Genomic DNA, 56,159 nt, shown 5'->3' with positions numbered 1-56,159 from the left:
GGAAATTTTGGCCACCGACTGACGGTTACATTCCACCAGCTTTAACACAATATTCAGCGGGGTTTGTCCCATATCATTGGTCAGGTTGGTGCCAATCCCGAAACTGACCTGAAAGCGGTCTTTAAAGTAGTTGTGTAGCGCCCAGGCTTTTTCCAGGGTCAGGCCATCACTAAAGGTCAGCATCTTGGTTTTGCTGTCAATTTTCAGCTTTTTATAATGGGCATAGGCTTTATCGCCCCAGCTATACGGGTCGCCACTGTCATGGCGCAGGCCATCAAACAGTTTGGCAAAATACAGGTCAAAATCACGCAGGAAGGCATCCATCCCGACCACATCGGTCAGGGCAATCCCCAAGTCACCCCGATATTCCTGTACCCAGGTTTCCAGTGCCGCTTTCTGGAAGTCGCGCAAACGCACATCCAGCGCCTGAAAGGCCTGTAAAAATTCATGCGCCATGGTGCCAATGGGAGTAATGCCAAGCTGTTTGGCCAGCAGCACATTGCTGGTGCCGCGGAATACACCCGGCGCGGCAGCATTAATCTGCTGCACCACATGCTTTTGCCAGGCAAAGCTGTAACGGCGGCGCGTACCAAAATCCGAAACCAGAAACGGCGGATCTTCCGGATTCTGCTCAGCGGCATATTGCTGTACCAAGGCTACTTTGGCCTGTAGACGGCGTTCACCTTCGGCCAGCACCTCGTCACTGCGAATATGGCTGAAATACAGCTCATTGACAATGGCTAGCACAAAAATCTCGAACATCATGGCCTGAACCATCGGGCCTTCTACCACAATATCCAGACGCCCTTCACTGTCGATGCCGGCACGAATAAAACGGCGTTTGAGCTGGAACAGCTCCAGATAATCCACAAAATCACTTTTGATAAAACGCAAGCTGCGTAAATACTGTAGTTCATCTTCTTTAAATTTCAGCAGGCACAGCAGATCAAGCTGATGGTTCAGATCATCCAGGATATCCGCGAGTGGATAAACCGTATCTTCAAGATTACGGCAACGGAAATGATAAAGACTGTGCGTTTGCGGAAACTTGTGTAATACCACTTGTAACATGGTGAATTTGTACAAGTCAGTATCAAGCAGGGATTGGATGATTGGCGCCATAACTTAGGAAATATCGCTGTGCTTATCTTTGCATTAAAGCATAAAAAGCCCTGCAATATTGCAGCAATTACATACAGCCAAGAGAAATATAGACCAAAGTACTGCTGTAAATAACAGCCTATTTATCTGCTTTTGTTTTAGGTTTTTCTGTTTCCTGGATGATTTTCTGTAGCTGTTTTTCCTGGCCAATCACTTTAGCAAATTCAGCCGTGGTTTTTTGTCCGGCCTTTTTGGCTTGGGCATCACAATCCACCTGACGCAGCTGCTTGGCAATGGCAAATTCCATTTTGAACAAGGCCCCCATTAAAGCGGTATTGCCGCGGTTGTCTCGGGCACAACGGTCTGCACCATGTTTCAACAAGGTCGTAACAATACTCTGGTGACCATAATAGGTCGCCATCATCAGCGGGGTATAACCGTCTTTATTGCGCACATCGACCGGAAAGCCATGCTTTAAAAATTCGTTGATAACTTCGCTATTACCAATTTTGGCCGCAGCGAAGAACAGGTCGACCAATTCCTGTTGTGAAGTCATCTGAACGCTTGCCACAGTTTTCGCAGGGGAGACATTCTTCACTTCAGCAGCAGTTGCGAATGCGCAACTGAAGGCAAGAATACTGGCTAAAAATGCTTCTGGCATAACTTTCATGATGAACTCCAACAGAAATCGAAAAGAAAATTTCAGTCACTCAGGATTCAATTCACCTGAGATGAGATAGAAACAGAGTGCCTGTAAAACTCCCCCTAGGGTGCAGGAAAGGTTTGGAGTTTTACAGGACTTTTCGGAGGTGATGCTCTATACCCTAGTCACCAGTTCCTCAAGACCAATCGAGATTAGTCTTTTAATTTTGCAGCTTTAGCTTTAACCGTCGCCAGGTTACCGTTCACCGCTTTGGTCATACGGGTACCGTAGTCTGCATCTGCCTTGTAGAAATAAGACAACATGATGTGCTTGGTTTCTGAATCTTTCACTGCACCTAAGTCAGCAGCCAGGTTCATGATCAGGTCATCTTTCTCTTTAGCTGTGTATGAACGGTACAGCTCACCTGCCTGCTTGAAGTTCTGCTCTTTCACGCCAATTTGCTGTACATGACCAGATAATGGTGTTTGTACCGCACGTGCTTTTTCAGTGGCAGCTTTTGGCTCTTTACGGCTTGGCTCATAGTTCACATCTGAGTCACGCTCAGATACATTCATGTAGCCATCCTGGTTATTGTTGTTCACATTTACCACTGGACGGTTGACTGGAATCTGCTGATGATTTGCACCCAGACGGTACATTTGTGTATCTGAATAAGAGAAGATACGGCCTTGTAACAGACGGTCTTCTGATGGCTCGATACCTGGAACCAGGTTACCTGGCGCAAATGCTGACTGTTCAGTTTCATTGAAGAAGTTCTTCGGCATACGGTTCAGGGTCAAGGTACCGACTTTAGTTTCTGGAACCAGCTCAGTTGGCCAGATTTTAGTTGGATCTAGCGGATCGAAATCAAACTTGCCCAGGTCTTTAGGATCAAGCACCTGAATATACAGATCCCATTTCGGGAAGTTACCTGCATAGATGTTGTTATAAAGATCATTGGTCAAATGGTTGAAATCTTTACCTTGCTGCTCAGCCGCTTCTTTCACGTTCAAGCCCTTCACGCCTTGTTTAGAACGGAAGTTGAATTTCACGTACTTGTATTCGCCTTTGTCGTTATACAGTTTGTAAGCGTGAACCCCAAAACCGTCCTGTTCGCGGTAGCTGGTTGGAACACCTTGCTTGCCGTATACATAGGTCAGCATGTTGGTTGCCCATGGCTGGCTCGACAAGAAATCAAACACACGGTTGGCATCTTGTACGTTAGTCACCGGGCTTGGCTTCATGGCATGAATGAAGTCTGGGAATTTGATCGCATCACGGATAAAGAAGACCGGTGTCTGGTTACCGACCAAGTCCCAGTTACCTTCTTGTGTGTAGAACTTCACTGCGAAACCATGTGGGTCACGTAGGGTCTCTGGTGAGCCTTTACCATGAATTACGGTAGAGAAACGTAGGAAAACTGGAGTTTTAGTACCGGCTTTGAACAATGAAGCAAGGGTCAGATCAGATAGGTCTTTGGTTGCAACGAATTCACCATAGGCACCCGTACCACGCGCATGTACCACACGCTCAGGAATACGCTCACGACCAAAACGTTGTAATTTTTGAACTAATTGTACATCTTGAAGTAAAACGGAACCATTTGGACCAGCAGTGATCGAGTTCTGGTTATCCCCCACTGGCGCGCCGTTATCTTTAGTTAATGGGGCAGCTTGTGCGGCTGTGACAGTTGCAAGCATTGCAACCAGTAATGAACGCTTAAACATTTCTAAATCTCTCAATTTATTACCTTTCCTGCATGGGCTAAGATACTCGAGAGTAAAAAATAGATAAAACTGATAATTTTTATAAATTCAATCGTGTTTTTAGATTATTTAAAATATTATCAAATATAGTCAATAGATTAGAATACATTTTAAGCAGAGCTAATCTGCAGACTTGCTGCGGTTCTTGTACAATGCACATAATTTTCAGTTTTTGAGTCAAATATGCGCGCATTATTACAGCGAGTGCTAGAAGCCAAAGTCGTTGTTGAGGGTGAAACAACCGGAGAAATTCAGCACGGTATCTTGGTCTTTTTAGGGATTGGTAAGGAAGATACCCTAGAAAAAGGCCAGAAGCTGATTGATAAAATCCTGAAATACCGTTTCTTTGATGATGAACAGGGAAAAATGGGCTGGAACGTTGCCCAGGCGGGCGGTGGTTTATTGCTGGTTTCACAGTTTACCCTGATGGCCCAGACCCAGAAAGGTTTACGTCCTGACTTTGGCCCGGCGATGCCCCCCGCGCAAGCCAAAGAACTGTATGATCAGCTGGTGGACTATGCCAAAAGCCAGTTTGCACAGGTAGAAACCGGTATTTTTGCCGCCGATATGAAAGTGCATCTGGTCAATGACGGGCCGGTGACCTTTCAGCTGGAAATTGAATAAGCCAATGCTTGGTGCATAAAAAAGGTCTTCCACTGGAAGACCTTTTTCTTGGGCGTTTCGACGCAGCAATCAGATTGATTTACCAGTTTTCTGCTTAATAAACTGACGCGCCATTTTAATTTTTTCTTTGACCGGTTTCGGCAGCTTTGGTGGTACCAGTTTCGCCACCTGGTTAAACCAGACCAGCAGACCAAAATCACCTTCCATTTTAATGGTGCCATTTTGCATGCCGGTCATAAAGGCAGTCGGATCGCCTTTCATCAGGGTTTTCACGCCCTGCTCGCTGTCGGCGAACTGCAAAATAAAATCGGCTTTTTCAGCATCACCCGACACGGTATCAATGTCGCCATTATTGACAATAATCTGACGGGCAAAACCGGTATCGGTACCAATCTGGATGCGGAACTGACGCTCATGAACCAACTCAATAAATTTAGGGCTGGTACGGGCTAGCTGCTTCATACGCAAAGCCAAACCTGTCACGAGTAAATCAAGCGGATCCGTGCTGACATCAACCAGAGGAAGTTTCACGACAGGAATTGAGGAAAGTTTCATGACGTCCGGGCCTATTGTAATTGTTGGGTTAGATTGCTTTTCATCCTACCATAAACAGCTGATTTTTCAGCAAGGCTTTGTATAACAATCATTATCGAAAGTAAAAAAAAATGTACATGACTGTACATTTTTTGGACGTCTTATCTGTATAGACTTAACGGCTGGAATACTGCTGCTGGTCATCTTCATACACTGGGGTATGTTCGATATAACGTCTTTTGGCCAATGCACGCTCTGCACGACGGTCTTCGCGTAGCAAAAGCAATGTCACAACAATCATCGCCAGGGTTAATGCAGACAGATAGCTGTAGGTCACAGGCAGTTCAAAAACAGTTTGTACGCTAAAACGGACCGTTTCCAAAATACCCCAGAATGCCATACCGGCCAACATGAAGCTTAACCAACGACGATAAGGCGAAAAGAAAACAGCAATCAAAGCAGCCGCTACCAAGCTCAAGCCGACTATAGTTGCTAAATTCGCTGTTAACATAAAAACCTCCGTCCAAAAATGGATGTGGATCTTGTCGAGTCCCCATGCCATCTTCAATACTTGTAAATGAATGGCAAGGCCAATTTCAAATCTATGGAAGCATTATGAGTAGTTTTCTGGATAAAAAAAGACTTAAATTTTGACCACGCGACACACATTGTCGCAATATTATATTGTCATTACACTTTTTTAATTTTAAAGATTTCTGAAGATAAGGCTACTCCTTCTTTCGCGTGTCATTACAAAAAAACAACCTGCAAAACTGCCCTGAAAAATATTTTTTTCGATGTTTTTAAAGCAGATTTCGATTCAGTCAAAAAATGAACATTTGCCCTTGTTCACTGATTTTGCATAAAAAAAGCGCAGCCCTTATGCTGCGCTTGATTCAACCTGTGATGTGCTTAAGCCCGGTTCAGGTCTTTATCATGGACACCTAATAGATACAAAACACCATCCAAGCCAACGCTGGAAATCGCCTGATTGGCATTTTCACGTACCAGCGGTTTGGCACGGAAAGCAACCCCCAGACCGGCAATGGATAGCATTGGCAGGTCATTGGCACCATCACCTACCGCAATGGCCTGCTCCAGAGAAATACCCATTTTCTCGGCCAGTTCACGCAGCAACAGGGCTTTACGCGCACCATCCACAATATGGCCTTTCACTTCCCCGGTTACCACGCCATGCTCGACATCCAGAATATTGGCATGTACTTCATCAATCCCCAGCTTGTCCTGCAGATATTCGGCAAAGTACTGGAATCCGCCCGATAGAATCGCAGTGCGATAGCCCAGGGCTTTTAAGGTCGAAATCAGACGCTCGGCGCCTTCAGTCACGGTTAAACGCTCGGCGATTTTTGGCAGAACCGACGCATCCAGACCTTTTAGCAAGGCCACACGGGCACGGAAACTTTGCTGGAAATCCAGCTCGCCCTGCATGGCACGCTCGGTAATTTCAGCCACTTGTGCACCGACACCGGCTTCAATCGCCAGTTCGTCAATCACTTCCTGCTCAATTAAGGTTGAGTCCATGTCAAAGCAGACCAGACGACGGTTACGGCGATAAGCATTGTCTTCCTGTACCGCGACATCGACGCTTAGCGCGTTGGACAGGCTTAAACAGGCGGCACGCATGGCTGCGGCATCGAGCATCTGACCGCTTAAACCAAACTGCACACAGGCACGTTTTGGCCCCTGGCTGGAACCATCTGCTGCCGGACGGCCAGACAGACGGGTCACGGTCTCAATATTGAAACCCTGGCTGGATACAATTTGTGTTACTGCCTGCAGATGAGAGGCATTGAGTTCTGGCGCCAAAGCCGTCACGATGTAACGAGTACGGCCACCTTCATTGACCCATTGTTCATACTCTGTTGCAGAGATCGGTTTAAAGCGCACAGTTAAGCCAATATCATGTGCTAAAATCAGGATCTCTTTCATGGCTAATGCGGTAGCCGTCTGGTCATCTGATGAGACGACAATACCTAAAGTCAACTGGTTATGAATGACCGCCTGACCGACATCTAAGATTTGTAAGGAATGAGCGGACAGAACCTGCATTAATCGAGTAAACTGATTCGGTTGGTCAGGTCCTAAAAATGATATAAGAATGATTTCTCGCATGAATTGACTCGGGTCTGAGCTACAACTATTGTTAGAATCATAATCGAAATTAAGTAGAATTACTTTGGAAGTTTACGTTGAATGCGCCTAGACAAGGGCTATTTGCTAGCCTACTGACCATAAGTTTTGCCTTGCATACCTTTTTACTGGTACTGGCAACGACTCACCAGCTCAATGAAAATCGGGCCAGTCAAGGCCAGCTGATCACCAGCCAGCTGGTCACAGACAGCCTGTCCGAGCTGGAACCGGCCAATACCGTTTCACTGGCGCTTCTGGCCGATCGTTATGCCACCAACCCGAGTATTGCCTCAATTCGCATTCTGAATACCAACAATCAGGTGCTGGCCACCGGTGGCCTGGCCAAAACCCGTCAGGGTGAAGTCTTTGTGCGCGATGCGCTGCAAAACGAAAAGAAAGTCGGCACCATTGAAGTGACCCTGGTCAAACCAAGTATTGGCGAAATTCTGCGCACCCAGTGGATGGCGATTCTCAGTTCGCTGTTTATTCATGCCCTGCTGTGGCTGGCCTATCGTGCGATTGCCCGTCCAAGCCGTTCAGAATATCTGGCGCGTATCAACAATGAATCGCGTCTGAAACACGAAATCCAGAATCTGACCCAGGCACTGGAGCAGGAAAAACACAATACCGCATTGGCGATTGCACAGGCGCAGCAACAGGCCAAAGCCGCACCAAAACTGAAAGAAAACAAACCGGCCCCGGTTGATCAGCATACAATTTCGTTAAACATCCAGTTCTATGATCCGAAACAGTTGATGGATACGGTCAACAAAACCGTTTCGGTGCCGTATTTTAATCTATGCCAGATTTTCCTGAATAAGAGCATCGAGCTGTGTGTGCAGCACTATAAACTTAGCCAGCAGGATATCACCACGGTACAACCATTCCATGAAGATGGCGCCACCTTAAGCATGTCGGCCGATAAACCGAATGCAGCACCGTGTCTGGCGATGATTGGCACCGTGTTCCAGCTGCTGTCTGAAGTGCTGTATAAACGCTACCGTGAAGAAAAACGCTTTGTGCTACAAACCCGCAGTGCACTGTCCAGCCCGGTCGATGCCATGCAGCTGTCTTCGGTGCAGGCGGCAGAACGCTTGGTCAGCCAGCTGTCAGCTAAGGAAAATGCGGTGCATTTACCGCATGAATTACTGAAAACCCTGTCCGATCATTATGAACTGGTCAGTATGCCAAACCCGACCAATGTGCTGACCCGGCATGCCTATATGGTCAATGGCATGGACAGTGAAGCGGCCGAACTGGCCCAGCAGTTAAGAACTGAAATTTTACGTGGCAAGCACTCTAAAGCGTCTTAAGACGCAGCAGCCGCTGTCGTCTGATCAAAATCCTGACCCGTGTCAGGATTTTTTGATAGAGGCTTAGAGTTTGAGGAGCTTTTTTTGCAGTAAATAGGCCTGTGCACTGTGCAGGGGCTGTTCCGGTTCCGGCTGCACTTTCTGCCAGTGGCCATCGGACTGCAATTCCCAGGCATTCTGGTTGTCATTTAAATAGCTGCGTAAACCATCTTCGACAATACATTTCTTGATCTTGCTGTCCAGAATCGGGAAACAGGTTTCAACCCGTGAGAACAGGTTACGTCCCATCCAGTCAGCGCTGGCACAGAACAGTTTTTTCTCGCCGCCATGTTCAAAATAATAGACGCGGGTATGTTCCAGGAAACGACCGACAATCGAACGCACCCGGATATTGTCTGACATGCCCGGCACTTGGGGAATCAGGCAGCAAATCGAACGGATAATCAGATCAACCTGCACCCCGGCCTGCGAGGCACGGTATAGCGCCGCAATCAGTTGTGGCTCGGTCAGGGCATTGACTTTAATCATGATCTGCGCGGCTTTGCCGGCCTGGGCAAATTCAATTTCCTGTTCAATCAGTTTCAGCAGTTCAGTGTGCAGGGTGAACGGCGCATGCAGCAGGTTTTTCAGTTTGGCCATTTTGCCCATGCCGGTCAGTTCCTGGAACATGCGGTGCACATCTTCACAGATATCCGGCTGGGTGGTCATCAGGCCGTAGTCGGTGTACATGCGCGCATTGCCGGCATGGTAGTTACCGGTGCCCAAGTGCACATAACGCACCAGCTGGTCCTGCTCGCGGCGTACCACCAGAATCATTTTGGCATGGGTTTTATAGCCGACAATGCCATACACCACTACCGCACCGGCTTCCTGCAGCACGTTGGCAACCATGATATTGGATTCTTCGTCGAAGCGGGCACGCAGTTCAATGACCGCAGTGACTTCCTTGCCATTACGCGCCGCTTCAGCCAGTACCTGCACAATTTCCGAGTCCGGACCACTGCGATACAGGGTCTGTTTAATTGCCAGCACATGCGGATCTTTGGCCGCTTCTTTGAGCAGGCTGATCACCGGCTGAAAAGAATCAAACGGATGATGCAGCAATACATCCTGCTTTTTCAGCACCTCAAAAATTGGTTTCTGCTTGCGAAATACCGGCGGAATCACCGGACTAAAAATCGGATATTTCAGTTCCGGACGGTCAAAACTGGTGGTGAGACGCGACAGGTTAATCGGGCCACTGGTCTGATACAGCTGCTGCTGATCCAGATCAAACTCATCTAGCAAGTAGTCAATAATGCTCTGCGGGCAGTCATCTTCAATTTCCAGACGCACCGCACGACCAAAACGGCGTGATGACAGTTCATCTTTTAAGGCCACCGCCAGATCATCGACATCTTCCGACAGAATCAGGTCGGCATTTCGGGTCACACGAAAAGCATAGCAGCCGGTGGCTTTCATGCCCGGGAACAGGTCATTGATATGCTGCTGGATAATCGCCGTCAGAAAAATCTGTTCCTCACCCTCCCCGGCCACTTCAGGCGGCAAGGCAATTAAGCGCGGCAAGGAACGTGGGGCTGGCACAATCGCCATTTCAATTTCACGGCCAAAGGCATCCTTACCTTCCAGACTGACAATAAAGTTCAGGCTTTTATTGACCAGTCGCGGAAACGGATGTGACGGGTCCAGACTGATTGGGGTCAGTACCGGCTGGACCTGTTTGGCAAAATACTGGGCAATCCAGGGTTTATGCTTGTCCTGAATTTGTGGATATTGGATAAAACGAATCCCGGCCTGCTGCAACTGCGGCAGAATGTCCTGATTTAAGGTGCGATATTGCAGCTCGACCGCCGCATGAATTTCTTCAGATAACTGTGCCAGCACCAGTTCGGTCGGAATTGCATCCGGAGTGCGGGTCAGGGCATTTAAATCCAGCTGTTTCATTAAACCCGCCACGCGGATTTCAAAAAACTCATCCAGATTTCGGGAAAAAATAATCAGAAAGTTTAAGCGTTCCAGCAGCGGCAGACGCTCATCCAGCGCTTGGGCCAATACCCGTTGATGGAACTCGAATAATGCCAGTTCCCGATTGAAATAGGTCATGGATGAATGCTGAAAATCGCTCATATCTCACTCTATGCTGTCTTACAACAGTCTGTTTGTGCCGCCTCTGTGAGGGCATCTTAGAAATTGAATATGACAGTTGTGTTACAAAAATGACCAAATGATGAAAATTAGCCCAAATTTGTTCAAAATAAAAATCTGTTTTTTATCATTTTTTTGTTTTTTTATCTAAGTAAAAAGACAGCATATTCAATATACTAAGGCATCCTTGCCTTGATGACAGCCGGATGACAGCTGTCCTTTATTGGCGCTGCCGGCTGGCCCAATAGGTGGCCAGTGCCGGTCCAGAAATATTGTGCCATAAACTGAAGATGGCGCTCGGCACGGCGGTCACCGGAGACGCGGCAAAATGCACCGCCGCCAAGGCCACACCTAAGCCAGAATTCTGCATTCCGACTTCAATCGACACCGCTTTGCTGTCGGCATAGGGTAATTTAAATAAACGCGCCGCCCAGAAACCGAGTAAATAGCCCAGGCCATTGTGCAGCATCACCACCGCTAAAATCAGCAAGCCGCTTTCCAGAATCTGTGCCCGGCTGCCGGCAATAATTGCCGCGACAATGGCAACAATCGCCACCACCGAAACCAGCGGCATCAGGGTAATGGAACGCTCCACCTGAGTTTTAAACAGCGCGCGCAGCAGCAGGCCCAGTACAATCGGGAACAGTACCACCTGTAAAATCGAGCTCAGCATGGACCAGGCATCAATTTCAATCCACTGGCTGGCCAGCACAAAGAAAATTGCCGGGGTCAGCAGCGGCGCCAGCAAGGTCGACACCGAAGTACAGGCCACCGATAAGGCGGTATTGCCTTTGGCCATATAGGTAATCACATTCGAAGCCGTACCACCCGGACAGCAGCCAACCAGGATCACCCCAATGGCAATTTCAGCCGGTAACCGGAATAAGGCACATAACAGATAGGCCAACAGCGGCATCACCATAAACTGCGCGGCCACGCCAATCGCGACTGCTTTGGGGCTTTGCAGCACGCCTTTAAAATCCTGCAGTGACATGGTCATGCCCATACCAAACATGATGATGCCAAGCATCCAGGTAATATAGGCTTTTAACCAGACAAAAGCCTCTGGCTGATACATGGCAATCACTGCAAACAGCAGCACCCACAGGGCAAAAGTTTTCTGTACAAACTGGCTAAAACCTAACACCATAGACCTCGGCACGTTCTGAATGAATGATTCGGGCCAATCAGGCCAGGCTTGGCTGTGCAGCAGGCTGTAACAGGCTCAGCACATCTTTGCTATAGACCCGTTTCACCCCATGCGCCAGCATCTCCTGCCAGGCATGCTGCAATGAACCTTTCAGGTCTATGCCTTTGCTGGCATCGGCAATGACAAAGGTATTAAAGCCCAGCTTGCAGGCATCTATGGCGGTCCAGGCCACGCAAAAATCGGTGGCAATGCCGGTAATAAACACCGTGTCGATGCCACGCGCTTTTAAATAGCCGGCCAGGCCGGTGGTGGTTTTCTGATCTGCTTCCATAAAGGCCGAATAGCTGTCAATTTGCGCATGAAACCCTTTGCGGATAATCAGCTGCGCCTGGGGCAAGTCCAGCGCCGGATGCAGTTCGGCATCGGCGGTACCCTGGACGCAATGTGCCGGCCACAGCACCTGCTCGCCATATTCCAGCGTCACCACCTCATACGGCTGTTTGCCCGGATGATTGTCGGCAAAAGAAATATGATTCTGCGGATGCCAGTCCTGAGTCAGGACAATATTGTCGAAGACCTGCCCCAGCTGGTTAATGATCGGAATAATCTGATCGGCATCAGCGACGGCCAAATTGCCGCCCGGCGTAAATCCATTTTGTACATCTACTACGATCAATGCCGTCTGCGCTTGCATAACACCTATCCATGTTTCGCTTATTGTCAGCGTCCTAGCATATACCAAATGGATGGTTTTGTTGCAGTGGAATCATTGGACTGCACGGTGAAAACAAAACAGCCCGCATATGCGGGCTGTCTGAAGGGGTCGTTACAATGCGTGTTTAGTTTTGAATACGACGCACCAGCAGTAACATAAAGATGGCAGAGATCACGATACATGGAATCGCGGCAGAGATCACCCCTGCTGCACCAAAGCCAGCCGTTAACAGTGAACCGGCAATCGCAGGCCCAAGCATCGCACCAACACGACCCACGGCAGACGCCACACCAATACCGGTACCACGCACTTCAGTTGGATACACGATACCACCGAAGGCATACAGCACGCCCTGACAGCCAATGACGAATGCACCCACCAGCGCAGAGGCCAGATACATTTGAGTTAATGAACCTGCAGCGTTCAGTGCCAGCAGACCGGCCAGAATACCGCCGTACATCAACAGAATGACATAGGCTTTTTTCCAGCGATCGGTCAGCATACCCAAAATAACGGTACCAATCGTCGCGCTGACCATGAAGTAGAACTGTGCAGTTGCGCCTTCTTTACGCGAGAAGCCCAGTTCCTGGAACAGCGACGGTAACCAGCTCAGCATGATGTACACCACCATCAGGGTGAAGAAATAGCTGACCCAGATGAACATGGTACGTAGCAGGTTGTTCGAGTTAAACAGATCTTTAAACGAACCTTGTGGCGTAGCTTCTGCTGTCGTATTCGCAGCCTGATCTTTGGCTTTTAAATATTCCTTTGATTCTGGCAATAACCACATCATCACTGGAATGACGATAATCGGTAATAAACCGCCTAGGTAGAAAATGTTTTTCCAGTTAGAACCGAAATCGGTACTGGCAATTAACGATAAAATCGCAGCACCGACTGGCATACCACAGTACATCAGACCTACGGCACGGCCACGGTTTTGTGGTGATACCGCTTCAGAGGCCAGCGTAATCAGAATTGGCATGGCTGCACCCAGACCGGCACCGGCCAGGAAACGTACCGCCAGCAATGAGTTAAAGCTGTTGACCCATACGGTACATAAAGTAAAGACCGCAAACACGGCAGTCGACCAGATTAGCACCTGTTTACGGCCAATACGGTCTGCCACGCGTCCACCAACCAGTGCACCAGGCAATAAGCCCAGAATCCCTGCACTAAAAAACACCCCCAATTGCGAGCTATCGAGGCCAAAATGCTCACGGATACCAACTGCGGCAATACCTGCTGCCTGGATATCCAAGCCTTCAATGACCGCAATCAAGAAACAGATGGCTACTGTCACAATCGCATGTCGATTATCTGATCTTTCCATTGGAGAATCCTTGTTTCAATCAGTGTTTATAAAAGGTTAAGACCGCCATCATCTATGAGGATGTCCTCTGAATTAACTACCAATAAGTGGAATAAAGCCCCGGTCTGGCAAAAAATTAATAGACATTTCTTATTTTAAGACGCACAAACATATAGTTTTAGAAAGACTTAATTGAGGCGCTTCAATTTAACAAAACAATAAAATTCATATAAATATCAAAGGATATAAATAAACAGACAGTCAAAACTATTATTTTTATTTAGATCTGAAAAAAATCATTCCGAGCTGGTTTAAGCAGGAAATGGCATTAAAAAAAGGCTATTCAAATAATTTTCAGGTCTAGTTTAAGTGTTTTTTTATCTTAATTCCGACCCTTTTACCTGGTTTTCGTGGCTTTTTACTGCATTTTCCAGGCAAAATTGCTGTCCGGACAGCTTCTATAGACCTATGCTTACTCGCCAGTTCATTCTAAAGTCGAAGATGAACCTGAACTGCTGTAAAAGCACCAACTTATGCCTTATACCGGACTGTTTTGAGCAGCGGATAAAGTTGATATTGGCTTTGACTTACGCATATTGTTCTGACACACTGAATCAGTCATAATTTGCATAAGCATTATTCAATCATGACTTATTGAATTCTGACTCAAATCAAAATACTGCAACCATCCACGTTTTCTGTTTCTACGAACTTTTGTGGATGGAAAAATAGGATATTTTTTCAAAATGACTCAGCAAGCACAGACCATTCAAGGCTCAATTGTCGCAATCGTCACCCCAATGTTAGAAGATGGCAGCGTAGATTGGAAAGGTCTCGAGAAGCTGGTTGAGTGGCACATAGAACAAGGCACAAACAGTATTGTGGCCGTGGGCACGACAGGTGAAGCCTCTACATTAAGCATGGCTGAACATACACGTGTGATTAAAGAAATCATTCGCGTGGCCAACAAACGTATCCCGGTGATTGCTGGTACTGGTGCAAACTCAACGCATGAAGCAATCGAACTGACCAGAGAAGCCAAAGAACTCGGCGCCGATGCCGCACTTCTCGTCACGCCATATTATAACAAGCCAACCCAGGAAGGGTTATATCAGCATTATAAGACTATTGCCGAAGCAGTGGATCTGCCACAAATCCTGTATAACGTTCCGGGCCGTACTGGCGTTGATATGTCCAATGAAACAGTGATTCGTCTGGCCGACATTCCACAAATTGTGGGCATTAAAGATGCCACTGGCGATGTACCACGTGGCCGTGAATTACTGGCTGGTCTGGCCGGTAAAGACATGACTGTCTATTCAGGTGATGATGCGACTGCCTATCAGTTAATGCTGGCTGGTGCCAAAGGCAATATCTCGGTTACGGCCAATGTGGCACCAAAAGTCATGAGCGAAGTTTGTGCCGCAGCCATTGCCGGCGACAATGACAGCGCTGAAGCACGTAACAATACAGTTGCAAATTTACACAATATTCTATTTTGTGAATCAAACCCAATTCCGGTGAAATGGGCACTTCATGAAATGGGCTTAATTGGTACCGGCATCCGCCTGCCATTAACGCCACTTGCAGAACAATATCGCGCACCGTTACGTGAAGCTTTACAGGCTTCGGGTGTCATTTAATAAGAGCACAATATTATGCAATTACGTTTTGGTTTAATCGCTGCACTTTCAGTGGTAAGTTTGGCAGGTTGTAGTTCTTTAGCCATCAGCAATGGCTCTCTGGATTATAAAGACACCACCACCCTTGCGCCCTTACAATATCCTGAAGGTGCTGTGGCCCGACCAGCAACGCCATTGTATCCTGCACCAACGGTTGACCCACTGGCCATTGAACATGCACCGAAGCTGGAAAACAGCCGTGGCAACCGTTTCGCACTTCCTCGTCCTCCAGCCGTAGAGCCAACTCAGGCCGCTGCTGTACAGGACAACACCGCGCCAGGTCGTCCACAACCGGTTGTAGATGGAAATCAAAATCCACTGCTCAAAATAGATGGAAATTCTGCTACAATTTGGCAGTATACGCTTGCCACACTCAGCAGCCTGAACCATAGCATTATTGGTCAGAGCAAAAACCGTTACGAAGTCACCATCTCGGTCGATCAACAGACCTACGTCTTAAGACTCACCTCTGTCGGTACAAGTAACAACCTGGCTGTGTTCAACGCCGACAACAGTTTTGCAGACAAAGAAAAAGCTGCAGACCTGTTGGCCCAGATTTACCAAAATTGGCCAGCCTAGACATTACTAGGCATTTTTTTCTGAAAAAGGTTCCCTCATGTTAAAACAAACCTTGCTCTATACTGGTAAAGCGAAATCTGTTTATACCACAGATAGTGAAGACCACCTGATTTTAGTCTTTCGTGACGATGCCTCTGCGTTCAATGGCGAAAAGATCGAACAACTAGATCGTAAAGGTAAGGTGAACAACCGTTTTAACGCCTTTATTATGGAAAAACTGGCTGAAGCCGGTATCGAAACGCATTTTGAAAAACTGCTGACCCCAAATGAAGTGTTGGTGAAAAAGCTGAGCATGATTCCGGTTGAATGCGTAATCCGTAACTATGCAGCTGGTTCTCTGTGCCGTCGCCTCGGTGTCGAAGAAGGCAAGGAACTGACCCCGCCAACATTTGAACTGTTCTTTAAAGATGATGCCTTAGGCGATCCAATGGTCAACGAATCTCAAGCAATTGCGCTGGGTTGGGCGACTGCTGAGCAGCTGGCACAAATGAAAGAACTGACTTACAAAGTTAACGATGTACTAAAAGCCCTGTTTGATGCCGGCAACATGATTCTGGTCGATTTCAAACTTGAATTTGGTGTGTTCCACGACCGTATCGTGCTGGGTGATGAATTCTCTCCAGACGGCTGCCGTCTATGGGACAAAGACACCAAGAAAAAACTCGACAAAGACCGTTTCCGTCAAGGTTTAGGCGGCGTGGTTGAAGCCTATGAAGAAGTTGCGGCACGTTTAGGCATCAACCTCGACAATATCTGATCATCTCCAAGATGAACGATAAAAAAACCGGATCAGCTGATCCGGTTTTTTATTGGCTGAGTTTTCTCACTCTCAATCGAAAAAACAAATTCAACTTATAAAAATGATCGTTTTTACATATTTTTAGTTTTGACCTATGCTTAAGCACATAGGCAAGACACGGTAAATTTTACAGTGACTGCCGATCAGTTTCGTTAATCCTCGCGGATGTTCTCTCCCAATCTAACATCCAGTTTGGCCCAATTCATCCCTCTGAATTGGGCTTTTTTTTATTGCTACTGTTGCTGCTGCATCCAGCGCCGCTGCTGTAAACGCTCGGCTTCAACTTCGCGTTTATTGCGCGCCGATTCATACAGCTTGGTGCCTTTTAATTCTGGCGGCAAATAATCCTGCAATACAAAATGCTCCGGATAATTGTGCGGATACAGATAATCCACCCCGTAGCCCTGCTCTTTCATCAGCTTGGTCGGCGCATTACGCAAATGTAACGGTACCGGCAAATTGGCGGTTTTTTCCGCCAAGTCCAGCGCCTTGTTAATGGCCAGATAGGTACTGTTACTTTTGGCACTGGTGGCCAGATAGACTGCACATTGGCCCAGAATAATCCGCGCTTCCGGCATACCAATCACCTGCACTGCGCGGAAACATTCACCGGCCAGCAACAAGGCATTTGGGTTGGAATTGCCAATATCTTCCGAGGCAGCAATTAGCATACGCCGCGCAATAAACAGCGGATCTTCTCCACCCTTGAGCATGCGCGCCATCCAGTACAGAGTCGCATCCGGGTCACTGCCGCGAATCGACTTAATAAAGGCCGAGACCAGATCATAATGCTGCTCGCCAGATTTGTCGTAACGGGCAATATTCTGCTGCGCCACTTTCACGACCAGGGCATTGTTAATACTGTTTTCTGTGTCCGGCTCAAAGGTGCCGGCAATCAGCTCGAGTAAATTGAGTGCCTTACGTGCATCACCCGCCGCAAACTGCACCAGTGCTTCAAACTCTTCAATCTGGATATAACGTTCTTTTAAGAAGCTATCATTCTGGACGGCCTGGGTCAGCAGCTGCTGGATGGCCTCGGCACTCAGTGCATTTAAGGTATAGACCTGGCAGCGCGACAGCAAGGCACTGTTCACCTCAAAAGACGGGTTTTCCGTGGTGGCACCAATCAGGGTAATTTTGCCCTTCTCGACTGCGTTTAATAAGGCATCCTGCTGGGATTTATTAAAGCGGTGAATCTCGTCAATAAACACCACCGGCGTTAGTAAATCGCCGCCATCGGCAATCACTTCACGTAACTCCTTGACCCCGGTATTGAGCGCAGACAGACTGACAAAAGGACGATCAACCGCCTGCGCCAGCAACAAGGCAATGGTGGTTTTTCCAACGCCTGGTGGTCCCCAGAAAATAATCGAAGGCAAATGGCCCTGATCAATCATTTGACGTAACGGGGCCTGCTCCCCCAGAAGATGATCTTGACCGATAATCTGCGACAGATCGCGCGGGCGCAAACGTTCAGGAAGTGGAATATGGCTGTCTGACATAGAAGGTTTTCTGTACAAAGCTGCGGCTGAGTGTACTATGTTATGGCAAAATGCAGTATTTCAATAGCCGATTTTTTAGCGCTTGCTGCGGGAAACTCAGCCTGAGTGTCGGCAGTTGTTTTATCAGGTTTAAATCGCCAATTTTGCTCTTAAAGATACAGACGGCCTAAAAACTTAACGTACCCAGCGCACAATATAGTCTTCTATTTCTTCTTCATTGACTTCCGTTTCAGAAATACAGCGGCCAGCGGCCGATTTTTTGGCGCGAATCACGCTCTGACGTGAACCGGTATTTAAATAATGCCAGGACGGCAGGTTTTTACCTTCTTTTAAACGGCGATAGGCACAGCTTGGCGGTAGCCAGTGAATACTGTCCAGCTTTTCCGGCGTCAGCTGAATACAGTCCGGCACCTGTTGCTGCCGGTTCGGATAGTCCGAACAGCGGGCAGTCGTACAATCCAGCAGCTTGCAGGCCACTTTGGTGTAAGCGACTTCATGACTGTCTTCATCTTCCAGTTTAACCAGGCAACATAAGCCGCAGCCATCACACAGCGCTTCCCATTCTGCCTGGGTTAAGGCTGTTAACGGATAATTTTTCCAGAATTGGGGACGAAGCTGATCAGACATGATGCACAACACTACAAAATAACCGGTCTATTATAACAGTCTTCTACAAAAGCATCTGCTATGTCATAGATACAATAGAATCATAGACTTAAATAAATAGTTGAACACTTAATAAACAAAAGCAAAACAATCAAATCAGCGACTTGCCCCTATACTTGATCAAGAAGTATAAAAACACATGGAGAAAAATTATGTTTCGTTGGGCCATTATCTTCGCTGTAATCGCACTTATTGCCAGTCTACTCGGTTTCGGTGGTGTCGCTGGTTTATCTAAAGATTTCGCGGTCATTCTGCTGGTTATTGCTGTTATTCTGGCAATTGTCGGCTTCCTGTCCCGCGGCAAGGTATAGTTTCTTATACCCTGACCCTCACAAAAAAGAAGGATGCAAATCCTTCTTTTTTTATGCCTGTGTTTAGACCGACAGCAGATACAGACAGATTATTCTTTGAAAAATAACTTAAAAATATTTTCTCACATTTGTTTAGGCCCATTGAAATGTTTTTCAAACCGCTGTCTCATTTTTATGTTTTAATCGAATTATTTCAAAAAACACAAGGATTGGACGCATGACTTTAGCAATCAAAACTCGCGAAATTCAGTATACGGCGGCAGATGGTAGCCAGTTGGTTGGTTATTTTGCTGCACCCGAAACCGATGCACCAGTCGCGGGTGTGATTGTGGCACCGGAATGGTGGGGCCGAAATGAATATATTGAACAGCGTACCCGCGAACTGGCAGAACATGGTTATGCCGCCCTGGCCATTGATATGTATGGCGACAAGAAAAATACCACCACGGCTGCCCAGGCCAATGAATGGATGAGCCAGACCTTTGAAGACCCGAATACAATTGTGACTCGTGCGTCTGCAGCTTTGGACACTTTAGCTGCCCAACCGGAAGTAAATCAGGCTAAACTGGCAGCCATTGGCTTCTGTTATGGCGGCAAAGTGGTGCTGGATTTGGCCCGTTCAGGCGCCAACCTGCAAGCCGTTGCTACTTTCCATGCCATTCTGGCGGCCAGAGAACCAGCGCAGGAAGGCAAGGTACAGGCAGAAATTCTGGTGCTGCATGGTGAACTGGACAGCATGGTAACGCTGGATGATGTGGCCAGCTTCCGTGAAGAAATGCACGCTGCCCAGGTAGAACATGACGTGATTGTGTTTGAAGATGCCAAGCACGGCTTTAGTAACCCGCTGGCCGATGAACGTGCCAAAGCCAATGGCGTCGACCTCGGCTATAGCCCGGTAGCAGAACAGCAAAGCCTGGATGCCATGTACCAATTATTACAACGCCGTTTGGCCTGATTCTGGCATGAGGCCATATATATTGAAAAAGATTAATGAATTTGAATAGAGGATAGAAGAATGACCGAACAAGACTGCCCATATTGCAACTTTGATGAATATGATGTCATTGCCAAAAATGATTATGGCGTGATTCTACCCGAACCGAACGCATTGTCTAAAGGCCACTGTGTCATTATCCCTCTACGTCATGTCAGTTCTTTTTTTGATGTTACCGACAAAGAACGTAAAAGCCTGATGTCGCTGCTGGAACTGGCGCGGAATGAATTACAGCTGCGCCATCAACCGGCGGGCTTTCATGTCGGCTTTAACGATGGCGATGTGTTTGGCAGCCCATCGCAGCATTTGCATATCCACATTATTCCGCGCTATGAAGGTCAAATCCTCAAGCTAGACCAACGCTGGGGTATGAGCGGCAGCATCTAAGCCTTGCCGCTACCAAAACAGAAGGTGATGCCGCGGCATCACCTTTTTTATTGCCTGCTGCACCGGCAAGATTTGGGTATACTAGGCGCCTGCTTAACAGTTCCGGTTCTCATGTCTGCCTTTTCTTTTTCCCACGCCCTGCTTTCCTGGTTTGATGTACACGGTCGCCATGACCTGCCCTGGCAGGTGGCCGATGATCCGTATAAAGTCTGGGTATCGGAAATCATGCTGCAGCAGACCCAGGTCAAAACCGTGCTGCAATATTTCGAACGTTTTATTCAGCGTTTTCCCGATGTGGAAAGCTTAGGCCGTGCCTCCTGGGATGAGGTAGCGCCATACTGGGCCGGACTCGGTTACTATGCCCGGGCACGCAATCTGCATAAAGCAGCTGGCATAGTGGCCCAGCAAGGACATTTTCCGGAAAATCTGGAACAGTGGATGGCCCTGCCCGGCATTGGCCGCTCGACCGCAGGCGCACTGATGTCTTTGGGTCTCAGACAATACGGCGTGATTATGGATGGCAACGTCAAACGGGTGCTGGCGCGCTTTTTTGCCATTGAAGATGATCTGTCCAAACCGGTACATGAACGGGCCTTGTGGCAGCTGGCAGAACAACTGTGCCCGACCGAGCGTAATCATGACTACACCCAGGCGATTATGGACCTCGGTGCCACCATCTGTACCCCGAAAAAACCCTTATGTCTGTACTGCCCGATGCAGCAGCACTGCAAGGCCCATCAGCAGGGCCTAGAAGCCGAATTACCATTTAAAAAACCGAAAAAAGCCGTGTCTGTGAGACAGGCCCAGGTATTGCTCTTACACAGTGATGGCCAGTGGCTCTGGCAGCAGCGACCGAATAGCGGTCTCTGGGGCGGATTATGGTGCCTGCCGATTATTGATGATCCAGCGCAGTTTCAGGTGCTCTGTCAGCGTCTGGGCCTGAAACAGCGACAACAGCAGCTGCAGATTTCACACAGCTTTACCCACTTTACCTGGCTGCTGGATGCCAGTGTAATTCCGGTCGAGCCGGACCAGCAGGAACATCTGGCGATTGAGCTGGACGCCGAATGGATGACGCCGGCACAGGCCACTGCACGTGGACTGCCGACCGCCATGAAAAAATTGATCTCGGCCGCCGATTTATGACATAGTCAAAGACTGGAATTCGAATACCATCGACATAATAATCATCAGGGAGATGCTGTGCTTCGCTCGATTTCACTCTGCTGTGTTTTCTTCAGTCTGATTCTGCTAGCGGCCTGTACCTCGGCACCGAAAAAACCTGCGGCGCCCCTACCGCCGGCCATGGTCAAAAAACTGCAGCACATGCCACTTAAAACCCGCTTGCCAGTGCCGGTACAGGGCGTCAAACGTCAGCACTTGCAAGATACCTGGGGCGCGTCACGCAGTCGCGGTCGCCTGCATGAAGGCATTGATATTCTAGCGCCACGCGGCAGCAAGGTGTACAGCGCCACCGAAGGCCTCATTGCCGACTTACGCAATAACAATTTGGGTGGTAAAGTGGTATGGATTCTGGGACCGGGCGGCAGCTGGCATTATTATGCCCATCTGGACCGGCATAAACGTGGCCTGAAGGTCGGAGATTATGTCAAGAAAGGCGATCTCATTGGCTATGTCGGCAATAGCGGCAACGCCCGCCATACCGCGCCGCATCTGCATTATGGCCTGTATTTAAATGGCAAAGGTCGCGGTGCAGTCAATCCCTATCCCTATTTACGTTAGTTTGCTTTAGGAAGTGTACATGTCAGAAGCATTGATCAATCGACTGGTCGAATTTGCCGAATCCGGGAATCAACAGAAAATTATGTTGAACGGCCAGAGTCATCAGGGCTGGATCATGGAAATTACTGAAGATGCACTTCTGATCAGCACCGGCTATGCCGATAAATCCGGCAAGGATGTCTGGATTGCCTTTGCCGATCTGCCTCAGGCGGAATTGTCTTACTGGGATAACCGTCAGGATCAATGGGTTCATTTCCAGCTTTAAACCCGTACAGGAGCATCATCTATGGATCGAACACGCTGCGGCTGGTGCTCCGAAGATCCGCTCTATATCGCCTACCACGACCAGGAATGGGGCCGCCCGCTTCACGATGAAGCGCAGCTGTTTGAAATGCTATGTCTGGAAGGCCAGCAGGCCGGTCTGGCCTGGATTACCGTGCTCAAAAAACGCGAATGTTACCGTCAGCATTTTTTTCAATATTCCATTGCCGATATTGCCGCGTTGTCTGATCAGGCCTTGCAGGACAAATTACAGGATCGCGGATTAATCCGGCATCCGGCCAAACTCGCAGCCATCCGCACCAATGCTCAGGCCTGGCTCCAGCTGCAGCAGCAAGGTATCAATCTGGTCGACTGGCTGTGGCAATTTGTCGATCATCAGCCCGAGCAGCATACCGTGCCCGATTATCGCAGCGCCCCGACCTATACTGCAGCCAGTCTGGCACTGTCTAAAGCTTTAAAAAAGCAGGGCTTTCAATTTGTTGGCCCCACCATCTGTTATGCCTTTATGCAGGCCGTCGGCATGGTCAACGACCATGAAGATCACTGCGCCTTTAAATCTCTTCCCCCTTTAGCCGAGGAGCACTCATCATGAGCAACACTACCATTCGTGCCTATGCCGCCATGCAACCCGGCGAAGCGCTGGTGCCATATCAGTTTGATGCTGGCGAACTGTTGCCGCATCAGGTCGAAGTTCAGGTGGAATATTGTGGCCTGTGCCATTCCGATTTATCGGTGATTAACAATGACTGGCGCTCTTCGGTCTATCCGGTGGTGGCCGGGCATGAAATTATTGGCACCATTGTCCAGTTAGGAAGTGAAGCCAAAGGATTATCTGTGGGCCAGCGCGTCGGCATTGGCTGGACGGCAGAAAGCTGCCAGCACTGCGATCCATGCCTGTCCGGCCGGCAGGTGCAATGTACCGGCGGCAGTGTCGCCACCATTGTCGGCCATGCCGGCGGTTTTGCCGATAAGGTCCGCGCCGGCTGGCAATGGGTCATTCCCTTACCGGATGATCTGGATGCGGAAAGTGCCGGCCCGCTGCTCTGTGGCGGTATTACCGTATTTGATCCGATCATTAAGCACCAGATTCAGGCGGTGCATCATGTCGGGGTGATTGGAATTGGCGGCCTTGGGCATATTGCCATTAAACTGCTCAAAGCCTGGGGCTGTGAAATTACGGCCTTCAGTTCCAACCTGGAGAAAACCGCAGAGTTAAAAGCCATGGGCGCCGATCATGTGGTGAATAGCCGTGACAGCGCTGCCCTGAAAGCCCAGCGTGGCAAGTTTGACCTGATTTTAAGTACGGTGAATGTTAGCCTGGACTGGCCGGTATATCTGTCTGCCCTGGCACCAAATGGTACGCTGCATATGCTGGGCCTGACCTTAGAGCCGTTACAGGTCTCGGCTGGTGCGTTAATTGGTGGTGGCAAAGCGGTGACGGGTTCATCGACCGGTTCACCATCGACCTTGCGCCAGCTACTGCAATTTGCCGCCCGCAAACAGCTGGCGCCGCAGGTTGAAGTGTTCCCGATGTCGCAGATTAACGAGGCAATTGAACATTTACATGCTGGCCGGGCGCGTTACCGGGTGGTGCTGAAAGCAGATTTTTAATCTGCTTTGAAGCCAAATCTATAATAGATACAATTACTCACGAATAAATTGGGCCGCCTCTGCGGCTGGCCCCGATTGTATAAAAAATGTGTTAGATATTCAGTCTGTTATGGCATATGCTTAACGATGCGCATATATTAATTAGCCAAACCGAATGATTGATGTCAGCGGTTTGATTCAAAAAGTCTGCTAACATGAAAGCAGCTTTGACACGATAAAATGATTTGAGAAAACCTATGAGTAAAGCCTTACCCATTGCTGTTGCTGTAATTTTAGGCGGTGCTGCACTTGTTCCTGTTTATTATGCAACTCAACACCCTGCCACTGTATCCTCAAAAGCATCTGCAAATGCGTCTGCGGTTGAAAAAATCAGCTATGCATTAGGCTATGAAGTTGCCCATCAAACTCCACCAGAGCTGGACATTAACAGCTTTGTGACTGGTGTCCGTGAAGGTCATGCGCGTCAGCAGCCAGCCTATACTGAAGAAGAATTACAAAAGGCCTATGAACAGTTCCAGCAGGAACTGCAACAAAAACAGGCTGATCAGGCCCAGCAGGCACAAACGGCCAGCGATGCCTTCCTGACTGAAAATGCCAAACAGGCAGGGGTACAAACCACCGCGTCAGGTCTGCAATATAAAATTACCCAGCAAGGCAATGGCAAACAGCCAACGGCCAGCTCTGTGGTAAAAGTACACTACACCGGTAAACTGGTCGATGGCAAAGTATTTGACAGCTCGGTTGAGCGTGGTGAACCAATCGAGTTCCCGTTAAACCAGGTGATTCCAGGCTGGACCGAAGGTCTGCAACTGATGAAAGAAGGCTCGAAAGCCACGCTGTATATCCCGTCACAACTGGGTTATGGCGAACAGGGCGTGCCGGGCATGATTCCACCAAACAGCACCCTGATCTTTGATGTTGAGCTGATTGAAGTAAAATGAAAACAAGGAGAGCCTGGCTCTCCTTCGTTGTTTAGGGACCCATAATATGAAAAAAACGATCACCCTGCTCGGCCTCGCCCTGTGTAGCGCGGCCACACTGGCTCAACCGGTGACCACCAAAAGCTCCACTGAACAGCAGGTGGGCTACAGCTTTGGTTATTTAATGGGGCGCAGCAATGTCGACACCTTAAAAGGTATGGATCTGGATGCCTTTGTGGCGGGTTTAAAAGCCGCCTCACTGGGCCAGCAAGCCAGCCTGAGCGATGAAGACATGGCCCGTATTCTGACCCAGTTCAAAAAGCAGGCCGAAGCCAAACAGCTGATTGAGCTGAAACAGCGCGCTGAAGCCAATGACATGATTGGCAAGGCCTTTCTGGCAGAAAACTCGCGTAAGGATGGGGTGAAAGTCACTTCATCGGGGCTGCAATATCTGGTTCTGCAAGCGGGTTCCGGAAAAAAACCGAAAGCCAGCTCCAAAGTACGCGTGCATTATGAAGGCCGCCTGATTGATGGCACCGTGTTTGATAGCTCGATGGCACGGCAGCAACCGGCTGAATTTCAGGTCACACAAGTCATTCAGGGCTGGACCGAAGGGCTGCAACTGATGCGTGAAGGAGCCAAATACCGCTTCTTTATTCCAGCGAATCTGGGCTATGGCCAGATTGGTTCTGGCGATGCGATTGAACCGAACAGCACCCTGATTTTTGATGTCGAACTGCTGGAAGTGATCAATAAATAAAGATGCTTGTGCTGCTCATGCAGCCTCATCTTTCAATAAAAGCCCATAAAAAAAACCCTTTGAGACTCAACGGCTCAAAGGGTTTTTTTATAGGAGCTGAACATCTTTCGCGCTCAGCTCTCAGTAATTAAGGTTTTAAATGACGCGGTCTAAAACCAGTGGCCAGCAGACCAAGAGCATAAGCTGCCACACCCACCACACACAGCAGTAGTACTTCCAGCACACGCATCCATTGCGATACATCACCGTTATACCAGCTCAAGGCGTACCATAAGGCAGCCACCATCACCGCATTGGCCGTGCCAAACTGGAACAGCAGTTTTTTCCAGTGCCCACCAAAACGGAAAATATCGCGTTTATGCAAATAGAAATACAGCATACCGGCATTGACCAGCGCGGAACCTGAAGATGCCAGTGCCAGCGCCATGTGCTCGGCTTCCCAGTCAATCAGTTTAAACAGCCCAATAAACACCACGTTTAAAATGGCATTGGCTGCCACCGCCATTAAACCGACCCGAACCGGGGTGCGGGTATCCTGCTGGGCATAAAAGCCCGGAGCAAAAACTTTAATCAGCATAAAGGCGATGACCCCGGCACTCATACATTGCAGGGCCAAGGCCGTCATCTGGGTATCTTCCCAGGTGAACTGGCCGCGCTGGAACAGGGCCTGAATAATTGGGGTCGACAGCATAAACAGTGCAATACTGGCAGGCACACCAGCCAGCACAATAATTTTCGCCGCCCAGTCCATCATGCCACGGAATTTTTCCTGATTCTGCTCGGCATGGCGCGCCGACAAGGATGGTAAAATCACCGTACCAATTGCCACCCCAATCAGGCCCAGCGGCAACTCGGTCATCCGTTCGGCACTGTACAGCCACGATACCGAACCATCCTGCATAAATGACGCCCAGATGGTGTTCAGCAACAGGTTAATCTGGGTCACCGATACCCCAAACAGGGCCGGCAGCATCAGCTTCATGATGCGCTCAACGCCTTCATGCTTGAAGTCGATTTTTGGCGGAATCAGCAGCTTTTTACGCCATAATTCCGGAATCTGGATCGCCAGCTGCAAGGCTCCGGCAATAATCACCGCCCAGCCCAAGGCCATAATCGGCTCGGCCATATACGGCGTTAGCCACAGGGCTCCGGCAATCATGGCCAGATTTAGTAGCACCGGTGCAAAGGCCGGCGTGGTAAAGGAGCCATAACTGTTTAAGATGCTGCTGGCAAAAGCGGTCAGCGACATAAACAGCAAATAGGGAATGGTCAGGCGGAACATGTCCGTGGCCAGCGCAAATTTTTCCGGATCACTATGGAAACCCGGCGCATAAACGTACATCACCGCCGGCGCCGCCACCATAGCAGCCAGTGTCAGCAGGCTCATCACCGAGGCCAGACAGCCAAACACCCGGCTAATCAGAATCTGCACTTCGGCATGGGTGCGGCTGGTTTTATATTCGGTCAGAACCGGAATAAAGGCCTGGGAAAATGCCCCTTCAGCAAACAGTCGCCTGAAAAAGTTCGGGATACGAAAGGCCACCACAAAGGTATCGAAATCCTTTCCCGCACCAAACACATTTAATAACACAATATCCCGCACCAGTCCCAACACCCGGGACAGCATGGTCATCGCACTGACAATAAAGGTCGATCGCCAAAGCGCCATCGGAACCACCCAAATAAAAATTTAGCCGCTATTGTAAAGAAACCTAAGCACAAGTTTCGTTATGAATTGATGAAGATGCTGCTTCTATCCTGCTGTTGCAGTCACGCAGTAAAGACCGGAACCGGCTCCAGTCAAAATAAGGTCCCGGATCGGTCTTGCGCCCCGGGGCAATATCGGAATGTCCAGCCAGATGACGCTGGATTTTCGGATAGGCCTGCTGCAAGGCCGACACCACTTCCGCCAGTACCTGATACTGGATCGCTTCAAAGGGCAGATCATCACTGCCTTCCAGTTCAATGCCAATGGAATAATCATTACATTCCGGCTTGGCCAGATAACTGGAACGTCCGGCATGCCAGGCGCGGTCATTGAAATTGACACATTGCAGCACTTCGCCGCTACGCAAAATCAGCAGATGCGCCGAGACCTGCATCCCTTCAATGGTCTGAAAGTAAGGATGCGCCGACCAGTCCAGCCGGTTTTGAAAAAACTGTTCGATATAACCGCCGCCAAACTGTGATGGCGGCAAACTGATATTGTGAATCACCACCAGCTGAATTTCGGTCTGCTGCGGACGCTGGTTAAAATTCGGTGAAGGCACCTGCCGCGCACCTTTTAACTGTCCCTGGATGACCTGAAAAGAAGCCGCCTGCTGCATAGAATGATCCTGATATTTTTTTCAGTATAAAAATTTAGCCCATCCTAAAACTTTCAGCTGAAAATCTCAAATCAGACAAAAAAGCCGCGAAAAAGCGCATCGGGCCAGCCGAACAGTGCTAATATATCGCGCAATTTTCATGGGTAAAGAGATAAGGACAGGCAATGAGCATACCACAATCTTTATTGGAGCAATCTATCCAGATCAATATTCAGCAGGCCCTGCAGGAAGATATTGGCGAGGCAGATATTACCGCTTTACTTACCCCGGAAGATGAACAGGCCACCGCCACCATTATCAGCCGTGAAGACATGGTGCTGGCTGGTCAGCCTTGGGTGAATGCCTTAATCCAGCAATACGATCCAAGCGTTCAGATTGAATGGCTGAAACAGGATGGTGATCGCGTGGCGGCCAATGAAGCCTTTTTAAAGCTGGCCGGTTCTGCGCGCAGTTTATTGACCGTAGAACGCCCTGCCCTTAACTTTGTCCAGACTCTATCGGCCGTGGCCACCAAAACCGCTGAATATGTGAAACAGCTCGATGGCCTGCACACCAAACTGCTGGATACCCGTAAAACCTTGCCGGGTCTGCGGATTGCACAAAAATATGCGGTCACTGTAGGCGGCGGCCAAAACCATCGTCTGGGGCTGTTTGATGCCTTCCTGATTAAAGAAAACCATATTATGGCTGCTGGCGGTATTGCCCAGGCCATTGCCAAAGCCCATCAAATTGCACCGGGCAAACCGGTGGAAGTAGAAGTTGAAACCTGGGATGAGCTGAATCAGGCTCTGGACGCTCAGGCCGATATCGTGATGCTGGATAACTTTAGCCAGCAACAGATGATTGATGCAGTCAAGCATGTGGCCGGTCGCTGCAAACTGGAAGCATCGGGCAATATCACCATTGCCAACCTGCGTGAAGTGGCCAGCACTGGTGTCGATTATATTTCTATGGGCGCTCTGACCAAAGATGTCAAAGCGGTCGATTTATCCATGCGTTTTAATGCTTAATCGCAATTCGATATTTGTCGATAACGAAAAAAGGTGCCTCATGAGGCACCTTTTTTATTCATTTAGGGTGAGTCGATGGCCGCAAGACTTTAATCATCTGCACGGCCGTCGCCATCACGGTCCTGATTCAGCATGGTGCCATCACCATCACGGTCATTGGCCGTATCACACGCGCTTAAACCAAAGGCGCCCATCGCCAGTAAGATCATCAAGTATTTCATGGTACATCCCTCTTTTTTGCTGTTTTAAAAAAATCACTGCGAGTTTTAGTAAGTCATGAAGCTCGGTTTCAGCATGTTGGTTTTTGTTATGAAGATGAATCTGCGCACAGCCGCTGGTTACGTTTGCTTCAATCACAAAAAAACGCATCCGGAGATGCGTTTTATAAATATATTGTTCTGATCTTGCAGTGTTTACCAGCCCAAGGCCTGTTGCTGCTTTTTGATCAGTTCCTGAATGCCCTGCTCGGCCATTTCCAGCATGGCATTACATTGCAGACGGGTAAATGGTTTATCTTCAGCAGTGCCCTGAATTTCAATAAATTCACCGGCCTGGGTCATCACTACATTCAGGTCAGTCTGGCAGTTTGAATCTTCTTCATAGCACAGGTCCAGCAATACTTCGTCCTGATACATACCCACAGAAATAGCAGCGACCAGACCTTTTAACGGGTCCTGTTTAATTTTTTTGCTTTCCAGCAGTACATTCATGGCATCGACCAGCGCCACCGCTGCACCGGTGATCGCGGCAGTACGGGTACCGCCATCGGCCTGAATTACATCACAGTCAATGGTAATGGTATTTTCACCAAGTTTTTTCAGATCGACCATGGCACGCAGGCTGCGGCCAATTAAACGCTGGATTTCCTGAGTACGGCCGCTCTGTTTACCCCGTGCCGCTTCACGGTCACTACGCGTATGGGTAGAACGTGGCAACATGCCATATTCTGCAGTTACCCAGCCCTGGCCTTTGCCTTTTAAAAAGCGCGGTACCGAGTTATCAATACTGGCAGTACACAGCACTTTGGTATGACCAAATTCAACCAAGACAGAACCTTCCGCATAACGTGTGTAATTACGGGTAATTTTGACATCACGCAATTGATCTAGGGTACGTTGGTCGATACGCATAAGTTGTCCTTATTTTGACTCAAATAAATTGTCGGCCAGTATAGCAGATGCAAGCGCACAGGTTTTGTCCCCGGGTCGGCTTTTACACAATCTCGCCACAGAAAAGCGGGCCCTACACAGCCAATGCAACAGCATGGCTGCTGCCCGGACCGATTCTGCTCTATAATAGCCACAGAGATGAATTTTTAAACAGTATCAGGGATGTGACATGTCGATTCGGGAAGAACGTAAGCAGCAAAGTCGTCAGGCCATTTTAGATGCGGCCCTGACCTTAAGTACTGCCGAGCGCTCTTTTAGCAGCATCAGCTTAAGGGAGATTTCCCGCCATGTCGGGCTGGTGCCAACGGCGTTCTACCGGCATTTTCAGGATATGGATGAACTCGGTGCAGAACTGGTCGATCAGGTGGCGCTGCATTTAAAAAGCATTCTGCATCAGCTGGGTCAGGCCTATTTATATCTGCCCAATGCCAAAACCCGGACCAGCGTCGAACTGTTTTTTCAGGCGGTGGATCAGCATCCGCAGCAATGGATTTTTTTAATTGCCGAGCGTTGGGGCGGCTCGGCCACGGTGCGTCAGGCCATTGCCCGGGAAATCGAGTTTTTAATTGATGATTTTGCCAATGATCTGAAACGGGTAGAAAGCGTGCAGCATTTTGAACATCCGGAAGATTTTAAAGTACTGGCCAATATTTTAATTAACCTGTCCTTTAACTGGGCCATGAGCTGGATTGGCCTCAGTCGCCAGTTTGAAGGCGAGGCCTTAAGCCAGCAGCAGCACCAGTTTACCGAGCAGACCATTATCCAGGTGCAATTACTGTTTCGTGGTATCAGCCATTGGGAACGCCCAAGCACCACAATGCATGAAAACGCAGCACTAAAAAACCCGCTTTAAACAGCGGGTTTTTAACATCATGTTGGGCTTTTATTTGGCTTTACGTTCTTTATCGACCAGGTAATTCACCACCTGAATCACTTTGCCATTATCGCCCGACACCACATATTTACCATTAACCACCACTGCCGGCACACCGGTCAGCTGGTATTGGCGCGCCAATTTATTGGCCTGTGCCACTTTAGAGGTAATCGCAAAAGAGTTAAACATGCTGTTGAACTTGGCTTCAGGAATACCGTATTTGACAAAGAATTTGGCCTGGGATTTCTGGTCAAAAATCTGCTGACCTTTGTCATGAATGGCATGGAATAACGGCAAGTGGGTACGTTTACGGACACCCAGTGCTTCCGACACATAATAGCCGCGCGCATTCATTTCCCAGACCTGGTTCATGGCAGCCGGAGTGCGCACAAAGTTCACATCTTTTGGCAGCTTACGCAGCCAGGCTTGCATATGCGGCTCCAAGGTAAAGCAGTGGCCACAGCCATACCAGAAGAATTCACGGACTTCAATTTTACCCGGCACATCGACTTTGCCCGGATTGGCCAGTACGCGATAGTCTTGGCCTTCAACAAAATTGGCCGCCCATGCGCCACCTGAAATTGCAAACATTGCGGTTGCAAGGCTACCCAAAAGAAACTTTTTCATTGAACTTATTGTCCTCATAAATCGTTATGATTAGCTTATGCGAACACTATAAATCAATTATGCCGTTTTCGTTTTGCTTCTGTGAACTTTTTTACGGCTTTTATCGCTTTTTCCAGAATAAACGCTACACTAAACAGCATAGACTTTTTGAAATCATAATAACTTGATTGAGGTGACACCAATGTCGCAACTGAATGTTGATCCGCAAGAAATTGCCAAATTTGAAGCATTCGCAGCTATATGGTGGGATCAGCATTCTGAGTTCCGCCCTTTGCATCAAATTAACCCGCTCCGTTTAAACTGGATTGATGAACATTCAGGCGGACTGGCTGGCAAAAAAGTGCTGGATGTCGGTTGTGGCGGCGGCATTCTTTCGGAAAGCATGGCGCGCCGTGGTGCCGATGTACTCGGGATTGATATGGGCGAGGCGCCGCTGAATGTGGCACGTTTACATGCCCAGCAGGAAGGCGTCGAAAATATTCAATATCGCCAGATTCCGGTTGAGCAACTGGCAGAAGAACAGGCTGGCCAGTACGATGTGGTGACCTGTATGGAAATGCTGGAGCATGTACCCGATCCAGCCTCAATTATTCAGGCCTGCCAGAAGCTGGTCAAACCGGGCGGCCATGTGTTCTTCTCGACCATTAACCGTAATCCGAAAGCCTATTTATTTGCGATTATTGGTGCGGAATATGTGCTGCGTATGCTGGCCAAAGGCACGCATGACTATCATAAATTTATCAAGCCGTCCGAACTGGCACACGATATTCGCAATGCCGGCCTGAAACTGAAAGATATGACCGGTTTGCACTATAACCCACTGACCAAACGCTACTGGCTGGCGCCCAATGTTGATGTCAACTATATGGTGCATACCCTGAATGAAGGTGGCCAATGAAAGCGGTTTTATTTGACCTCGACGGCACCTTAATTGATACCGCGGCTGACTTTATCCGCATTATTCAGGACATGTGCCGCGATAAAGGCTGTGACATTGTCGCCGCCGAGCAGATTCGCACCCAAGTCTCTGAAGGCGCACGCGCCATGGTCAAGCTGGTGTATCCGGAGCTGGAAGTGGAAGACCCGGTCTTTTTAGGCCATCGCCAGCGCTTTTTGGACCTTTACGGCGCCGATATTGCGGTAGAAACCGACCTGTTTGAAGGCATGTATCCACTGCTAGAGCAGCTGGAACAGCAGCAAATTCCCTGGGGTATTGTCACCAACAAGCCACGCTGGCTCAGTGAAGCGCTGTTAAAAGCCCTGAACCTGACCGAACGCTGTGCGGTACTGGTCTGCCCGGAAGATGTCAGCAAGACCAAACCCGATCCGGAACCGATGTATCTGGCCGCAGCACAGCTGGGACTGGAACCGCAGCAGTGTATTTATGTCGGCGATCATCCACGTGATATTGATGCCGGACGCAATGCCAGCATGTACACCATTTTAGCCGCCTATGGCTATTTACCCTTACAACACAAAGATGACTTAACAGCCTGGCAGGCAGACTGTATAGTGAATAATGTCACAGAATTACATCAGGTCTTGCACCAGATGCTGTCACAGCAACAACAACATTCAATCACTTCATAATTACAGCAAAAAAACGGAGGTCGATCATGAAATATTCAGAATATCAACCTCGCCCTGATCTGCTCAAAGATCGCGTGATCCTGATTACAGGTGCGGGCGACGGTATTGGACGTGCAGCCGCGATCAGCTTTGCACTGCACGGCGCAACCGTTGTCCTGCATGGTCGCACCCTGAATAAACTGGAAGTCATCTATGATGAAATTGAAGGTTTAGGCGCGCCGCAGCCAGCCATTCTTCCGCTACAGCTGTCCAGTGCGTCATCGCGTGATTATGAATTGCTGGTCGATACGCTCGACAAGCAGTTTGGCCGTCTGGATGGCATTTTGCACAATGCCGGCATTCTGGGTGAACGGACCGAACTGGTGCATTATCCGGCTGATGTCTGGGATGATGTGATGGCCGTCAACCTGCGTGCACCCTTTGTTATGACCCAGGAACTGCTGCCTTTACTGGAAAAATCGGCACATGCTTCGGTGGTATTTGCCAGTTCGGGCGTCGGTCGTGAAGTACGTGAGCGTTGGGGCGCCTATTCGGTGTCTAAAATTGCCATTGAAGCGGTCAGCAAACTGTTTGCCCAGGAAAATGTACATCCGAATATCCGTTATAACTGCATTAATCCGGGCGCGACCCGCACCGCCATGCGCGCCAAGGCCTATCCGGATGAAGACCCGAAAACCTTGCCGACACCGGAATCAATCATGCCAGCCTATTTATATTTAATGGGCGATGACAGTCTGCACATGAACGGCCAGAGTATTGATGCACAGGACTAATGCCCTCGCTGTGTCCATGAAGGAAGCCTTGTGCTTCCTTTTTTATGCCCATCCATAAAGCTGTAATTGCTCCCACTTTGCGTAAATATACCGGTTTGGGCTTAAGTCGGCTTGAATTTCAGCAAAATTTGCCGATACTAAAGCCCTGTTTCTGATTATCCCGAGATGCCCATGTCTGACTTTAGCAATATCACAGTAACGACCCATGAAGATGGCATGGTGTCTTTATTGATTAATGGTCAAGCCATTTCTGAAAAATACGGCATGAAATTTGAAGCCAGTATTCTCGATGAACTGCAGGCACTCGAGGCCGGGCAAAACCTGAAACTGTTTGACCAGTTTATCTTTTCGCATACCGATCTGAACTTTGAACATCACTACAGTTATGTCACTGGCATTTATAAACAGGCCGAGGACTATGCCGTCTATAAAAACTTTGTCTACCGGATTCTGGTCGATGGCCAAGCCCCGGTCGAGCATGTGATTACCAAACAGGGCCAGCCAATGAGCGCCGAAGATGTACGCGAATTTATTCAGGCGCATATCCAGAAGTCACTGACCGACTATACCGACCTGAAATATGCCTACTAAGCACATGCTTGAATCCAGGACCTGCGGGTCCTTTTTTATGCGCTGCTAAATTTTATACACTACCAGACCATAAATCGTATTTTTAAATCATTTTTATAAAATTATTCGGTTTTTCAAATTAAAACATCCGACCTATACTGCTACTCAACCGCAATGAATCAATTGAAGGAGCAGCACATGGCCGACCAGCAACGTAAAAATGACATTATCCGTTCCATTGAACACTTACAACTGCCCGCCAGCTTATTGGCCGTACTTGAAGATGGCCAGCAGGCCGAATGTCTGGCCCATGCCATCGACTCCTTGCAGGACTTAAGCCAGCAATGGAACTGACTGCGGGCAGAATCCCGGAAATACGGGCTAGGCTTTTTGCGCCCAATGTTGTATAACCAGTTCACGTGACAACAGATAAGTCTTTCATCATCTGTTACTTTTCCAGCATAATATCCAAAATATCTCTGCTTTCGATAAAGAATTAACGATCTTTCTTCACAGTTTCTCTGCATTTTTTTCGTACAGTAAGACACAGTGAAATAAAAGACGATAAACGAGGTTTTTTCACATGAAAAAGATAGTGACAGTTATGGCGATCTCTTTCAGTGCGTTGCTGGCCAGCGGGATCACTGCGGCTGCACCTCAGTTTGACAATCCGGGACGCGGCTATGAACAGTCACGTCAGCACGGTCAGGGCAAAAAACATCGTGAATATCGTGAATCGAAAGAGGTTTATGAAAAACGCCGCCAGCGTGAAGAACGTGGCTATCAGCGTTTACAGCAGCATAAATGGCAAACCGGTTATGTGATGCCGCAGCATTATCGTGGCAATGGCTACAAAGTCGAATATAAAGAGCATAACCTGCCTAAACCGGACCGTAAGCAGCAATGGTATAAGGTCAATAATGACTATATTCTGGTCAATGCCGATACCCACAGTATTCTTAAAATCCTGTCTTTCTAAGCTGCACTCCGACAGTTTCAGTCCCACTCCTCGGTTGCCCAAACATCGGTTTGGGCTTTTTTATATCAGCACTTCCTCAAACTGCTATTTTCGCTGTAGGTCAGATGCTAGCCGGCTTTCAGGCTCTCCGCTTTTTCTTCATGATTTTCACAATTCATCTCAATTGCTCTCATCCTTTATCTCAACTTTCTGGTTAATTTGGACGTATTCCAGAGATATACAGTTTGACTCAAAGGTAAGCGTCATGAAAAAAGTATTAACCACCATTGCCCTGTCTTTAAGTGCGTTTATGGCTACTACAGCCATGGCTGCGCCTGATCATCGTGATCATGACCGTCGTGCGGCAACCCACTACAAACATCAGGATAGCCGTTGGGACCGTGATCATAAACGTCCGGTTGTGCGCGTAAATCCGAGCCGTGACTGGCGTGTGGGCCAGACCTTACCGCGTGCCTATGACCAGTCCCGTTATAAAGTCAGTGACCGCGAAGCGCGTCGTTTACCAAACACCGGCCGTTATCAGCAGTGGTACAAAATTAATGGCGATTACGTGATGATCAACGAACGTACCAACCGGATTATTCGCATTATGGGCTAAGGGTTTCGTCTCATTTTCCCTTCCCTCTTTACACCTGAACCACCCCGTTCAGGTGTTTTTTTATTTTTTCAGCTTACGCCCCGGTATTTTTTGATTAGAATCCGCTATAAGACTTTTGCTTGATTGAGACCGGCATGCACCTGAATTCTACCGAAACATCACACAGCACAACTTTGCAATATGTGCACTGGTTTCGACATTCTGCGCCTTATATCAATGCCCATCGCAACAAAACCTTTGTGCTGATGTTTGATGGTGAAGCGGTCCTGCATGACAATTTCCAGCATATTATTCACGATATTGCCCTGCTGCATTCACTGGGTATCCGGCTGGTGCTGGTGCATGGTGCCCGCCCGCAGATTAACCAGAATTTACAGGCCAGCCAGATCGACACCCCGTTTCATCAGCAGCGCCGCATTACCACCCGCGAATCGTTAAGCTGTGTCATGAATGCGGTCGGTTCAATTCGCCTGCAGATTGAAGCCCTGCTGTCGATGGGACTGGCCAACTCGCCGATGTACGGCGCCCGCATTGATGTGGTCTCGGGTAATTTTATTACCGCCAAACCCTATGGTATTCGTGATGGGGTTGATTTCCAGCTGACCGGCGAAGTGCGCAGTGTCGATACCGATGCCATTCAGCGTCATCTGGACAATCATAATATTGTCGTACTCGGCCCGACCGGCTATTCCACGACGGGCGAAGTGTTTAATTTACTGGCTGAAGAAGTCGCCACCAAAACCGCGATTCGCCTGCAAGCCGACAAGCTGATTTTCTTGGGCAAACAGCAGGGTTTACTGAATGAACAGGGTCAGCTGCAACGTGAAATCCGCCCATCCCAGCTCAATCATTATATTGGTCGGTATCAGGCCAGCCAGCCGGAAATGGCCCTGCATTTACGCGGTGCACAGGATGCTGCCACTCAGGGCGTCAATCGCGTACATCTGATTTCCTATGCCTCTGATGGTGCACTGCTGGAAGAACTGTTTACCCGTGACGGTGCCGGCACCATGATTACCGATGCGCATTATGAAGAAGTACGCACCGCCAATATTCAGGATGTCGGCGGTCTCATCAGCCTGCTGCGCCCGCTGGAAGAAGAAGGCGTGCTGGTCTACCGTTCACGGGAACGACTGGAAAATGAAATTGAACAGTTTGCGGTGATTGAACGTGATGGCACCATTCTGGCCTGTGCGGCGCTGTACCCGCTACCGGTCAGCGACAATGAACTGCGCTCGGCGGAAATTGCCTGCGTGGCAGTACATCCGGCCTATCGTAAATCCAATCGTGGCAGCCAGATTCTGCATTATCTGGAAGATAAAGCCCGTAGTCTTGGTATTCAACAGCTATTTATTCTAACCACCCGTACTGCGCACTGGTTTCTGGAACAGGGCTTTGAGCCGGCCAGTGTCGATGACTTACCCAATGCCCGCCAGGCCTTATACAACTACCAGCGTAATTCACTGGTCTGTAAAAAGTCACTCACCTAGTCTGTTCAAGGCCGGCTTTAGCTCAATTTGACATATGCTTATCTGCAGCCGGCCCAATTCTGCTGCATCTTACATTAGCAGGAATGGGCATAAGCTTATTCCTGCGCCTTCAATTCCATAAAAATATTTTAAATACAACAATTTAACACTTTAACTTTTAATAGATTATCCATTTTATAAATCAGATTTATGCATAAGATTTGCACATCTTTATTTATCTTTTTTCCTGATTAGAAATTCCTGATTTGTTATTTTTTTCGAAAAAGAAAAATCTTTAAGGTAGCTCTCATTCTCCACTTTTGAATTTTTTTAATTTCTGAGAGCAGGTATTTTCATGAGCAGCCTACGCCATATTTTTTCAACCCAAAGCGCTATTTTATCTGCCGTGGTGGCGGGTGCCATGTTCATGACCGCCTGTAGCAGTCCCAAAGACGCCGACAACATTACCCTGAATATTGGTTTCCAGAAATACGGCATTTTACCGATTGTAAAAGAACGCGGTGAACTGGAACAGGCTTTAAAAGCCCAGGGTGTACAGGTGAAATGGGTAGAATTTCCAGCCGGCCCGCAATTATTGGAAGGTTTAAATGTCGGCAGTGTGGCCTTTGGGGAAGCCGGCGAAGCACCGCCCATTTTTGCCCAAGCGGCCAATTCCAAACTGGTTTATGTGGCCAACCAGCCTAAAGCGCCGCTAGCTGAGGCCTTAATTGTGCCTAAAGACTCGGCCATTCAGTCAGTGCAGGATTTAAAAGGCAAACGCATTGCCCTGAACAAAGGCTCCAATGTGCATTATCTGCTGCTGAAGCTGTTAGCAGCCAACCAGCTTAGCCTGCACGATATTCAAGTGGTGTATTTACCCCCATCCGATGCCCGCGCAGCCTTTGAACGTGGTTCGGTGGATGCCTGGGTGATCTGGGATCCGTTCTTTGCCGCAGCCGAACACCAGATTGGCGCACGGGTCATTGCCACCGGCGAAAATCTGGTCAGCAACCATCAGTTCTATCTGGCGGATCGTCAGTTTGCCGAACAGTATCCGCAGGTTCTAGACACCGTGGTGCAAAGCTTGAACAGCACCACGCAATGGGTGGCCCAGCATCAGGATGAAGCAGCTCAACTGCTGCAAAAGCCGACCGGCCTGGATGTCGAGGTCTTAAAAACTTCAATTTCCCGTATGGGCTTTGGTGTACAGGCCATCTCTAGTGACGTGGCCAAAGAACAACAATATGTGGCCGATGCCTTTTATCAGCAAAAGCTGATTCCACAGCAAATTCAGATTCAGGCGGCCCTGCTGAATACGCAGTCGACACCACAAGAATGAGGAATAAGAAGATGCGTAAATTAACAACCTGGGCGCTGCTGGGCATTTCCACGCTGGGACTGGGTCTCAGCGGCTGCCAGAAACCGGAAGCCCACAAGGCGGTAACGGACAACAACTCAACTGAACAGGCGGTGAAAACCATTTCTATTGGCTACCAGAAATCTTCCTTAAATTTACTGGTGGCACGTGATGAAAAACTGCTGGAACAGCAGTTCCCACAAGCCAAAATTGAATGGAAAGAATTTCCGGCCGGCCCCCAAATGCTGGAAGCCCTAGCCGTTGGCGCAGTCGATTATGGTTCAGTGGGGAATACCCCGCCCATTTTTGCCCAGGCGGCTGGCAAGGAGCTGAACTATGTCGGCTATGAAGTCTATGCTGACCATTCACTGGCCTTAGTGGTGCCGCAGCAAAGTGCCATACAGACCCTGCAGGATTTAAAAGGCAAACGTATTGCCCTACAAAAAGGCTCCAATGCCCACGAATTTCTGGCCAAAGTGCTGGCCAAGGCCAACTTGAACTGGTCGGATATTCAGCCAATCTGGCTGCCACCGGCCGATGCACGTGCTGCCTTTGACAAGCAGTCGATTGATGCCTGGGCCATCTGGGACCCGTTCCTGTCTGCGGCTGAACTGCATGGACAGGCCCGCCCGCTGATCAAGACCGGTGAGTTTGACCAGACCTATTCGTTTTATGTGGCCAATCCCAAATTTATTGCCGCACATCCACAAGCCACCACCGGCTTTCTGGCGGCCCTGAATGCCGCGGATCAGTGGATTGTTAAACACCAGTCTCAGGCCCTAGAAATTTATCAGAAGAATACCGGCCTGGACCCGGCGGTTGCCAAAAATGCCTTTGACCGCCGCCTGAAACCGTCTCCAATTCAACGCTTAAACCCGACAGTCATTCAGGCCCAGCAGAAGATTGCCGACCAGTTCTATCAGCTCAAGCTGATTCCAAAACCGATTGAGGTCCAGCCCATTGTCTGGACGGCTCCAACTACAGATTGATGACCGAATAATCCCATTGAAATAAAGGACGATAATATGAAAATTTTCTGGTTTATTCCCACCCATGGTGACAGCCGCTATTTAGGTACCAGCAAAGGTGGCCGTCAGGTCGATCATGCCTATATGAAACAGATTGCGGTGGCAGTGGACAATTTAGGTTATGAAGGTGTACTGATTCCAACCGGCCGTTCTTGTGAAGATCCGTGGATTACTACAGCCAGTTTAATTGATGCGACCCAGAACCTGAAATTTCTGGTGGCCTTGCGTCCAGGCGTGACCACACCAGCCTTAGCAGCGCGTATGGCGGCGACGTTTGACCGTTTATCTGGCGGCCGGGTGTTACTGAATCTGGTCACGGGCGGTGATGAACAGGAACTAAAAGGCGATGGTGTCTATGAAGATCATGCCACGCCTTATCAGACGGCTGCGGAATACACCACCATCTGGCGTGAAATTTTAACCCGCTCGCATACGGGCGAATCGTTCAGCTTCCACGGCGAACGCTTACAGGTCGATGAAGCCAAGCTGCTCTATCCACCGGTCCAGCAACCATATCCGCCGCTCTGGTTTGGTGGCTCTTCCGATGCAGCCATTGAGCTGGCCACCGATCAGGTCGACACCTATTTAACCTGGGGTGAACCGCCGGCAGCAGTAAAAGAAAAAATTGAAACGGTACGTGCCAAAGCCGCAGCCAAAGGCCGTAGCCTGAACTATGGCATCCGTCTGCATGTGATTGTGCGTGAAACCAATGAGCAAGCCTGGCAAGCGGCCAACGAACTGATTCAGTATGTCGATGATGCCACCATTGCCGCAGCACAGGCCAAGTTTAAAGCGATGGATTCCGTTGGCCAGCGTCGTATGGCTGAACTGCACAATGGCGACCGCAGCAAACTGGAAGTGTCCCCAAATCTGTGGGCAGGTGTAGGCCTGGTACGTGGCGGAGCCGGTACGGCGCTGGTCGGGGACCCTGAAACAGTGGCGGCCCGTATTCAGGAATATGCCGACCTGGGTATTAGCACCTTTATTTTCTCCGGCTATCCGCATCTGGAAGAATCCATTCGTTTTGCCGAACTGGTGTTTCCGCTGTTGCCGCTGGAAACCCGCAAGAAACTGGCTCAACCGAATTTGACCGGACCGTTTGGGGAAATTGTTGCAAATAACTATGTCGCCGCAGATACCCAGCCGAGCAAACAGCTGAAGGAGCCGGCCTGATGAGTAAATCCATTTCCCTGGAGCAGCGGGCAGAGGCCAAAGTTTCACGTGGAACATCATTTGGGCAGTGGGTACTGCCCTGGCTGGTGCCATTGCTACTGATTGCTTTCTGGCAACTGGCCTCAAGTACTGGCCTGCTAGAAAGCCGGATTTTACCGGCACCGACGGCAGTGGTTAGTGCCTTCTGGGGCTTACTGGTCAGTGGTGAGCTGTGGCAGCACGTTCAGGTCAGTGCCGGACGTGCCCTCCTCGGCTTGTTGATTGGCGGTGGTTTGGGCCTGCTGCTGGGTCTGTTAAACGGCTCCTCCAAAACCGCCTCGACCCTGCTGGACACCACCTTGCAGATGATCCGCAATATTCCGGCTTTGGCGCTGATTCCGCTGGTGATTCTCTGGTTCGGGATTGATGAAACAGCCAAATTATTTCTGGTTGCGATTGGCGTGTTCTTCCCGATTTACATCAACACCTATCATGGTATTCGCTCGGTCGATCCACAGCTGATTGAAATGGGCAAAAACTACGGCCTGAGCCGCTGGCAGCTGTATAAGGAAATTATCTTGCCGGGTGCAATGCCTTCAATTCTGGTCGGTCTGCGCTTTTCTTTAGGTCTGGTCTGGGTGCTGCTGATTGTCGCCGAAACCATCTCCGCCCAGTCCGGGATTGGCTATATGACCATGAACGCGCGTGAGTTTTTACAGACCGATATCGTGCTGGTCGGCATCCTGCTGTATGCCCTGCTGGGTAAACTGGCCGATGTGCTGGCCGTGGCTTTGGAACGCTATTTACTGCGCTGGCATGCCGGTTACCAGAAATAAGGAGTAAGCGAAGATGAGTAATTTAATTGCCGGCTTGCATGCCGAGCACAGCAGCCCGAAACTGCGCAGCAATCCGGATATTCAGCCGCAGGCGGTGGCAGGCGCGGAAATCCTGATTGAGCAGTTACACAAGTTTTATGGTTCGGTGAAGGTGCTGCAAGACCTAGACCTGCATATTCAGCCGGGCGAATTTCTGGCCATTGTCGGACGCAGTGGTTGTGGCAAAAGCACCCTGCTGCGTTTAATTGCCGATCTGGAAAAACCAAGCTACGGCGAAATCAAATTTAAGTCGGCACGGCATATCCGCGAAGGCATTACCTCGGATGATATCCGGGTGATGTTTCAGGACCCGCGTCTGCTACCGTGGCGCAGTATCGAGCAGAATGTGCAACTTGGTCTGGGCAAAGACCAGTACGCACATGCCAGTGCATTACTGGAAAAAGTTGGTCTGAAAGATAAAGCTGGCCTATGGCCCTCACAACTGTCTGGCGGTCAGCGACAACGTACCGCGCTGGTACGTGCCCTGTCACATCAACCGCGGATTTTATTGCTAGATGAACCCTTGGGCGCACTGGATGCCCTGACCCGTCTGGAAATGCAGAAGCTGATTGAACGGCTCTGGACCGAACAGGGCTTTACTGCCATTTTAGTCACCCATGATGTCAGTGAAGCGGTACAGCTGGCCGACCGGATTATTCTGCTCGATCGTGGTCATATTGCCAAAACCTTTCAGGTCAATTTACCGCGTCCACGACAAAAAAGTATCGCCTTTGCCGAACTGGAGCAGCAGGTGCTAGATGCAGTCTTGGCCACGTGAGGATTAATTTTGGTCTGAGCTTGCCCCGCCGCTTTACCCTTAAATTCCGGCTCAATTTAAGGGTTAATAACTGCTAATTGAAATCTACTTATTTCTATATTATTATATAAAAATGAGTAGATATGTTAGTATTGGCGTTGCAGCTAAAACACTGGGTGTTTCCATCCAAACCCTAAGAAGATGGGATGAGGAAGGCACTTTAGTCGCAGATAGAACCCCAAAAAATCACAGACGTTACGATCTAAGCAAGATCACACCTGAACTTATCCATGATCTATCAATCCAGAACAGCCGAAAAACTATTGCTTATGCAAGAGTATCTAGTCACGATCAAAAGGCTGATCTTGAGCGACAAAAACAAGTTTTGGAAATGTACTGTGCCAAGCAGGGATGGACATTTGAGATTATTAGTGATTTAGGCTCAGGGATGAATTATCACAAAAAAGGGCTTAAGGCTCTTTTGGATGGAATTATTAATAATGAAATTGGTCGATTGGTTTTAACCCACAAAGATCGATTATTACGTTTTGGTGCTGAATTGGTTTTTGCTTTATGTGAAGCTCGGAATGTTGAAATTGTAATTATTAATCAGGGTGAAAATTTGAGTTTTGAGGAGGAACTGGCTCAAGATGTCCTGGAAATTATCACTGTATTTTCAGCACGATTATATGGAAGCCGAAGTAAAAAGAACCAAAAGTTAATACAGGCGGTCAAAGAAGCACTATGAGTCGATTTATACGAGGGCATATCATTGAATTGATGCCCAATAATAAACAAGCAAGCCATTTTGCTCAGGCAAGTGGTGTTGCTCGTTTGTCGTATAATTGGGCTTTAAGAGAGTGGCAGCGACAATACAAGGCTGATAAGGAATATCGAGATCAGTGTGAGTATTATGATGTTGCGGTGAATGAAATGCTTCTTAATAGACCTAAAGAGAGTAAATTAAGAAAACACCTAAACACTTTTAAATTTGAAAAATATCCTTTCATGAAGAAAGTGACTAAGTGCGCACCACAGTTGGCGATTAAGCAGTTGGGTAGTGCTTTTGATAGATTTTTTAACGGCAAATCAGGATACCCCAAGCCAAGAAAAAAAGGCAAGGATGACCGTTTTTCATTATCAAATGATCAATTTAGCGTCAAGGGTCGGTCTATTAAAATCCCTAATTTGGGTTGGGTGAAAATGACTGAGAATCTGCGCTATAAGGGTAAAATTCTCTCGGCCAAAATATTTAAACAAGGTGGTAAGTGGTTTGTATCAATCGCTGTCGAACTCACCCAGATCGAAAAGCTTAAACCGAAAACAGGTTTAAGTATCGGTGTTGATTTGGGTGTCTCTAATCTTGCCACCCTTTCAAATGGTGAGGTTATTCCTTCTAACGCACCACTTAAAAGACAGCTTGCAAAACTAAGACGACTCAACAAGTCTTTTAGTCGTAAGAAAAAAGGTAGTCAGAATCGAGAAAAAGCAAAAGCCAAGCTATCTCGCCTGCACTATAAAATTGTCTGTCTACGCAAGAATAATCTTCATCAAGTCACAACGGATTTGGTAACACGTTTTGATGTGATTGCAATTGAAGATTTGAATGTTAAAGGCATGTTGAGGAATCGTAAACTCGCAAGAGCTATATCCGATATGGGTTTTTATGAGTTTAAAAGGCAGTTGATTTATAAAGCCAAACAGCATGGAAAATCGGTACTTTCGGTTGGTCGATTCTTCCCAAGTAGTAAAATGTGTTCGTGCTGTGGTGAATTAAATCAATCTCTCACACTTTCTGCGCGAGAGTGGAAGTGCTTAGTTTGCCAAACCATCCAAAATCGTGATGTTAATGCATCAATTAATATCCTGCGATATGCGGATAAAGATTTAATCACTGCATAAGTGGTGATTAAGGCGGTGAGTTACACCGTGACAGCCTATGGAATTGAGGTAATCCCTAAAGCAAATGCTTTAGGTTCTTGATGGTGAAGTAGGAATTAAACATCAAACCCACATTGAGTAGGTTTGAGTAGGTTTTAAATAACGGTAAAACTTCATCTCGGTTTATGAAACTTTTGTGACATAGGCCCAAAGAGATGTAAGATTATTTCTATAAACTATGTCTTATATTTTGATTTAAAATAAAAGAATAAAAAATCTTTGAAATCAAGTCTTCAGTTATATTTTTTACCAGACTCAAAAAGTGTGCTTTATAGGGCTTAAATTTAACAATCCTGGGGAAATTATTAGTTAATCTACAAAATTCTGCTGCATTTATCATAATTTGCAATAGACGAGGATCCACAAAACTGATGATTTGACGTACAATTCGTGATTCCCCCTTTTCATTGTTTTTTAATTGCTAATGGAACAAAAAAAGAGTACTCAAAAACGACATCAGTTGCTGAACGCAGCACTCGACGTATTTTCCTTATACGGTTTTAATGGGGCGAGCTTAGATGAAATCGCTCAGATTGCAGAAATGCATAAGTCGAATATTTTCTATTACTATGAAAATAAAGAAGCGTTATATGTAGAAGTGCTGACCACTGTATTACAGAAATGGCTGGCGCCACTGCAAATGCTGGAAGCCGAGCTTGAACCTGAAGAAGCGATCACCAACTACTTATTGCAAAAGATTGAAGTGTCTCGCACCCAGCCAAAAGCTTCACGCCTGTTTGCGCTGGAAGTGATTCAGGGTGCCCCGCATATTCTGGAAATCCTGAAAGGTCCGCTGAAAAAACTGGTCAAGCGTAAAGCCAAAGTCATCAGCAACTGGCAGGAACAAGGCAAAATCTCCAAAGATATTGACCCTGAACTGCTGATTCTGAATATTTGGGCCCTGACCCAGAACTATGCAGACTTCGCGACGCAAATGGAAATGGTCACCGGCAAAACCCTGCGCAACCGCAGCATGCAGCAGCGCATTATCCAGCATACCGTGCATCTGATGCTTTATGGTATTGTGCCGCGTCCAGAACTGAATACCGCACCTCCCTCAGAATCAATCGACGATTGAGCATGATTTTGGCATACGACCATAGTTTGCTATGGTCGCCGAACTAAAAACCACTCTGCTGATATAACGACAATAATTTTTTCGCCCCCAGCAACAGATTTTCTTCCCAGTCCAGATGTGCCGTATCGTTGGCGCCATCGGTAATATATTTGACGGAAATCAGCCGTACATCCAGTTTTTTGCAGACCTTGGCCAGCGCATAGCCTTCCATATCCACCAGATTACAGGCCACTTTCGGTGTACCAGTTTCAAAGCTGTCACCGGTGCCACAAATACCAGCCGGTAAATGGGAAAAATGCTGCGGCAAATGAATTTCCGCCGGATGATCGTCATCCATGGGTGTCACTCCGACCTGAAAACCCAACGGCGATACATCCATATCACGCTGTACAAACTGGGTCACTTCCACCAGCTCATGCGCATTAAAATAGGAGCTGCCGGCCGTACCTAAATTTAACAGGGTTTTACAGCCAGTTTTCTGAATTACCTCAAAGGCTTTAAAGGCAGCATTAATCTTGCCAATACCACTATAATGCACCTCGATGCCAGCCTGTTCAAACAGACCTTTGGATTCACTCGGCAATGCCATAATTAAGGCCAGATCCGACATTATTGCTTCTCTACCGCAGTTGCTGGGAGCCACATTAGAAAGCAAAAGGCAGAAAAATAAAAGCTATCCCTGAAATGACAGGTCTTCCAACGACTCCACTTTTTTTCATATCTATGCAGCTTTTCAGTACTGGCTACGCGTTTCCATTTTCATTCGCTCCTGATAAAAACCCGCCAGTGCTGTGGCACCAGTCAAAAATGAGCAAGAAAAATTTTGCATAAAAACAGAACAACAAGACGAATGTGTGAGAATATGGCAATATATAGCCTTTCTTAATGTATAACGTCATTCTTTGCCCATGCAGCTCCTCCGTCTGAATGCTTTAGCGCCTGATTTTCAACTGGAAAAAACTGCCGTTACCATCGGTAATTTTGACGGCGTACATTTGGGACATCAGGCCATGATTGCCCAGCTAAAACAGCTGGCAGCAGCCCAGCAGCTGAAAACCCTGGTGATGATTTTCGAGCCACAGCCGCTGGAATTTTTTAAAGGCTATGAGGCACCACCGCGCATCAGCTCCTTAAGAGAAAAAGTTGAATATTTAACCGAGCTGGGCGTAGACTATATTGCAGTTGCCAAATTTGATAATTATTTCCGCAGCTTAAGCGCCGAAGCCTTTGCCGACATACTCAAATATAAACTCAATGCCCACAGTCTGGTGCTCGGCGATGACTTCCATTTTGGCAAAAACCGTCAGGGCAATAGCGAGTTTTTGCAGCAATACGGCTTTCAGGTCACCAACTTAAACACTATTCTGGCCGATGGTGAACGGGTCAGCTCGACCCGGATCCGTCAGACCTTGCAGGCCGGCAATTTAGCGCTGGCAGCCAAATTGCTGGGGCGCCCGTATAGCATTACTGGCCGGGTACAATACGGCGACCAGATTGGCCGGACCATTGATTTTCCAACCATTAATGTCCGTCTGAACCGGCATAAACCCTGCCTGAACGGGATTTATGGCGTGGAAGTGCTCTGTGAAACTGAATCCTTACAAGCCAAAGTTCAGGCAGAGAATCCGAACCAGCCGGGAATTGCCGGCTATGACCCGACCGCGCTGTTTGGCGCCGGTCATGTCGGCACCCGACCAGCCATCAAACAGGACCATCCGGAATGGCGATTAGAAGTACATTTCCCCGAGGTTTCTGCTAATCTGTATGGCCTGTTAATGCGGGTGACGTTCTTAAACTATTTACATGGCGAAAAGGACTATCCTTCGCTTGAAGCCTTAAAAGCCGGAATTGATGATGATGTGGAGAAACTGCTTGAGTTTCGCCGCAGCACCCCAAAATTCCCTTTTGAATAACTCACATTTTTACTGTAAAACGTGTCAGTCAAATGGCTGATTAAATTGGAAGACAACTTGCATGAGCGATAAGCAAACTCCTGAAAATGCAGTGGACTATAAAGCCACACTGAACCTCCCAGGTACTGACTTTGCAATGAAAGCAAACCTCGCAGTACGTGAAGCGAAATGGTTAGAAGAGTGGTATGCCGATGACATTTATCAGCAGATTCGTGCATCGCGTATCGGCAAGAAAAAATATGTGCTTCATGACGGCCCTCCGTACGCAAACGGTCAAATCCACCTTGGTCACGCGGTTAATAAGGTCCTGAAAGACATCATCATTAAAAGCCGTGTCATGGACGGTTTTGACGCGCCATATGTACCAGGCTGGGACTGTCACGGTCTTCCAATTGAACTGAAAGTTGAAGAAAAAGTTGGCAAAGTCGGCGTCAAAGTTGATGCTTCGACCTTTCGTAAAGCCTGCCGTGAATATGCCTACACCCAGGTTGAGCTGCAGAAAAAAGACTTTATCCGTATGGGCGTGTTTGGCGACTGGAACAACCCATACCTGACCATGAACTTCAAGCAGGAAGCGGGTATTGTCCGTTCTCTGGGTGCCATTGCCAAAGCCGGTCATATCGAGCCAGGCCTGAAACCGGTGAACTGGTGTCTGGACTGTGGTTCAGCGCTGGCAGAAGCTGAAGTTGAATATGAAGATAAAAAATCCGATGCAATTGACGTCGGTTTTACAGTGGTTGACTTAGCTGATTTGTCTGCACGTCTAGGTGTTGATGTTAAAGACTCAACCGATATCGTGATCTGGACCACCACCCCATGGACCCTGCCAGCCAACCAGGCGGTAGCATTACATGCCGAACTTGAATATCAACTGGTCAAGGCGCGCGGTGAAGAACAGGCCGAGCAAAACTTTATTCTGGCAAAAACACTGGTAGAATCTGCGACCCAGCGTTATGGCTTCAATTCATTTGAAGTGCTGGCCGAGTTTGCCGGTAGCAAACTGGAAAATCTGGTGCTGCAACATCCGTTAATTACTGAGCGTCAAGTGCCGGTGATTCTGGGTGAACACGTCACCGATGCCAGCGGTACAGGTGCCGTGCATACTGCACCGGGCCACGGTGTAGACGACTATAAAGTCGGCCTGCAATACAACCTGAAAGTCGACAACCCGGTGGGCGGCAATGGCGTGTATTTACCGACTGCGCCAATTTTTGCCGGTGAACATATTTATAAAGCCAATCCGCAAATTATTGCTGCGCTGGGCGAAGCCAACAAATTGTGGGCACATCATCCAATCAAGCATAGCTATCCGCACTGCTGGCGTCATAAAACCCCGATTATCTTCCGTGCCACACCGCAATGGTTTATCAGCATGGATGCCAAAGGTTTACGCCAAGGTGCCCTGAATGCAATTGAAAACGAGATCAGCTTTGTCCCAGATTGGGGTAAAAACCGGATTCAGGCAATGATTGAAGGTCGTCCGGACTGGTGTATTTCGCGTCAGCGTACCTGGGGCGTGCCAATTCCATTCTTCGTGCATAAAGACACCAACGAACTGCATCCACGTACCCCTGAACTGATCGAAGAAGTGGCTAAACTGATTGAACAGGAAGGCATTGATGGCTGGTATAACCGTGAAGCCAAAGACTTCATTGGTGATGATGCTGAACACTACAACGCCGTACGTGACACCTTAGACGTCTGGTTTGACTCAGGTACAACCCACTATGCCGTGCTGCGTGAACGTGAAGAACTGCAAGATCCGGCCGATCTGTATCTTGAAGGTTCGGATCAGCACCGTGGCTGGTTCCAGTCTTCACTGCTGACCTCGATTGCCATCAATGAACGTGCGCCATACAAAGGCTTGTTGACGCATGGTTTCGTGGTCGATGAAAAAGGCCGCAAAATGTCGAAGTCGCTCGGCAATATCATTACCCCGCAAGACATCATCAAAGACATGGGTGCAGATGGCTTACGTTTCTGGATTGCCTCTGCGGATTACCGTTATGAAATGACCGCCGGTAAAGAAATCTTTAGCCGTGCCTCAGACGGTTACCGTCGTATCCGTAACACGCTGCGTTTCTTGCTGGCCAACTTAAATGGCTTCAAACCATCGACTGATGCCCTGCCGGTGGATCAGCTGATTGCGCTGGATCAATACATCCTGCAACGTGCGTCTGAAGTACAAGAAACCATCAAGAAAGCCTATGAAGATATGAACTTCCATATCGTCACCAGCGCCTTGACCAACTTCTGTATTAATGACTTAGGTGGTTTCTATCTCGACATCATCAAAGACCGTCAGTACACCACCAAAGCGGACTCTCAGGCACGTCATTCTGCGCAAACTGCGCTGTATCACTTGGTACAAGCCTTTGTTCGCTGGATGGCACCAATCCTAAGCTTCACTGCCCAAGAAGCGTGGCCACTGATTCCTGAGCAATCAGAAAAATATGTATTCACCGCTGAATGGTATGAGCTGCCGGTGGCCTCTGAAGCCAACGTGCTGGCTGAAAGCGAATGGCAGACTTTAATTGCAGTAAAATCTGCCGTGAACAAGTTTATTGAAGCGGCGCGTACTGCAAAAACCGTCGGTTCGAACCTGTCTGCCAAAGTGGAGCTGTGGGCCAATGCCGAGCTGAAAGCAGTGCTGGATAAACTGGGCGATGAACTGCGTTTTGTCCTGATAACCTCTCAGGTGATTGTGAATGAGTTTGATGCCGCACAAGGCGAAGCTTCTGATCTTGACGGTCTGAACGTGAAAGTGTCTGCGGCAGATGGCGAGAAATGTGTACGCTGCTGGCACGTCCTGCCAGATGTGAATACACATCCTGCACATCCAGGTTTATGTGGTCGTTGTATTATTAACCTCCCGACAGGCCAAGGCGAAGAGAGAAAATATGCCTAATCCACAACCGAAAAAGGGCTTATTCCAGTTCTATCCACACAATTTGTGGTGGATCGGACTGTCTATTGTGGCGATTATTCTGGATCAATGGACCAAATGGATTGCAGTCACCCATCTGAATTATGCAGATCCGGTGCCTGTGCTGCCCTTTTTAAATTGGACATTACTGCATAACTATGGCGCCGCCTTTAGTTTCTTGTCCGATGCGGGTGGCTGGCAACGCTATTTCTTCACCTCACTGGCAGGTTTGGTGTCCGTGATCTTTGTGTTCTGGCTGATGCGTATGCCAAAGAACATGCTGGTATTACCGCTGGCCATTGCCCTGATTCTGGGCGGGGCCATTGGTAACCTGATTGATCGGGTCGCTCTGGGCTATGTGGTCGACTTTATTCATGTTTACTACAACAACAGCCACTTCCCTGCCTTTAATATTGCAGATAGTGCCATTACCTTAGGCACCATCTTGCTTCTTATTGATACGTTTTTCCTGGAAAAACACCGTATTCAACGTGCGCAGGCGCAACATGACTGAATTTATCAATCCGAACGAAGACACCCGTATTGAAGCGGGTTCTAAAGTTGAACTTCATTTTTCTGTGGCCATTGAAAGCGGTCCGGAAATTGACAATACCCGTAGCCGTGCCGAACCGGTCAGTCTGGTGATGGGCGATGGCAGCCTGTTACCGGGTTTTGAAAAAGCCCTGTTTGGCTTGCGTGCTGGTGACCGTCGTACCGTGAGCCTGCCGCCAGAAGAGGCTTTTGGTCCATGGAACCCTGAAAATGTCCAAACCTTTGACACAGTCAAGTTTGAACAGCGTCCGGTTGAAGGCCACATGATCGAGTTTGAAGACAAGGCCAAACAAAGCCTGTATGGCGTGGTCAAATCGGTCAATGATGACATCACCGAAGTCGACTTTAACCATCCACTGGCCGGTAAAGACATTACCTTTGAAGTGGAAATCTTTAAAGTCACTCCAGCGGGCCAGCAAGGCATTCAACTGAAATAAAAGTTCGCATTTTTGAAAAGCTCCTTCGGGAGCTTTTTTTATGCCATTTTCATGATGCAGATACAAACTGACTCTATTCAGGCTAACGCAATTCACGTTAATTTGATCCCTACAGCAAAAACAACACAGGATAAAACATGAATATTCAGATTATTGTCGGCAGTGTACGCGAGGGACGTACCGCTATTAAAGTCGCACACTGGGTACAGCAGGCCATTAAAAGCTATAACTTTAGTACCGTGCAAACCGAGCTGGTCGATTTAAAAGAATGGAATTTACCCCTGTTTGCCGGTCCGAATCCGCCGCTAAGCGGTATTTATGACCAGCCGCGTCAACAGGAATGGGCCGACAAAATTGCCCAGGGCGATGCCTTTATTTTTATCAGCCCCGAATATAACCATGGCTATAGCCCGGCCTTGAAAAATGCGCTGGATTATCTGGGCAAAGAGTGGCAAGGCAAACCGGCGGCTTATATCGGCTATGGTGCCACCAATGGATCACGCTCGATTGACCAGATCCGTCAGGTCGGCACCCAGCTGGGACTGATTGACAGCAATGCAGTGGTGGAAATCCGCGATATTTTTAGCCGTAACCGTAGCGAAAGCTTTGAACCGAATGAATTTGATGACAAGACCCTGAAACAGGTAGTCGACAAGCTGATTCAATATGTCAGCTCATAATGCCAGCAGCCCTGTAAGCATTTTCTTACAGCAGCTGTGGTGAACTGCGACTAGGGCGCAGAGCGCTTTCATTTTATAGTACCCACATACAGAGACAGGAGGTCTCTTAAATCAAAACAATAACAATAAAAGCAACAACAGCAGGATGCTGATCGGTACGACAGGAGTTATACCGGAATAATGAATCCAGAGAAGCCCGGACAGGATGTTCGGGCTTCTTTTATTTCAGTCCTTTATGTTCTGATTAGTGTGAATGATGCGCTATTTTAAACAAATCACTGTTGTACGCCTGAGCGTACAGTACTTGTCGGGTTTTGCGGCTGGTTGATTCTGATCGCCTGACGTATATTAAAACCATACCGGGACAGGAGGTCTCGTTGCATAAAACAATAATCATAAGCCGCATGCAGGATGCACGCACAGATATAACAGGAGTGATATCTGAGAACTGAATCTAAAAAGCCCCGACAGGATGTCGGGGCTTTTTATTATCTGTGAATTCATTATTTGGCTGTCATTTTCAGCAAGCTAGCGCCTTTACCATCTTCAATCACCCATAAATGACCTTCACGCGCTTCAATCACCCCGCGAATACGCTGCTTCATGTCCAGCCGTTGTACTTCACGTACCGGTTGAGCCTGGGTGTCAATCACAATAATCGCCTGCGACGACAATCCTCCGGCAATGGCCTTATTTTTCCACTGTGGAAACTGATCGCCACGGTAAAAGATTAAACTCGAAGGTGAAATGACCGGGGTCCAGTCCAGTTCCGGCGCTTTAAATTCTGGCCGGGTCGCATGATCCGGAATTGGCTGACCGCTATAATGATCGCCATTGGACACAATCGGATAGCCATAATTGGCGCCTTTTTCAATCCGGTTCAGCTCATCTCCGCCTTTGGGTCCCATCTCAATCACCCATAGCTGCCCCGCCGGGTCAAACACCATGCCTAAAGGATTCCGATGCCCCAGACTCCATACCTGTGCCGCAATCTGGCCCTGAGCACGGAACGGATTATCTGGCGCAGCGCTGCCATCTGCATTTAAACGTAAGATTTTCCCTAAATTGGAATTCAGGTCCTGTGCCGGGTCAAACTTTTGTCGCTCTCCCGAGCTGACCCACAAATAGCCTGCCTGATCAAACAACAACCGGTGGGCATAATGCCCCTGCCCCGGAACTTTCGGCACTTGGACCCAGATCTGCTGTACATTTTTCAATTGTGGCTGAGCCGCATCTTTTAAATCCAGCTCGGCACGTGCCACCACCGCGCCATAACCGCCTGTGCCGGCTTCTACATAACTTAAATAGACCCAGCGATTCTGGGCAAACTGTGGATGCAGCACGACATCACCCAAACCGCCCTGCCCGCCATAAGCAACTTTGGGGACACCTTTGACCTCAAGCAGCTGTTTATTGCTCGGGTTAAACAGTTTGAGTCTTCCGCGCTTTTCAGTAATTAACAAGCGGCCATCGGACAGCTCAGCCATCGCCCACGGTTCCTGTAAGCGCGCCACCCGTTCCAGCTGATAAGACTGGCTGGTCTTGCTAGTTTCATTGCTTTGGGCGGCTTTCGCTGAATTGGCAGGCTCGGTCTGGGCATTACATCCGGTGGTTAATCCCGCAATGAGCAATGCCGCAGGCCAGGTCAAATATTGTTGTAGTTTTGCCATGACATTTCCTAAAACAGAACAGACAATATTTTGATTGTAGCCCAAAGCCAGTTTTGACCAAGAGCACTTGCGTAACCTGCCGGACTTTGTCCGTTTTGGCTTACACCGAATGAAGACAATTGAGGCTAGGAGCAAACCCAGAATTTTCGTATTCTAAATTCATCAGGAAACAGGACGTTTCCCAAACGGAAAACAACAATAATTAGTTTGCGCACCAGGATCGTGAGGTACGACAGGAGTTATACCTAAAGCACGAAATACGAAGAAACCCCGTCAGGATGATGGGGTTTCTTTTTATCTGTGTTTTTTGTTTTCTTAATGCCATAAAAAAAGCCCCCAATCTATGGAGGCTTTTTTCATTTAATACCAATTAGGCTTTGGCAATCGCCGCTTTGCCTGCTTTAATCTGTTCTGCTTCATCTTCACTCATGATCAGCGCCACGGCAATTGCGGTAATCAATACCGGTAAACCGACAGCAATAAAGTTGAAGTGTGCTGGCAGGTTCATACCGAGTAAGCCACCAATCAGGATTGGTCCAACAATCGCACCCATACGGCCAATTGCAGATGACCAGCCAATTCCGGTTGAACGTACTGCCAGTGGATAGTATTGCGCCACATAACTATACAGCAACATTTGTGAACCGATTGACGCCGCACCCGCCAAGAATACCAAGATGTACAGCAAGAACTGGTTTGACTGGAAGCCCATCAGACTCATCACAATCGCGCCCATAATCCCCAGGAACATCAACACCGGTTTCAGATGGAAACGGTCAGCCAGAATACCACCGCCGACAATACCAACCACGGCACCCACGTTCATCACCATCATGAACATCAGACTATTGTCCATTGAATAGCCTGCCGCCATCATCAGTTTAGGCAACCAGCTGCTTAAGGCGTACATGGTCAGCAAGCAGGTAAAGAACGCTAACCAGAACAATAAGGTGTTTAACGCACGGCCACGTTTGAACAGGCTTACCACGTTGGCTGCTTCCGGCACATCGACCTGATGCAGTTCAAATTTGGTTTCATTGCTAATCTGCACTTCTGGGGCCAAGCGGGCCATGATTGGACGCGCCTGTTCCTGCTTGTTCTCTTTCACAATAAACATCAGCGATTCAGGCAGGAATTTCCAGATAATTGGCAACAGCAACAGTGGAATACCGGCAATAAAGAACATGATTTCCCAGCCAAAGCTTGGGGTTAACCAGGCACCCAATAATGCTGCCATCACACCACCCACTGCATAACCACTAAACATGGTGGTCACCAGCGTACTACGCATGTTCTTTGGCGCGTATTCAGAGGTTAAAGCCACCAGGTTAGGCATCACCCCACCAATCCCTAAACCGGCCAGGAAGCGCAAAATACCGAATTCTGTCGGATTAGAAGCAAAGCCACCTGCGAAGGTTAGACCACTGAATAACACAATACAGATCATGATGACTTTTTTACGGCCAATTTTGTCGGCCAGCGAGCCGAAAATCATGGCACCGAACATCATCCCTGCCAATGCAGTACTGGCCAGCATACCGGCTTGCACCGCACTTAAGCCCCACTCGTCCATTAATAAAGGCAATACCACACCATTAATGGCTAAATCATAACCATCAAATAAAATGATCAGTAGACACCATGCCACTACATTAAAATGAAATGGTTTAAATTTTGCGTGATCAATGACATCATTTACGTTAATAGTTTGATGTGTCATTCCTCACCTCCTGTGAGTCTGTGTTTCAGTGAACTTCCATAGCAACCCATAATGAAGACCCTCATTTCGAGCCTTCTTCATCCACACTTTGCTAGTGGAGTAGATGGTGCAACTTTCACACAATTTACAGAAAATAAGAATTGAACATTAGTCTACAATCCTATTAATAATTAAAGTTTTATATATTATTCTCATTAGACATAAGTTTTATTTTGCTTTATTAAGCACACAAATTTTCTGCATAAAAAAATCCCCCTGCTGTTTAAGCTAGGGGGATTTTGAATTAATGAGCTGGCGATGACTTACTCTCACATGGGTAACCCCACACTACCATCAGCGCTAAGAGGTTTCACTTCTGAGTTCGGGAAGGGATCAGGTGGTTCACTCTTGCTATTGT

At 48.2% G+C, this 56,159-nt stretch carries 58 protein-coding genes and 1 rRNA gene (1 of these 59 running past the window's edge); 38 read left to right on the top strand and 21 right to left on the bottom strand.

The features are described from left to right. The 3 genes from pncB to FTT68_RS09005 all read right to left on the bottom strand — a co-directional run. On the bottom strand, positions 1-1,122 hold the 5' portion of the coding sequence (gene pncB, locus FTT68_RS09015) for a nicotinate phosphoribosyltransferase (RefSeq protein ID WP_180083949.1). Its footprint begins 78 nt before the window's first position; 1,122 of the gene's 1,200 nt are visible here — the first part of the coding sequence; the start codon lies at positions 1,120-1,122; its stop codon lies off the left edge, out of view. Positions 1,123-1,240: 118 nt separating this feature from the next. Then, a complete protein-coding gene (locus FTT68_RS09010; RefSeq protein WP_005180904.1) occupies positions 1,241-1,771 on the bottom strand; it encodes an ankyrin repeat domain-containing protein in 531 nt (176 codons plus the stop codon). 185 nt (positions 1,772-1,956) lie between these two features. After that, positions 1,957-3,471, bottom strand: a complete 1,515-nt coding sequence (locus FTT68_RS09005; protein WP_005180906.1) for a catalase — start codon at positions 3,469-3,471, stop codon at positions 1,957-1,959. 222 nt (positions 3,472-3,693) lie between these two features. On the opposite strand from FTT68_RS09005, the gene dtd reads away from it, so the two are divergent. Then, positions 3,694-4,134 carry a D-aminoacyl-tRNA deacylase gene (gene dtd / locus FTT68_RS09000; protein WP_163145365.1) on the top strand — a complete coding sequence of 147 codons (441 nt, stop codon included), beginning with the start codon at positions 3,694-3,696 and terminating at the stop codon, positions 4,132-4,134. A gap of 69 nt (positions 4,135-4,203) precedes the next feature. Here dtd and FTT68_RS08995 read toward each other — a convergent pair whose 3' ends face one another. The 3 genes from FTT68_RS08995 to serB all read right to left on the bottom strand — a co-directional run bounded on the left by FTT68_RS08995 (position 4,204) and on the right by serB (position 6,801). After that, positions 4,204-4,689 (bottom strand): hypothetical protein, encoded by a 486-nt coding sequence (locus FTT68_RS08995; RefSeq protein WP_016658700.1) that lies wholly within the window; start codon positions 4,687-4,689, stop codon positions 4,204-4,206. Between the two features lie 154 nt (positions 4,690-4,843). Beyond that, entirely contained in the window at positions 4,844-5,179 is a 336-nt protein-coding gene (gene aciT / locus FTT68_RS08990) for a ciprofloxacin tolerance protein AciT (RefSeq protein WP_005180916.1), read from the bottom strand. A gap of 401 nt (positions 5,180-5,580) precedes the next feature. Beyond that, positions 5,581-6,801 (bottom strand): phosphoserine phosphatase SerB, encoded by a 1,221-nt coding sequence (serB, locus tag FTT68_RS08985; protein WP_005180917.1) that lies wholly within the window; start codon positions 6,799-6,801, stop codon positions 5,581-5,583. A gap of 77 nt (positions 6,802-6,878) precedes the next feature. On the opposite strand from serB, the gene FTT68_RS08980 reads away from it, so the two are divergent. Then, positions 6,879-8,132, top strand: coding sequence for a hypothetical protein (locus FTT68_RS08980; RefSeq protein ID WP_005180919.1), 1,254 nt, complete (start codon positions 6,879-6,881; stop codon positions 8,130-8,132). Between the two features lie 63 nt (positions 8,133-8,195). Here the strand turns inward: FTT68_RS08980 and ppk1 are convergent, their stop codons facing one another. The 4 genes from ppk1 to mhpT form a co-directional block, all read right to left on the bottom strand. Next, entirely contained in the window at positions 8,196-10,259 is a 2,064-nt protein-coding gene (gene ppk1 / locus FTT68_RS08975) for a polyphosphate kinase 1 (protein WP_075175034.1), read from the bottom strand. A 238-nt stretch (positions 10,260-10,497) separates the two neighbouring features. After that, complete coding sequence (locus tag FTT68_RS08970) at positions 10,498-11,427, bottom strand: bile acid:sodium symporter family protein (protein WP_034598041.1); 930 nt, start codon at positions 11,425-11,427, stop codon at positions 10,498-10,500. A gap of 37 nt (positions 11,428-11,464) precedes the next feature. Next, on the bottom strand, positions 11,465-12,121 hold the full coding sequence (pncA, locus tag FTT68_RS08965; RefSeq protein ID WP_152342592.1) for a bifunctional nicotinamidase/pyrazinamidase: 657 nt from the start codon (positions 12,119-12,121) through the stop codon (positions 11,465-11,467). Between the two features lie 145 nt (positions 12,122-12,266). Further along, on the bottom strand, positions 12,267-13,475 hold the full coding sequence (gene mhpT / locus FTT68_RS08960) for a 3-(3-hydroxy-phenyl)propionate transporter MhpT (RefSeq protein ID WP_152342593.1): 1,209 nt from the start codon (positions 13,473-13,475) through the stop codon (positions 12,267-12,269). A gap of 725 nt (positions 13,476-14,200) precedes the next feature. On the opposite strand from mhpT, the gene dapA reads away from it, so the two are divergent. From dapA to purC, 3 genes are read left to right on the top strand one after another with little or no spacing between them, the layout of a single operon-like run. Then, entirely contained in the window at positions 14,201-15,097 is an 897-nt protein-coding gene (gene dapA / locus FTT68_RS08955) for a 4-hydroxy-tetrahydrodipicolinate synthase (protein WP_005180931.1), read from the top strand. 15 nt (positions 15,098-15,112) lie between these two features. Beyond that, entirely contained in the window at positions 15,113-15,715 is a 603-nt protein-coding gene (locus FTT68_RS08950; protein WP_005180933.1) for a hypothetical protein, read from the top strand. Between the two features lie 37 nt (positions 15,716-15,752). After that, positions 15,753-16,472, top strand: a complete 720-nt coding sequence (gene purC / locus FTT68_RS08945; protein ID WP_005180935.1) for a phosphoribosylaminoimidazolesuccinocarboxamide synthase — start codon at positions 15,753-15,755, stop codon at positions 16,470-16,472. A 275-nt stretch (positions 16,473-16,747) separates the two neighbouring features. Here the strand turns inward: purC and FTT68_RS08940 are convergent, their stop codons facing one another. Both FTT68_RS08940 and FTT68_RS08935 read right to left on the bottom strand, forming a co-directional pair. Continuing rightward, positions 16,748-18,016 (bottom strand): replication-associated recombination protein A, encoded by a 1,269-nt coding sequence (locus tag FTT68_RS08940; protein WP_016658696.1) that lies wholly within the window; start codon positions 18,014-18,016, stop codon positions 16,748-16,750. A gap of 174 nt (positions 18,017-18,190) precedes the next feature. Further along, positions 18,191-18,643, bottom strand: coding sequence for a YcgN family cysteine cluster protein (locus FTT68_RS08935; protein WP_016658695.1), 453 nt, complete (start codon positions 18,641-18,643; stop codon positions 18,191-18,193). A gap of 191 nt (positions 18,644-18,834) precedes the next feature. On the opposite strand from FTT68_RS08935, the gene FTT68_RS08930 reads away from it, so the two are divergent. The 10 genes from FTT68_RS08930 (at position 18,835) to FTT68_RS08885 (ending at position 25,690) form a co-directional block, all read left to right on the top strand. Next, a complete protein-coding gene (locus FTT68_RS08930) occupies positions 18,835-18,993 on the top strand; it encodes a DUF1328 domain-containing protein (RefSeq protein WP_005006601.1) in 159 nt (52 codons plus the stop codon). Positions 18,994-19,210: 217 nt separating this feature from the next. Further along, positions 19,211-19,948 (top strand): dienelactone hydrolase family protein, encoded by a 738-nt coding sequence (locus tag FTT68_RS08925; RefSeq protein WP_016658694.1) that lies wholly within the window; start codon positions 19,211-19,213, stop codon positions 19,946-19,948. 60 nt (positions 19,949-20,008) lie between these two features. Continuing rightward, positions 20,009-20,374 (top strand): HIT family protein, encoded by a 366-nt coding sequence (locus FTT68_RS08920; RefSeq protein WP_005180943.1) that lies wholly within the window; start codon positions 20,009-20,011, stop codon positions 20,372-20,374. A 111-nt stretch (positions 20,375-20,485) separates the two neighbouring features. Next, positions 20,486-21,520 carry an A/G-specific adenine glycosylase gene (gene mutY, locus FTT68_RS08915; protein ID WP_180175295.1) on the top strand — a complete coding sequence of 345 codons (1,035 nt, stop codon included), beginning with the start codon at positions 20,486-20,488 and terminating at the stop codon, positions 21,518-21,520. 57 nt (positions 21,521-21,577) lie between these two features. After that, positions 21,578-22,117: a M23 family metallopeptidase gene (locus tag FTT68_RS08910; protein WP_005180945.1), complete on the top strand. Its 540-nt coding sequence runs from the start codon at positions 21,578-21,580 to the stop codon at positions 22,115-22,117. Positions 22,118-22,136: 19 nt separating this feature from the next. Next, entirely contained in the window at positions 22,137-22,382 is a 246-nt protein-coding gene (locus FTT68_RS08905; protein WP_005180946.1) for a hypothetical protein, read from the top strand. Between the two features lie 21 nt (positions 22,383-22,403). Beyond that, positions 22,404-22,991 (top strand): DNA-3-methyladenine glycosylase I, encoded by a 588-nt coding sequence (locus tag FTT68_RS08900; RefSeq protein WP_180175294.1) that lies wholly within the window; start codon positions 22,404-22,406, stop codon positions 22,989-22,991. Next, complete coding sequence (locus tag FTT68_RS08895; protein WP_168408747.1) at positions 22,988-24,010, top strand: NAD(P)-dependent alcohol dehydrogenase; 1,023 nt, start codon at positions 22,988-22,990, stop codon at positions 24,008-24,010. The genes FTT68_RS08900 and FTT68_RS08895 overlap by 4 nt, the downstream gene beginning before the upstream one ends. A gap of 236 nt (positions 24,011-24,246) precedes the next feature. Continuing rightward, on the top strand, positions 24,247-24,951 hold the full coding sequence (locus FTT68_RS08890; protein WP_005180950.1) for an FKBP-type peptidyl-prolyl cis-trans isomerase: 705 nt from the start codon (positions 24,247-24,249) through the stop codon (positions 24,949-24,951). A gap of 46 nt (positions 24,952-24,997) precedes the next feature. Continuing rightward, positions 24,998-25,690, top strand: a complete 693-nt coding sequence (locus FTT68_RS08885; protein ID WP_075167944.1) for an FKBP-type peptidyl-prolyl cis-trans isomerase — start codon at positions 24,998-25,000, stop codon at positions 25,688-25,690. Between the two features lie 127 nt (positions 25,691-25,817). Here the strand turns inward: FTT68_RS08885 and murJ are convergent, their stop codons facing one another. Continuing rightward, entirely contained in the window at positions 25,818-27,359 is a 1,542-nt protein-coding gene (murJ, locus tag FTT68_RS08880; protein ID WP_016658690.1) for a murein biosynthesis integral membrane protein MurJ, read from the bottom strand. A gap of 43 nt (positions 27,360-27,402) precedes the next feature. Next, positions 27,403-28,017, bottom strand: a complete 615-nt coding sequence (gene ampD / locus FTT68_RS08875) for a 1,6-anhydro-N-acetylmuramyl-L-alanine amidase AmpD (protein WP_016658689.1) — start codon at positions 28,015-28,017, stop codon at positions 27,403-27,405. A gap of 164 nt (positions 28,018-28,181) precedes the next feature. Here ampD and nadC point away from each other — a divergent pair, with 164 nt between their 5' ends. Beyond that, positions 28,182-29,027: a carboxylating nicotinate-nucleotide diphosphorylase gene (gene nadC, locus FTT68_RS08870; RefSeq protein ID WP_016658688.1), complete on the top strand. Its 846-nt coding sequence runs from the start codon at positions 28,182-28,184 to the stop codon at positions 29,025-29,027. An 89-nt stretch (positions 29,028-29,116) separates the two neighbouring features. Here nadC and FTT68_RS14080 read toward each other — a convergent pair whose 3' ends face one another. Both FTT68_RS14080 and rph read right to left on the bottom strand, forming a co-directional pair. Continuing rightward, the gene (locus tag FTT68_RS14080; protein ID WP_005180959.1) at positions 29,117-29,248 is read right to left on the bottom strand and encodes a hypothetical protein; all 132 of its coding nucleotides are present in this window, start codon (positions 29,246-29,248) and stop codon (positions 29,117-29,119) included. A 192-nt stretch (positions 29,249-29,440) separates the two neighbouring features. Next, positions 29,441-30,157, bottom strand: a complete 717-nt coding sequence (rph, locus tag FTT68_RS08865) for a ribonuclease PH (RefSeq protein WP_005180961.1) — start codon at positions 30,155-30,157, stop codon at positions 29,441-29,443. 208 nt (positions 30,158-30,365) lie between these two features. On the opposite strand from rph, the gene FTT68_RS08860 reads away from it, so the two are divergent. Continuing rightward, complete coding sequence (locus FTT68_RS08860; RefSeq protein ID WP_005180963.1) at positions 30,366-31,049, top strand: TetR family transcriptional regulator; 684 nt, start codon at positions 30,366-30,368, stop codon at positions 31,047-31,049. A 30-nt stretch (positions 31,050-31,079) separates the two neighbouring features. On the opposite strand, the gene FTT68_RS08855 is transcribed toward FTT68_RS08860, so the two are convergent. After that, positions 31,080-31,697 (bottom strand): thiol:disulfide interchange protein DsbA/DsbL, encoded by a 618-nt coding sequence (locus FTT68_RS08855; RefSeq protein WP_016658685.1) that lies wholly within the window; start codon positions 31,695-31,697, stop codon positions 31,080-31,082. Positions 31,698-31,878: 181 nt separating this feature from the next. Between FTT68_RS08855 and ubiG the strand changes: the two genes are divergently transcribed. From ubiG to FTT68_RS08775, 16 genes are all read left to right on the top strand, one after another. After that, positions 31,879-32,595 carry a bifunctional 2-polyprenyl-6-hydroxyphenol methylase/3-demethylubiquinol 3-O-methyltransferase UbiG gene (gene ubiG / locus FTT68_RS08850; protein ID WP_016658684.1) on the top strand — a complete coding sequence of 239 codons (717 nt, stop codon included), beginning with the start codon at positions 31,879-31,881 and terminating at the stop codon, positions 32,593-32,595. Continuing rightward, positions 32,592-33,287: an HAD family hydrolase gene (locus FTT68_RS08845; RefSeq protein ID WP_075167943.1), complete on the top strand. Its 696-nt coding sequence runs from the start codon at positions 32,592-32,594 to the stop codon at positions 33,285-33,287. The genes ubiG and FTT68_RS08845 overlap by 4 nt, the downstream gene beginning before the upstream one ends. 26 nt (positions 33,288-33,313) lie before the next feature. Continuing rightward, the gene (locus FTT68_RS08840; RefSeq protein ID WP_005180975.1) at positions 33,314-34,060 is read left to right on the top strand and encodes a YciK family oxidoreductase; all 747 of its coding nucleotides are present in this window, start codon (positions 33,314-33,316) and stop codon (positions 34,058-34,060) included. Between the two features lie 171 nt (positions 34,061-34,231). Continuing rightward, entirely contained in the window at positions 34,232-34,651 is a 420-nt protein-coding gene (locus FTT68_RS08835; protein ID WP_075167942.1) for a hypothetical protein, read from the top strand. A 177-nt stretch (positions 34,652-34,828) separates the two neighbouring features. Then, positions 34,829-34,984: a hypothetical protein gene (locus FTT68_RS08830; RefSeq protein WP_005180980.1), complete on the top strand. Its 156-nt coding sequence runs from the start codon at positions 34,829-34,831 to the stop codon at positions 34,982-34,984. A gap of 229 nt (positions 34,985-35,213) precedes the next feature. Then, positions 35,214-35,609: an RcnB family protein gene (locus FTT68_RS08825; RefSeq protein ID WP_005180983.1), complete on the top strand. Its 396-nt coding sequence runs from the start codon at positions 35,214-35,216 to the stop codon at positions 35,607-35,609. Positions 35,610-35,853: 244 nt separating this feature from the next. Continuing rightward, complete coding sequence (locus FTT68_RS08820; RefSeq protein ID WP_005180985.1) at positions 35,854-36,207, top strand: RcnB family protein; 354 nt, start codon at positions 35,854-35,856, stop codon at positions 36,205-36,207. A gap of 134 nt (positions 36,208-36,341) precedes the next feature. After that, positions 36,342-37,697, top strand: coding sequence for an amino-acid N-acetyltransferase (argA, locus tag FTT68_RS08815; protein WP_075175028.1), 1,356 nt, complete (start codon positions 36,342-36,344; stop codon positions 37,695-37,697). 334 nt (positions 37,698-38,031) lie between these two features. Then, positions 38,032-39,015: a sulfonate ABC transporter substrate-binding protein gene (locus tag FTT68_RS08810; RefSeq protein WP_104484363.1), complete on the top strand. Its 984-nt coding sequence runs from the start codon at positions 38,032-38,034 to the stop codon at positions 39,013-39,015. Positions 39,016-39,026: 11 nt separating this feature from the next. Next, the gene (locus tag FTT68_RS08805; RefSeq protein ID WP_104511493.1) at positions 39,027-40,022 is read left to right on the top strand and encodes an aliphatic sulfonate ABC transporter substrate-binding protein; all 996 of its coding nucleotides are present in this window, start codon (positions 39,027-39,029) and stop codon (positions 40,020-40,022) included. Between the two features lie 36 nt (positions 40,023-40,058). After that, on the top strand, positions 40,059-41,234 hold the full coding sequence (ssuD, locus tag FTT68_RS08800; RefSeq protein ID WP_180175293.1) for an FMNH2-dependent alkanesulfonate monooxygenase: 1,176 nt from the start codon (positions 40,059-40,061) through the stop codon (positions 41,232-41,234). Beyond that, positions 41,234-42,049, top strand: coding sequence for an aliphatic sulfonate ABC transporter permease SsuC (ssuC, locus tag FTT68_RS08795; RefSeq protein ID WP_075167937.1), 816 nt, complete (start codon positions 41,234-41,236; stop codon positions 42,047-42,049). Before ssuD ends, ssuC begins: the two co-directional genes overlap by 1 nt. A 13-nt stretch (positions 42,050-42,062) precedes the next feature. Continuing rightward, positions 42,063-42,866, top strand: coding sequence for an ABC transporter ATP-binding protein (locus FTT68_RS08790; RefSeq protein ID WP_016658676.1), 804 nt, complete (start codon positions 42,063-42,065; stop codon positions 42,864-42,866). Between the two features lie 112 nt (positions 42,867-42,978). Beyond that, entirely contained in the window at positions 42,979-43,593 is a 615-nt protein-coding gene (locus FTT68_RS08785; protein WP_075167936.1) for an IS607 family transposase, read from the top strand. After that, on the top strand, positions 43,590-44,747 hold the full coding sequence (locus tag FTT68_RS08780; RefSeq protein WP_016659040.1) for an RNA-guided endonuclease TnpB family protein: 1,158 nt from the start codon (positions 43,590-43,592) through the stop codon (positions 44,745-44,747). Before FTT68_RS08785 ends, FTT68_RS08780 begins: the two co-directional genes overlap by 4 nt. Positions 44,748-45,210: 463 nt before the next feature. Continuing rightward, the gene (locus FTT68_RS08775; RefSeq protein WP_005181018.1) at positions 45,211-45,864 is read left to right on the top strand and encodes a TetR family transcriptional regulator C-terminal domain-containing protein; all 654 of its coding nucleotides are present in this window, start codon (positions 45,211-45,213) and stop codon (positions 45,862-45,864) included. Between the two features lie 43 nt (positions 45,865-45,907). On the opposite strand, the gene FTT68_RS08770 is transcribed toward FTT68_RS08775, so the two are convergent. Beyond that, the gene (locus FTT68_RS08770) at positions 45,908-46,474 is read right to left on the bottom strand and encodes a hypothetical protein (RefSeq protein ID WP_005181021.1); all 567 of its coding nucleotides are present in this window, start codon (positions 46,472-46,474) and stop codon (positions 45,908-45,910) included. Positions 46,475-46,772: 298 nt separating this feature from the next. Between FTT68_RS08770 and ribF the strand changes: the two genes are divergently transcribed. The 5 genes from ribF (at position 46,773) to FTT68_RS08745 (ending at position 52,372) form a co-directional block, all read left to right on the top strand. Then, positions 46,773-47,777, top strand: coding sequence for a riboflavin biosynthesis protein RibF (gene ribF, locus FTT68_RS08765; protein ID WP_016658673.1), 1,005 nt, complete (start codon positions 46,773-46,775; stop codon positions 47,775-47,777). A 61-nt stretch (positions 47,778-47,838) separates the two neighbouring features. Beyond that, positions 47,839-50,685, top strand: a complete 2,847-nt coding sequence (gene ileS / locus FTT68_RS08760; protein ID WP_180175292.1) for an isoleucine--tRNA ligase — start codon at positions 47,839-47,841, stop codon at positions 50,683-50,685. After that, positions 50,678-51,217 (top strand): signal peptidase II, encoded by a 540-nt coding sequence (gene lspA / locus FTT68_RS08755; RefSeq protein ID WP_005181030.1) that lies wholly within the window; start codon positions 50,678-50,680, stop codon positions 51,215-51,217. The genes ileS and lspA overlap by 8 nt, the downstream gene beginning before the upstream one ends. Further along, complete coding sequence (locus FTT68_RS08750) at positions 51,210-51,692, top strand: peptidylprolyl isomerase (RefSeq protein ID WP_005181033.1); 483 nt, start codon at positions 51,210-51,212, stop codon at positions 51,690-51,692. Before lspA ends, FTT68_RS08750 begins: the two co-directional genes overlap by 8 nt. A 137-nt stretch (positions 51,693-51,829) precedes the next feature. Beyond that, entirely contained in the window at positions 51,830-52,372 is a 543-nt protein-coding gene (locus FTT68_RS08745) for an NADPH-dependent FMN reductase (RefSeq protein WP_005181039.1), read from the top strand. Positions 52,373-52,875: 503 nt separating this feature from the next. On the opposite strand, the gene FTT68_RS08740 is transcribed toward FTT68_RS08745, so the two are convergent. The 3 genes from FTT68_RS08740 to rrf form a co-directional block, all read right to left on the bottom strand. Beyond that, positions 52,876-54,042, bottom strand: coding sequence for a PQQ-dependent sugar dehydrogenase (locus tag FTT68_RS08740; RefSeq protein WP_180083937.1), 1,167 nt, complete (start codon positions 54,040-54,042; stop codon positions 52,876-52,878). 370 nt (positions 54,043-54,412) lie between these two features. Beyond that, positions 54,413-55,762, bottom strand: a complete 1,350-nt coding sequence (locus FTT68_RS08735; protein ID WP_016658670.1) for an aromatic acid/H+ symport family MFS transporter — start codon at positions 55,760-55,762, stop codon at positions 54,413-54,415. A 289-nt stretch (positions 55,763-56,051) separates the two neighbouring features. Next, positions 56,052-56,159: ribosomal RNA gene (gene rrf, locus FTT68_RS08730) — 5S ribosomal RNA — on the bottom strand; the annotation flags it as partial.

The organism is Acinetobacter sp. Q85-2 (assembly GCF_013420555.1).
Classification (GTDB): domain Bacteria; phylum Pseudomonadota; class Gammaproteobacteria; order Pseudomonadales; family Moraxellaceae; genus Acinetobacter; species Acinetobacter indicus.
Note: the sequence above shows the minus strand (reverse complement) of the source record. Positions and strands in the feature narration are given on the sequence as shown.

What these genes read in the sequence shown, in the direction of transcription:
- FTT68_RS09010 (WP_005180904.1), bottom strand. Translation starts at nt 1,771, where the DNA reads ATGAAAGTTATGCCAGAAGCATTTTTAGCCAGTATTCTTGCCTTCAGT.
- FTT68_RS09005 (WP_005180906.1), bottom strand. Translation starts at nt 3,471, where the DNA reads ATGTTTAAGCGTTCATTACTGGTTGCAATGCTTGCAACTGTCACAGCC.
- dtd (WP_163145365.1), top strand. Translation starts at nt 3,694, where the DNA reads ATGCGCGCATTATTACAGCGAGTGCTAGAAGCCAAAGTCGTTGTTGAG.
- FTT68_RS08995 (WP_016658700.1), bottom strand. Translation starts at nt 4,689, where the DNA reads ATGAAACTTTCCTCAATTCCTGTCGTGAAACTTCCTCTGGTTGATGTC.
- aciT (WP_005180916.1), bottom strand. Translation starts at nt 5,179, where the DNA reads ATGTTAACAGCGAATTTAGCAACTATAGTCGGCTTGAGCTTGGTAGCG.
- serB (WP_005180917.1), bottom strand. Translation starts at nt 6,801, where the DNA reads ATGCGAGAAATCATTCTTATATCATTTTTAGGACCTGACCAACCGAAT.
- ppk1 (WP_075175034.1), bottom strand. Translation starts at nt 10,259, where the DNA reads ATGAGCGATTTTCAGCATTCATCCATGACCTATTTCAATCGGGAACTG.
- FTT68_RS08970 (WP_034598041.1), bottom strand. Translation starts at nt 11,427, where the DNA reads ATGGTGTTAGGTTTTAGCCAGTTTGTACAGAAAACTTTTGCCCTGTGG.
- pncA (WP_152342592.1), bottom strand. Translation starts at nt 12,121, where the DNA reads ATGCAAGCGCAGACGGCATTGATCGTAGTAGATGTACAAAATGGATTT.
- mhpT (WP_152342593.1), bottom strand. Translation starts at nt 13,475, where the DNA reads ATGGAAAGATCAGATAATCGACATGCGATTGTGACAGTAGCCATCTGT.
- dapA (WP_005180931.1), top strand. Translation starts at nt 14,201, where the DNA reads ATGACTCAGCAAGCACAGACCATTCAAGGCTCAATTGTCGCAATCGTC.
- FTT68_RS08950 (WP_005180933.1), top strand. Translation starts at nt 15,113, where the DNA reads ATGCAATTACGTTTTGGTTTAATCGCTGCACTTTCAGTGGTAAGTTTG.
- purC (WP_005180935.1), top strand. Translation starts at nt 15,753, where the DNA reads ATGTTAAAACAAACCTTGCTCTATACTGGTAAAGCGAAATCTGTTTAT.
- FTT68_RS08940 (WP_016658696.1), bottom strand. Translation starts at nt 18,016, where the DNA reads ATGTCAGACAGCCATATTCCACTTCCTGAACGTTTGCGCCCGCGCGAT.
- FTT68_RS08935 (WP_016658695.1), bottom strand. Translation starts at nt 18,643, where the DNA reads ATGTCTGATCAGCTTCGTCCCCAATTCTGGAAAAATTATCCGTTAACA.
- FTT68_RS08930 (WP_005006601.1), top strand. Translation starts at nt 18,835, where the DNA reads ATGTTTCGTTGGGCCATTATCTTCGCTGTAATCGCACTTATTGCCAGT.
- FTT68_RS08925 (WP_016658694.1), top strand. Translation starts at nt 19,211, where the DNA reads ATGACTTTAGCAATCAAAACTCGCGAAATTCAGTATACGGCGGCAGAT.
- FTT68_RS08920 (WP_005180943.1), top strand. Translation starts at nt 20,009, where the DNA reads ATGACCGAACAAGACTGCCCATATTGCAACTTTGATGAATATGATGTC.
- mutY (WP_180175295.1), top strand. Translation starts at nt 20,486, where the DNA reads ATGTCTGCCTTTTCTTTTTCCCACGCCCTGCTTTCCTGGTTTGATGTA.
- FTT68_RS08905 (WP_005180946.1), top strand. Translation starts at nt 22,137, where the DNA reads ATGTCAGAAGCATTGATCAATCGACTGGTCGAATTTGCCGAATCCGGG.
- FTT68_RS08900 (WP_180175294.1), top strand. Translation starts at nt 22,404, where the DNA reads ATGGATCGAACACGCTGCGGCTGGTGCTCCGAAGATCCGCTCTATATC.
- FTT68_RS08895 (WP_168408747.1), top strand. Translation starts at nt 22,988, where the DNA reads ATGAGCAACACTACCATTCGTGCCTATGCCGCCATGCAACCCGGCGAA.
- FTT68_RS08890 (WP_005180950.1), top strand. Translation starts at nt 24,247, where the DNA reads ATGAGTAAAGCCTTACCCATTGCTGTTGCTGTAATTTTAGGCGGTGCT.
- FTT68_RS08885 (WP_075167944.1), top strand. Translation starts at nt 24,998, where the DNA reads ATGAAAAAAACGATCACCCTGCTCGGCCTCGCCCTGTGTAGCGCGGCC.
- murJ (WP_016658690.1), bottom strand. Translation starts at nt 27,359, where the DNA reads ATGGCGCTTTGGCGATCGACCTTTATTGTCAGTGCGATGACCATGCTG.
- ampD (WP_016658689.1), bottom strand. Translation starts at nt 28,017, where the DNA reads ATGCAGCAGGCGGCTTCTTTTCAGGTCATCCAGGGACAGTTAAAAGGT.
- nadC (WP_016658688.1), top strand. Translation starts at nt 28,182, where the DNA reads ATGAGCATACCACAATCTTTATTGGAGCAATCTATCCAGATCAATATT.
- FTT68_RS14080 (WP_005180959.1), bottom strand. Translation starts at nt 29,248, where the DNA reads ATGAAATACTTGATGATCTTACTGGCGATGGGCGCCTTTGGTTTAAGC.
- rph (WP_005180961.1), bottom strand. Translation starts at nt 30,157, where the DNA reads ATGCGTATCGACCAACGTACCCTAGATCAATTGCGTGATGTCAAAATT.
- FTT68_RS08860 (WP_005180963.1), top strand. Translation starts at nt 30,366, where the DNA reads ATGTCGATTCGGGAAGAACGTAAGCAGCAAAGTCGTCAGGCCATTTTA.
- FTT68_RS08855 (WP_016658685.1), bottom strand. Translation starts at nt 31,697, where the DNA reads ATGAAAAAGTTTCTTTTGGGTAGCCTTGCAACCGCAATGTTTGCAATT.
- ubiG (WP_016658684.1), top strand. Translation starts at nt 31,879, where the DNA reads ATGTCGCAACTGAATGTTGATCCGCAAGAAATTGCCAAATTTGAAGCA.
- FTT68_RS08845 (WP_075167943.1), top strand. Translation starts at nt 32,592, where the DNA reads ATGAAAGCGGTTTTATTTGACCTCGACGGCACCTTAATTGATACCGCG.
- FTT68_RS08840 (WP_005180975.1), top strand. Translation starts at nt 33,314, where the DNA reads ATGAAATATTCAGAATATCAACCTCGCCCTGATCTGCTCAAAGATCGC.
- FTT68_RS08835 (WP_075167942.1), top strand. Translation starts at nt 34,232, where the DNA reads ATGTCTGACTTTAGCAATATCACAGTAACGACCCATGAAGATGGCATG.
- FTT68_RS08830 (WP_005180980.1), top strand. Translation starts at nt 34,829, where the DNA reads ATGGCCGACCAGCAACGTAAAAATGACATTATCCGTTCCATTGAACAC.
- FTT68_RS08825 (WP_005180983.1), top strand. Translation starts at nt 35,214, where the DNA reads ATGAAAAAGATAGTGACAGTTATGGCGATCTCTTTCAGTGCGTTGCTG.
- FTT68_RS08820 (WP_005180985.1), top strand. Translation starts at nt 35,854, where the DNA reads ATGAAAAAAGTATTAACCACCATTGCCCTGTCTTTAAGTGCGTTTATG.
- argA (WP_075175028.1), top strand. Translation starts at nt 36,342, where the DNA reads ATGCACCTGAATTCTACCGAAACATCACACAGCACAACTTTGCAATAT.
- FTT68_RS08810 (WP_104484363.1), top strand. Translation starts at nt 38,032, where the DNA reads ATGAGCAGCCTACGCCATATTTTTTCAACCCAAAGCGCTATTTTATCT.
- FTT68_RS08805 (WP_104511493.1), top strand. Translation starts at nt 39,027, where the DNA reads ATGCGTAAATTAACAACCTGGGCGCTGCTGGGCATTTCCACGCTGGGA.
- ssuD (WP_180175293.1), top strand. Translation starts at nt 40,059, where the DNA reads ATGAAAATTTTCTGGTTTATTCCCACCCATGGTGACAGCCGCTATTTA.
- ssuC (WP_075167937.1), top strand. Translation starts at nt 41,234, where the DNA reads ATGAGTAAATCCATTTCCCTGGAGCAGCGGGCAGAGGCCAAAGTTTCA.
- FTT68_RS08790 (WP_016658676.1), top strand. Translation starts at nt 42,063, where the DNA reads ATGAGTAATTTAATTGCCGGCTTGCATGCCGAGCACAGCAGCCCGAAA.
- FTT68_RS08785 (WP_075167936.1), top strand. Translation starts at nt 42,979, where the DNA reads ATGAGTAGATATGTTAGTATTGGCGTTGCAGCTAAAACACTGGGTGTT.
- FTT68_RS08780 (WP_016659040.1), top strand. Translation starts at nt 43,590, where the DNA reads ATGAGTCGATTTATACGAGGGCATATCATTGAATTGATGCCCAATAAT.
- FTT68_RS08775 (WP_005181018.1), top strand. Translation starts at nt 45,211, where the DNA reads ATGGAACAAAAAAAGAGTACTCAAAAACGACATCAGTTGCTGAACGCA.
- FTT68_RS08770 (WP_005181021.1), bottom strand. Translation starts at nt 46,474, where the DNA reads ATGTCGGATCTGGCCTTAATTATGGCATTGCCGAGTGAATCCAAAGGT.
- ribF (WP_016658673.1), top strand. Translation starts at nt 46,773, where the DNA reads ATGCAGCTCCTCCGTCTGAATGCTTTAGCGCCTGATTTTCAACTGGAA.
- ileS (WP_180175292.1), top strand. Translation starts at nt 47,839, where the DNA reads ATGAGCGATAAGCAAACTCCTGAAAATGCAGTGGACTATAAAGCCACA.
- lspA (WP_005181030.1), top strand. Translation starts at nt 50,678, where the DNA reads ATGCCTAATCCACAACCGAAAAAGGGCTTATTCCAGTTCTATCCACAC.
- FTT68_RS08750 (WP_005181033.1), top strand. Translation starts at nt 51,210, where the DNA reads ATGACTGAATTTATCAATCCGAACGAAGACACCCGTATTGAAGCGGGT.
- FTT68_RS08745 (WP_005181039.1), top strand. Translation starts at nt 51,830, where the DNA reads ATGAATATTCAGATTATTGTCGGCAGTGTACGCGAGGGACGTACCGCT.
- FTT68_RS08740 (WP_180083937.1), bottom strand. Translation starts at nt 54,042, where the DNA reads ATGGCAAAACTACAACAATATTTGACCTGGCCTGCGGCATTGCTCATT.
- FTT68_RS08735 (WP_016658670.1), bottom strand. Translation starts at nt 55,762, where the DNA reads ATGACACATCAAACTATTAACGTAAATGATGTCATTGATCACGCAAAA.